This is a genomic window from Micromonospora sp. NPDC049274 (assembly GCF_040678875.1).
Taxonomy (GTDB): domain Bacteria; phylum Actinomycetota; class Actinomycetes; order Mycobacteriales; family Micromonosporaceae; genus Micromonospora.
In genome coordinates, this window is record NZ_JBFAQS010000008.1 from 14,253 (window position 1) to 58,401 (window position 44,149).

Here is a 44,149-nt window from a genome sequence, read left to right on the forward strand (position 1 = left end):
GCCGTAATCAGCCAGGCATGTTCAGTCGTACGACGGGGGCCGGCCTTAGGTGACACGGTGCCGCCCTGTCATCGCTCACGCTGTCCGGGGATCGCAATCACCGACTGACGGCTGACTGCGCTCCACTCGAAACCGGAACGCTGTGACCGGTTGGGGCTCCCCACTCGATCTCGGCGCACTGCACGGCCCCACCGGCTGGTGCGACCGACAGACCAACGGCGAGCGCGGCGAGGGCGAGGGCAGCCAAGCGCAGCCGGCCGAACTTTCGACCAGACATCGGAGCTCCTGTCGGCAGGGGAAGGCAAGAGGGGGATGGAGATTCCACGATGGTGCCACAGCTAAGTCGGCGTGAAAAGTTTCTGAGCCACCATCGAGCCAACCGCACGACGAGCCAACCCGGTCGGCCGGCCAGGCACAACGTCCGGCCAGATCATCTGTTCATGCACGGAGGGACAACGCCTCCGATGTCGCGTGAAAGGCTATCCAGCAGCCGCCGGACCTGTCCCCCCGAGCTTCGCGATCGATAGCAGCACGCTCATGTCAGGCTGCGCGATCGCCGCCTCCACCGCCGACACCTGCGGGAAGCCTTCCCTTGACGTGCTCACCGCCACCCCTGCCCGCAGGAACGCGTTGTCGCGAGGGTTGGCGAGCGGCCACCAGCCTGGGCCATGCTGCGGCGCAGTCCGAGTAAGCGCCAACTGCCGCCACCGTCACCAGGAGCGACCCGCCGCGAGCAGCCAGCGCCGGTCGCCCAACCCGGACAGCGCCAGTGCCCCATGGCCACGAGGGCGCCGAGCGGCGCCGGCCACCCCGTCCCCGAACACCAGCGGATGGCGGCCGGATCGGGCCGGGACAGGGGCAGCAATGGTCCACCACGGCGGGAGACGACAACGACCCCCGATCAGCATCTCTGCTGGTCAGGGGCCGTGTCTGCACCTGGTGGCGGGTAGAGGATTCGAACCTCTGAAGCTTTCGCGACGGATTTACAGTCCGCTCCCATTGGCCGCTCGGGCAACCCGCCAGGGCACCCCACCGCGTCGTAACGCGGCGGCGGAAGCAAGGATAGCGGCTCACCCCGGGACCGGCGCAACCGGGTACGGTCAGGGGGTCGTGCCGCTGGTCGGCGGCCGACGGCACGCCCGGACCGCCCGACAGCAGGAGCAGAAGCATGCCAGCGAACCCGTCATTCGACATCGTGAGCAAGGTCGACCGCCAGGAGGTCGACAACGCCCTCCGGCAGGCCGAGAAGGAGCTCGCGACGCGGTTCGACTTCCGCGGCACGGGTGCGGAGATCTCCTGGTCGGGCGAGGAGGCGATCGGCCTCCAGGCGGAGACCGAGGAGCGGGTCCGCGCCGCGCTGGACGTGTTCAAGGAGAAGCTGGTCAAGAGGAACATCTCGCTGAAGTCGCTCGACGCCGGTGAGGCGCGCCCGGCCGGCAAGGTGTTCAAGATCGACTGCAAGGTGATCCAGGGCATCGAGACGGACAAGGCCAAGGCGATCAGCAAGAAGATCCGCGACGAGGGCCCCAAGGGCGTCCAGGCGCAGATCCAGGGTGACCAGCTGCGCGTCACCGGCAAGAAGCGGGACGACCTCCAGGCGGTCATCTCGCTGCTCAAGGGCGAGGACTTCGGCGTCGCCCTCCAGTTCACCAACTACCGCTAGCAGCACGAGCAGCCGGGCCGGCACCCGCACGCGTCGAGTGCCGGCGCCACGGTTACCCGGGCAGGGCCGGCGGGCACGACGCAGCAGACGTCACCCCGCCAGGCCGAACGTCCTTCCTTGACCGCCACGGCCGCGATGACCAGGGCGGCCAGCGGGTCAGCCCAGGACCAGCCGAACAGGCTGTTGAGCCCGAGCCCGACGAGCAGTACGGCCGAGAGGTACGTGCACAGCAGGGTCTGCTTGGAGTCGGCCACCGCCGAGCGGGAACCCAGTTCACGGCCGGCCCGGCGCTGGGCGTACGACAGCACCGGCATGACGAGCAGCGACAGGGCCGCCAGGGCCACGCCGACGTTCGAGTGGTCGGCCTCCCTGCCGCTGACGAGCGCACGGGTCGACTCGACGGTCACGTAGGCGGCCAGGGCGAAGAACGACACCGCGATGACACGCAGCGCCGTCCGCTCCCGCGCCTGCGGGTCACGTCCGGTGAACTGCCAGGCCACAGCGGCCGCCGAGGACACCTCGATCACCGAGTCCAGGCCGAATCCGATGAGGGCAGTGGACGAGGCCACCGTGCCGGCGGTGAGGGCGACGACCGCCTCGATCACGTTGTAGGTGATCGTTGCGGCCACCAGCAGTCGAACCCGTCGGGCGAGCACCTGTCGCCGCTGCGCGGTTCTGGAGGTTTCCATTCAACAGCAGCCCTTGTCGTCGGCCTCTGGGCAGGCGGCTGGATCGACCGCCAGGACGAGGCCGAGCAGGTCACCTAGGGCGTGGGCCAGCCGCCGGTCGGCCAGCTCGTAGCGGGTGCGTCGCCCTTCCGGCACCGCCACGACCAGGCCGCGACCACGCAGGCAGCCCAGATGGTTGGAGAGGTTCTGCCGACTGGTGCCGACCAGCTCGGCCAACTCGGCCGGGTAACCCGGGCCGTCCCGCAGCGCCATCAGAAGCCGGGCGCGGATCGGGTCGGACAGGGCATGCCCGAACCGGGCCAGCACCTGCCCGTGTGTCAGCGTCGCCACGACGACGACAATACATCAGCCACTGTATTCAGCGCTGGATGTATCTCTAGGACCTGTTCAACCGACGCGGTGCCAGTGCGTGGTCTCGCCGGGGATGGGCGTGAACCGCACCCGCGCCCCGCCCGGTCGTCGAACATCCGTACCCCGTCTCCGAGCAGCACCGGAGCGACGAAGATCAGGATCTCGTCGAGCAGCCCGGCCCGGACGCACTGCCGGGCGATGTCGGCGCCGAGAACGTTGACGTACCTGTCGCCGGCTGCCTTTTTGGCTTGCTCGACGGCACTGTGCGGGTCGCCGACGAAGGTGATGCCGGCCGAGGGCTCGGCCGGCGGTTGGTGGGTCAGCACGAACACCGGGCCACGGAGATCGACTCGGGTTTCTGGATATCGGGGCATCCTCGTCGTCGGGACACCGCGACTTGCAGGAACCCGAGTCGATCAAGGCGCGGGGCCTGACCGGCCCGAGTCGATCAAGGCGCGGGGCCTGACCGGACCGAGTCGATCAAGGCGCGGACCTGACCCGCCCGAGTCGATCAAGGCGCGGGACCTGACCGGACCGAGCCGGCCGGTGAGGGGTCAGACGGGGATGGGCTCTTCGGCGCGTACCGCCGACGCTTCTGCCCGGGCGATGGGCCCGGCGGGCAGCGCGGCGACCGCGGCCCCGACGGCCACCGCGGCACCCGCGAAGACGAAGGCCCACGGCACGCCGCCAGCGCGGTCCACGATCAGGCCGGCCACCGCGCCGCCGGCGGCGCTCGCCGCCACGGCGACCGTGACGACCCAGGTGTACGCCTCGTTCAGCATGCCCGCCGGAGCGATCCGGCCGACCAGGGTGTTCTCCAGGGTCAGTGCCGGCGCGATGGTGGCCCCGCCGACGATCAGCGCGGCGCCCAGCGCCAGTGGCGTGGGCATCACGGCGAAGACGACGAAGGTGCCGGCCAGCGCGCCGAGCAGCAGGGCAAACTGCCTTGTCATGTTCGGCGCCGGCCGGCGGACACCGAACCAGAACCCGCCGATCGCGCTGCCGATCCCCCAGACTGCCAGGAGCACCCCGGCCAGGCTCTCCGGATCGCCGGTGGTGGCGTTGCCGGCGTACGCCGGGACGGTCACACCTGCGGCCCCGAACGCGATGCCGAGTCCGGCCACGCAGACCAGCAGGGCCGGAAAGCCGCCGACCCGCAGCGGCCCGAGCCCACGGGCGTGGTGTTCGCGCGGGTGCGGACGCCATCCGCGCATCACCCGGCCGAGGGCCACGGCGGTGGTGCCTACCAGGGTGACCACTGCTGCCCCGATCAGCGCGGCGGCCGCGTCGGCGACGAGCACGAAACCGGCCACGAGCAGCGGGCCGAGCACGAACACGATCTCGAAGAGCGAGGTCTCCGCGGCCAGGGCGGTGTTGCGCAGGGCGTACCGGCCGGAGGCGGGGCTGGTCAGCTCGTTCCAGGCGCCGCGGATGGCGGCGGTGAGCGGCGGGTACGTCGCACCGGCGACACCGGCCGTCAGGTAGATGGCGGCGAGGGCGTCGTCGCCCGAGCGGCTGGCCAGCAGCAGTCCGGTGAGCGCCAGCGGGTGGGCCACGGCGGTGACCAGCAGCACCGGGCTCGGGCCGACGCGGTCGGCGATCCGCCCGGCCACCGGGCTGAGCGCGGCGCCGGCGACGGCGTAGATGCCGCCGGCGACGGCGGCCAGGGCGTACCGGCCGGTCACCTGCTCGACCACCAGCAGCAGCGCCAGCGGCGTCATGCCGATTCCGAGTCGCCCGATGATGCCGGTGACCAGCAGGATCGGCGCACCGGGGATCCGCCAGACACCCAGGTACTGACGCAGCGCGGCCACCGTGAACCTCCCCAGATGTAATGAGTGTGAGCGGTTATGACCCTAACGCCGCCGGCTCTTCGGGCTGTACCGGATATCGGCCCCGACACAGCACTCCGCCCGCACTCGCTGCATCGCGGGTACGGGCGGAGGGCAGAAAGGTCAGCGCTGGAACTGCACCGGTCCGGAGTTGGCGGCCATCCGCTCCAGGCGGGCGACCCGGTCCTCCATCTTCGGGTGGGTGGAGAAGAGCGCGGCCACCGCGCCACCGGAGAACGGGTTGGCGATCATCAGGTGGGCGGTGCTGGTGAGCGTGCCCTGGGCGGGCAGCGGGCGTCGCCGCGCCACGGCGTCGATCTTGCGCAGGGCGCTCGCCAGGGCCAGCGGGTCGCGGCTCAGCTCGGCGCCCGACTGGTCCGCCTGGAACTCACGGCTGCGGCTGATCGCCAACTGGATCACGGTGGCCGCGATCGGGCCGAGGATCAGGGTCAGCAGCAGGACGGCCGGGTTCGGCGAATCCTCGTCGTCCCCACCGCCCAGCGGGATGAACCAGGCGATGTTCGCCAGGAAGGTGATGATGCCGGCCAGACCGGCCGCCACGCTGGAGATCAGGATGTCCCGGTTGTAGACGTGGGACAGCTCGTGCCCGATCACACCCCGCAGCTCCCGGTAATCCAGGATCTCGGTGATGCCCTGGGTCACGCAGACCGCCGCGTGCTGCGGGTTACGCCCGGTGGCGAACGCGTTGGGCTGGGTGGTCGGGCTGACGTACAGGCGCGGCATGGGCTGCCGGGCCTCCGTCGCCAGCTCGCGCACCATCCGGTACAGCTCGGGGAACTGCGCCTCGCTGACCGGTTGCGCCCGCATCGAGCGCAGCGCGAGCTTGTCGGAGTAGAAGTAGGAAATGCCGTTCATGACAAGTGAGATGAGGACGGCGATGACCAGGCCGCCACTGCCGCCGAACCCGTAGCCCACCGCGAGGATCAGGGCGGTGAGCAGACCGAGCAGCGCGGCGGTCTTCAGACGGTTGTGGTGCACGATCTCTCCTTCGGTGCACGGATCGCCGGGATCCGCTGACCGGTTCAACAACCCGGTACCCGTCAACCATCCGTCTCAACGCTGAGAGTTGACTGAGACTCAGCGCCCGGCGAGGTCGAGCACCAGCTGCGGGGCGACGCCGAGCACCACGGCGGCCACCGTGGCCACCGCCAGCACCACCGCCACCACGCCCCCCGCCGGCACGACCGGAACCACGGCACCCGGTGTCGCCGTCGGCGCCCACAGGCCGGCGGTCACCCGCAGGTAGTAGGCCAACCCGATCACCGCGTTCAGCGCCACCACAAGCGCCAGCCAGGCCGCTCCGCCGTCGAGCAGGGACCTGACCACTGTCACCTTCGCGAACAGGCCGGCCAGGCCCGGCGGCAGCCCGGCCAGACCCACGAGGGCGAGGCCGAGCGCCGCGCCTCGCCACGGGTGCCGGCGGGCCGCTCCGCGCAGGTCGTCAAGCGTGCCGCCGTCCGCGCCCGCCGGGCGCAGCGCGGTCACCCCGGCGAACGCGGCCAGCTCCAACACCACGAAGAAGACGGCGTACGCCACCGCGGCGGCGTACGCGGCGGACCGCGCCTCGCCCGTGCGGCCGGCGGCCAGCGCCAACGCGCCCAGCGGGGCCAGGATGTAGCCGGCCTGCGCCACCGAGGACCAGGCGAGCAGCCGGACGGTACGCCGCTGGCGCAGCGCCACCAGGTTGCCGACCGTCATCGTGAGCACGGCCAGCAGGGCGAGCACCGGGCCGGTCTGGTCCGCCGGCAGCGCCCGCTGCACCACTGCCAGCAACGCGACGAGACCGCCCAGCTTCGACGCCGTCGACAGGTACGCGGCCACCGGCAGCGGGGCGCCGTCGTAGGTGGCCGGCGCCCAGGCGTGGAACGGCACCGCCGCCACCTTGAACGCCAGCCCGAGCAGCAGCAGCGCCACCGCGGCGGTGGTCAACGGCAGGTCGCGCAGGTCCGGCCGCTCGGCCAGCAGCGCGCCGAGCCGGTCCAGGTGCAGCGAACCGGTCACCGCGTACAGCAACGCCGCGCCGAGCAGCGTGATCGTGGTGGCCACCACGCTCACCACGAAGAACGTCACCGCCGCCTCGGCGCTGGCCAGGCTGCCCCGGCGCAGGCCGACGAGCACGTACAGCGGCAGGGTAAGCGTCTCCAACGCCACGATCAGGGTGATCAGGTCGCCGGCCGCGCCGAGGACCACACCGCCGGTCATCGAGCAGGCGAGCAGGAAGGCGTACTCCCCCACCGGCGACCGCCCGGCCCGCAGCGCCGGTACCGACAGCCCGAGGACGGCCAGGGTGAGCAGCGCCACCACCGCGGCGACCAGTGCCGCCCGGCCGCCGAAGACCCAGGAGCAGTCGGGGCCGACGCAGAAGGTGCGCCGCTCGTCGCCCGCACCGACAACGGCGGCGCCGACGGCGGTTCCGAGCGCGCCGAGGGCGGCCATCGCGACAGTGGCCCGGGGCCGCGCCAACACAAGATCAACAACCAGCACGAGTACGGCGGTGCCGGCCGCCAGGTACGCCGGCAGCAACGCCACGCTGTCCACGCTCTGCACGGCGCTCATGCGGACCTGCCCTCGTTCGCGTCCACCCACTGCGTCGCCCTCATCGGGAGACCACCTCGATGAGGGCGTCGACGGGCGCCTCGGCGACGCCGAGGACCAGCGCCGGGACCAGTCCGATCGCCAGCGCGAGCAGCACCAGCGGCACCCACGCGGTCAGCTCCGCGCCGGCCAGGCCGGGACCGACCCGGCCCACCGTGGGGCTCGGCCGCCCGTGGGTGACCTGACGCAACAACCGCAGGAAGTACGCGGCCGTGAGCGCGCCACCGATCGCCGCCAGCACCGCGAGAGTGGTCCACAGCGGGCCGCCCACCTGGATCGCCGCGACCACCGCGAACGCCTCCCCCCAGAAGCCGGCCAGCCCGGGCAGGCCGAGCGACGCGATCGCCGCGAACGCCAGCAGACCCGCCAGTCGGGGCGCGGTCTCCCGCAGCCCGGACAGCTCGGCGAGCGCGCCCGTGCCGGTACGGTCCTTCACAGCCCCGGCGAGGAAGAACAGCAGACCGGTGATCACGCCGTGCGCGACGTTGCCGATCAGGGCCGCCTGGACGCCGGTGGCGGTGAGCGTGGCGACGCCCAGCAGCACGAAGCCCATGTGGCCCACGCTGGAGTACGCGATGAGGCGCTTCACCTCGGCCTGGGCCAGGCAGACCAGCGAGCCGACCAGGATCGCGGCGACCGCCAGCACGCCGAGCACCGGCGCGGCCCAGCGGGCGCCCTCCGGGGCCACCCCCACCGCCACCCGGATCAGGCCGTACGTGCCCATCTTGAGCAGCACCCCCGCCAGCACGACGCTGCCCACAGTCGGGGCCTGCGTGTGCGCGTCGGGCAGCCAGGAGTGCAGCGGCCAGAGTGGGCTCTTCACCGCGAACGCGAGCGCCAGCAGCGTGAACGCCGCCAACTGGGTGCCCCGGGACAGTCCGCCCCCACCGGTCAGCGCGACCACGTCGGCGGTGCCCGCGGCGGCGACCACGACGTACACGCCGACCAGCAGCAGCACCGACCCGAACAGGGTGTAGAGCGCGAACTTGCGGGCCGCCCGCCGCCGCTCCGCGCCACCCCAGCCGGCGATGATCGCGTACATCGGGAGCAGGACGACCTCGAAGAAGAGGAAGAACAGCACCAGATCCAGGGCGAGAAACGTACCGAGGATGCCCACCTCGACCACCAACAGCAGGGCCACCAGCGCCCGACCGCTGCCGCCGCCCGGCACGCGCCACACGGTGTACGCGCAGCAGAGCAGGGTGAGCAGCGCGGTCAGCACCACAAGCGGCCAGGAGATGCCGTCGACGCCGAGGTGGAAGCGCAGGGTCAGACCGGGCACCCAGGGCAGGTCCACCTGGTGCCAGGGGCGCACCGCGGGCGTACCGGCCGACCAGGCGAACCAACCCCGCCCACCGAACACCAGCGGTACGGCGGCCAGCAGGGTCAGCGCCGCCGCGACAGTCCCGACGACCCGTGCCGCCCGGTCCCGGGGAGTCGCCGCCACCGCGACCGCACCCAGCGCCGGCACCACCAGCACGGCGACAAGCAGAACCTGCCCAAGCGTCATCGGGTTACTCCCAGCAGGGCGGCGGCCAGGCCGATCAGCAGGGCGCCGGCCAGCACACCGGCGGCGGCCCGGGGCAGCGCCGCCCGGTGCAGCGCGGCCAACCCGGCGCCCAGGCCGGAGGCGGCGCGGCCGCTGCCCTCGACCGCTCCGTCGACCACCACCTCGTCGCCGCTGCGGGCGAGACGGGCCAGCGCCCGGACGGGGCGTACGACAAGGGTCTGCTGCACGTCGTCGAGCCGGAACGCGCGGGCGAAGACCGACCGCAGCGGACCCAGCGCGGTCGCCGGGTCGGCGGCCCTGTCCCGCTGCCAGCCCGCCCAGACCAGGCCCGCGCCGATCACCAGCAACACCAGCGGCAGCAGCAGCGCCGGCCCGACGTGGACCAGGCCGTCCTCGGCACCGGCGACCGGCACGGTGGCGAACCGCAGCCGGTCGGCGAACACGTCCACGAACCCGGCCAGGCCGAGCAGCGCCGCCGGCACGGCCAGCAGCACCACCGGCCACCGCAGCACCGCCGGAGGGTCGTGCGGCGCGATCAGTGGCAGCCGGGGCTCGCCGAAGAACGCCCGCAGCAGGAGCCGGCCCGCGTACCAGGCGGTGATCGCCACACCGAGCAACCCGGCCAGCCAGACCAGCCAACCCACCCACGACGGCGCCGGCCCGGCACCCTCCAGCGCGGCCGACTCGGCGACAGTCAACACGCCGTCCTTGCTCCAGAAGCCGGCCAGCGGCGGCACACCGGCGAGAGCACCGAGGCCGATCACGGTGCACCAGAACGTCACAGGCATGCTGCGCCGCAGACCACCCATCTCCGACATCAGCGTGGTGCCCACGGCATGGATCACCGCGCCGGCGGCGAGGAACAGCAGCGCCTTGAACGCGGCGTGGGTGAGCAGGTGGAACAGCGCCGCCGACGGTGAGCCGACGGCCAACGCGCCGGTCATGTAGCCGAGCTGGGACACCGTCGACCAGGCGAGCACCCGCTTGATGTCGTCCTGGGCGGTGGCGGCGAGCGCCCCGAGCAGCAGGGTGATCGCCGCGAGCACCCCGAGCACTGTCAACGTCACCGGAGCGGCAGTGAACAGCGGGTAGAGGCGGGTCACCGCGTACACCCCGGCGGCCACCATCGTCGCGGCGTGGATCAGCGCGGAGATCGGCGTCGGGCCGGCCATCGCGTCCGGCAGCCAGGTGTGCAGCGGGAACTGCGCGCTCTTGCCGGCCACCCCGGCCAGCAGCAGCAGGCCGGCGGCGGTCAGGGTCGCGCCGCTGTGCTCGTGGGCGAGCACGTCGGCGATCCGGAAGCTGCCCGTCGACACGCCGAGCAGCGCGATGCCGAGCAGGAAACCGACGTCACCCACCCGCGTCACCAGGAACGCCTTCATCGCGGCGGCCGGTGCCCCCGCGAGCCGGCGGTCGTGGGCGATGAGCAGGTACGAGCAGAGGCCCATCACCTCCCAGCCCACCAACAGCATGATCAGGTCGCCGGAGACCACCACCAGCAGCATCGCACCGGTGAAGAGGCTGATCTGGGCGGCGTACGGCGGGTAGCGGTGGTCGACGTCGACGTCGTCGTGCGGGCCGCGCCGCAGGTAGCCGATCGAGTAGACCTGCACGGCCAGGGCTACCGCGGTGACCGCGACGGCGACCAGCGCGGCGGCGCCGTCCAGGCGGACGCCGAGGGTCACCCTCAGCCCACCGAAGTCGACCCAGGTCGTCGACGTCTCGGTCGGACCGTCGACGGCCACCAGCAGGGCGACGGCCAACGCCAGCGCGCCGGCAGCGCCGGCCACGCCGATCGTCACGGCGGCTGTCCGCGCCCGGTCACCGCCGGCAGCGCCGCCCGGGCGACGCGGGGCCGGTGGCAGCAGCAGACCGAGCAGACCAGCGAGCAGCGGTACGGCCGGCAGCGCCGCTCCGAGAAGCCCGGTCACCGGCCCGCCTCCGCGTCCTGGCCGACGGGCTGCGCCGACACCACTGGCTCGGTCAACGCCACCTCGTCCACCGCCACGGTGGACCGCAGACGGTAGAGCTGCAGGACGATCGCCAGCCCCACCCCGATCTCCGCGGCGGCCAGCACGATGACGAACAGCGCGAACACCTGACCCGAGTGCGGCAGCACCGCGTGGGCCGTGGTGTCCGCGGTGACCAGGATGAGATTGACCGCGTTGAGCATCAGCTCGACCGCCATCAGCACCAGCACGGCGTTGCGTCGACGCAGCACGCCGTACACGCCGAGGCCGAACAGCAGCGCCCCGGTGACGTACGGGATGACGGGCCTCACCGGCGTACCCCGGAATCCGCGCCGGCCGCCTGCGGCGCTGCCGGCGTGCCGCCGCTCTGCGGGGCGGGCCGGCCGATGTCCGGCCGGGACAGCACCACAGCGCCCACCAGCGCGGACAGCAGCAGGACGGACAGCACCTCGAACGGCAGCACCCAGGATCGGAAGATCTGCTCGCCCAGCCGCTCGGCCGTGCCCGCGCCGGGCAGCGTGACGGTGCTCCAGCGGTACGCGTCGACGAGCAGGACGCCCAGCCCCAGGCCCGCGCCGCCACCGATCAGCGCGGCGGGCCAGCCCGGCCGGTCCAGGTCGTCGGACGCCCCGATCGGAGCCCGCGTCAACATCACCGCGAACAACAGCAGCACCACCACCGCGCCCACGTAGATCAGCACCTGCACCCAGGCGACCAGCTCGGCGCCGAGCACCAGATAGTCGCCGGCCAGCGCGCCCAGGCAGACCACCAGGTAGAGCCCGGCCCGCACCAGGTGCTTCGTGGTCACCACCAGCACGCCGGCGCCCACCGCGACCGCGCCCAGGGCGAGCAGCAGCAGATCCGCGCCGGTCACCGCGCCGCCCTTCCGCCGGGGCGGGCCGCGCCTCGGCCCGCCACGACGTGTCCCGCCACGACGACGGCGGTCGCGCCTTCGGCGGTCACGACGCGGTGCCCGGGTCGGCGTCGGGGCGCAGCGCCGGTGGGACGGAACGTGCGGCCTTCTTGGCCGCCGCGGTCTCCTCCTTGGCCGGCTCGCCGTTCGGGTCGTGCGCCGGCGGCGGCGGAACCGTGGCCATCCACTGGCCGAGGTGCTCCTTGTCGTGCAGCAGGTCCTTGATGTCGTACTCGGCGTACTCGAATTCCGGAGACCAGTAGAGCGCGTCGAACGGGCAGACCTCGATGCAGATGCCGCAGTACATGCACAGGGAGAAATCGATGTCGAACTTGTCCAGCACGTTGCGCTGGCGGGGGCGGGCGGCGCCGGGCACCGCCACCTCCTCCTTGTGCGAGTCGATGTAGATGCACCAGTCCGGGCACTCACGGGCGCAGAGCATGCAGACCGTGCAGTTCTCCTCGGACAGCGCGATCACGCCGCGCGAGCGGGGTGGCAGCTCGGGGGCGACGTCCGGGTACTGCTGGGTGGTCGAGCGGCTGGTCATCGTCTTGAGGGTGACCGCCAGCCCCTTCACCAGGCCCGCACCGGGCAGGCCGCGCTCGCTGGCGCCGCCGGCCGGGCCGCCGTGCTCGCTGGGGTCGGTCATGTGGACCATCCTGCCCTGTGGCCCCGGCGCGCGCGACCACCACCCACAGGTCCAGAGCGGTACCGTGGTCGCGGGGAGAACGAACGCACCTGGAAGGACCTGCCATGACCGCCGCGCTGCAGAGCGACTACCCGCCCGAGAGCGAGTGGACGACTGACGACCTGGATGCGCTGCCCGAGGATGGTCGCCGCCGGGAACTGCTCGATGGAGTGCTGCTGATGTCCCCCTCCCCCACCCGTATCCACCAGACCATCGCCGGCCGGCTGATGGTCGCGCTGGACGAAGACTGCCCCGACGGCTACGACGTGACCCAGGCGGTCGAGGTGCGGATCAACCGCACCCGGTCCTTCATCCCCGACGTGCTGATCACCACGGCCACCGCAGCGGCTCGGGAGCCGTCGAAGTACGAGCCACACGAGGTGGTGCTCGCCGTCGAGATCGTCTCGCCGAGCACCCGCTCGATCGACCGGGTGTTGAAGCCGGCGCTGTACGCCCAGGCCGGCATCCCGTTCTACTGGCGGATCGAGACGGAGGGTGGCGCGTTGGAAGTCGTCACCTACCGGATCGACGCGGTGAACGAGGTCTACACCGAGACGGGGCGGTGGACGAAGTTCGTCGACACCGGCGAGCCGTTCCCGATCAACCTGCCGATCAGGCGAATCACGCCCCGGGTCCGCTGACGACTGTCGGTGGAAGCATCTCGACGCCGAGCTGCTGCAGGAGCTGGAACAGCTCGTTGCAGCTCCACACCTCGACGATCCGGCCCGCAGCGTCGAAGCGCAGGAACGTCGCCCCGGAGTAGCTGACCACCTGCCCGGTCGGGGGCACCGGCCCGAACTGCCCGGCGTGGGTGCCGGCCGCCCGCCAGTGCACGGCCACCCGCTCACCGGCGGCCACCACGTCGACGATCTTGTAGCGCAGGTCCGGGAAGGCCGCCCGCCGCTCACGGTGCCAGGCCAGCGTCGCCTCCGGGCCGGTCCCACCCAGTCCGGGGCACTCCTCGGCGATCAACTCGTGAGCCGACTCCTCCCGGCGGGCGTTCCACACGTCGGCGATGAAGCGCCGGGCCGCCGCCTCGACATCGGTCATGCCGGCAGGGTATCCGGCGTCGCTGAGCGGTAGATCCGTAAGGATGGGGTAGAGACACTGAACCGGACCGGGAGGGTGACGTGGGCGAGGAAACAGGCGGCAAGTACGTCGAGCCGGGTGGCGAGTTCACCCGCGACCAGCGGTACATCGCCACCCGGATCACGGCGGACGGGCGGGACGGCTACCCGGTGGAGCCGGGTCGGTACCGGCTGGCGGTCAGCCGGGCCTGCCCGTGGGCCAACCGCCTGATCATCGTGCGGCGGCTGCTCGGCCTGGAGGACGCCATCTCGATGGCTGTCGCCGGCCCGACCCACGACGCGCGGAGCTGGACCTTCGACCTCGACCCGGGTGGCCGGGACCCGGTGCTCGGCATCGAGCGCATCCAGGAGGCGTACTTCAAGCGCTTCCCCGGCTACGAGCGCGGCATCACCGTGCCGGCGATCGTCGACGTGCCCACCGGGCAGGTGGTGACGAACGACTACGCGCAGATGAGCCTGGACCTGTCCACCCAGTGGACCGCGTACCACCGCGAGGGCGCCCCCCAGCTCTACCCCGAGCACCTGCGGCAGCAGATCGACGAGGTCAACGACGTGGTGTTCCGCGACGTCAACAACGGCGTCTACCGGTGCGGGTTCGCGGGCAGCCAGGAGGCGTACGACAAGGCGTACCACCGCCTGTTCGACAGGCTGGACTGGTTGACCGAGCGGCTGACCGACCAGCGGTACCTGGTCGGCGACACCATCACCGAGGCCGACGTGCGGCTGTTCACCACGCTGGTCCGCTTCGACCCGGTCTACCACGGCCACTTCAAGTGCAACAGGCAGAAGCTGAGCGAGATGCCGGTGCTGTGGGCGTACGCCCGGGACCTGTTCCAGACCCCCGGGTTCGGCGACACCATCGACTTCGACCACATCAAGCGGCACTACTACGAGGTGCACCGCGACATCAACCCGACCGGGATCGTGCCGCTCGGCCCCGACCTGTCCAACTGGGTCACCCCGCACGGTCGGGAGGCCCTGGGTGGTCGCCCGTTCGGCGACGGCACCCCACCCCCACCGCCGGTCGAGCCGGTCGACCCGGCCCACACCCCACTGCGCTGACCGGGGCTTCTACAGGGCTACGCGGACGGCTGCCGTGAGGACCAGTTGTGCCAGGGACGCGGGCACCAGGACCAGCCAGCAGAGGCGTTGGAGCTGGTCCTCGCGCAGCCGGGGGTAGGAAACCCGCAGCCAGATGATCACGAAGGCCACCGCGAAGATCTTGAGCAGCGTCCAGAGCCAGCCGAGCTGGTCGTCGGCGAACGGGCCCTGCCAGCCGCCGAGGAACAGCACAGTGGTCAGCGCGGCGATCACCACGATGCCGACGTACTCGGCGAGCAGGAAGAACGCGAACCGCAGCCCCGTGTACTCGGTCATGTAACCGAAGACCAACTCCGAGTCGGCCACCGGCATGTCGAAGGGCGGCCGGCGGATCTCGGCCAGCCCGGCGATGAAGAAGATGATCATCGCGGGGGCCTGCCAGAGCAGCCACCACGGCTGCCACGCCTGCACGATGCCGGACAGGCTGAGCGTGCCCGCCGCCATCGCCACCGAGGCGGCGGCCAGCACCAGCGGCAGCTCGTAGCCGAGTAGCTGGGCGGCCCCGCGCAGCCCGCCGAGCAGGCTGTACTTGTTGGCCGACGCCCACGCCGACATGAGCACCGCCACCACCCCGATGCCGACCACGGCCAGCACGAAGAACAGGCCGATGTCCAACGGTTGCCCGACCAGGTCGTTCGGGCCGAGCGGGATGACCAGCAGCACCAGCAGATAGGGCACCAGCGCCACCGCGGGCGCCAGCCGGAACACCGCCCGGTCCGCCTCGCGCGGGGTGATGTCCTCCTTCTGCACGAACTTGACGCCGTCCGCCACGAGCTGCGCCCAACCGTGGAAGCCACCCGCGTACATCGGGCCGAGGCGTCCCTGCATGTGCGCCATCACCTTGTGCTCGGCCTGGCCGACGAGCAGCGGCAGGGTGAGGAACGCGACGACCACGCCGCCCACCCGGAGCACCAGCTCCACCCAGAGCGGCATCAGGCCGTACCCCCGTCGTGGTCGGGCCGGTCATCGCCTGCCGGCGGGTCCGCGACGGGCTCGCCACGGGATGCGGCCGGGCCTGCGCCGGGCGCGGACTCGTCGGCCGGCGGCGGGCCGTCGGCCGCGCCGGCGGCCCGGGGAGTACGCGTCGGACGGGCCCCTGGGGCCGGCCGCGCCTGTCGCTCGACGGCTGGTCGGGCCGGGGTGCCGCCGCGTGGCCCCTCCCCCACGCCGCCCGCGCCGGCCGGGGTCGGCGTCGTTCCCCACTCGCCCGGAGCGGGCACGCCCGGCGGGCGGATCGGTCGACGGCCACCGCCGGCCTCCGACTCGCCCGGCTCCTTCGCGCCCGGCCAGGGCTTCGCCACCCTCGATGCGAGCACGAACTCCTTGCGCAGCGGGTGGCCCTCGAACTCCGGGGGCAGCAGCAGCGGTCGCAGCTCCCCGTGGCCGTCGAAGTCGATGCCGAACATCTCGTGGGTCTCCCGCTCGTGCCAGGCGGCACCCGGGTAGATGTCGACCACCGAGGCCACCGAGGGCGCGTCGCGGGGGACCCGGGTGCGCAGCAGCACGCCGTGGCGCAGTCGCGTCGACCAGAGGTGCGCCACCACGTCGAAGCCCTCGGCCAACTCGTCGACAGCCGAGAGCCAGTCGAAGAAGTCGCAGGCCAGCTCGCTGTCGTCGCGGGCGGCGCGGACGGCGGCCGACCAGCTCGTCGGGGGTACGTCGACGGTGGCCCGAGCGAACCGCTGCCCGCCGGAGACCGACGGGGTCGCCTCGACCGGCGCGAGCAGCGCGACCAGCCGAGCGCCGACCTCTTCTCCAGTCATGCCGCTGATCCTAGGGCGTCCGCCCCGCGCCGACCCGGCCCGCGGTCCACGACCGACCCCCGGTGATCTGCCCGCTTTACCGCGCGGTCGGCCCGCCGAGGGGGAAGGATGAGGGCGTGCGCGCTGTCACTGTGAAACCTGGGGTCGCCAACTCGCTGAGCCTCGCCGAGGATCAGCCGGAGCCGGCGCCCCAGGAGGGCGCGGTTCTGGTCGAGGCACTGGCCGTGGGGATCTGCGGCACCGATCACGAGATCATCTCCGGTGCGTACGGCGAGGCGCCACCCGGTGCGGACCGCCTGGTCATCGGCCACGAGTCGCTGGGCCGGGTGCTGGAGGACCCCACCGGCACCGTGCAACCCGGCGACCTGGTGGCCGGCATCGTCAGGCATCCCGACCCGGTGCCCTGCCCCAACTGCGCGGTCGGCGAGTGGGACATGTGCCGCAACGGTCTGTACACCGAGCACGGGATCAAGGCGCTGCCCGGGTTCGCGCGGGACCGCTGGCGGATCGAGCCCCAGTTCGCGGTCAAACTCGACCCGGCGCTGGCCCAGGTCGGCGTGCTGTTGGAGCCGACGAGCGTGGTGGCCAAGGCGTGGGACCACATCGAGCGGATCGGCCACCGGGCCGAGTGGCAGCCGCACACCGTCCTGGTGACAGGCGCCGGGCCGATCGGGCTGCTGGCCGCGCTGCTCGGCACCCAGCGCGGGCTCGCCGTCCACGTGCTGGACCGGGCCACCGACGGGCCCAAGCCGGAACTGGTCGCGGGGCTCGGTGCCACCTATCACGCGGTGCCGGTCAACGACCTGCCCTTCGAGCCGGACGTGGTGATCGAGTGCACCGGCGCGCCCTCTGTCGTCCTCGACGTCATGTGCAAGGCGGCGCCGAACGGCATCGTCTGCCTGGCCGGGGTGTCCAGCGGCGGCCGGAGCATCGACTTCGACGCCGGGGCGCTCAACCGGGCGCTGGTGCTGGAGAACAACGTGGTCTTCGGCTCGGTGAACGCCAACCGGCGGCACTGGACCATGGCCGCGCAGGCGCTCACCCGCGCCGACCAGGTCTGGTTGGAGTCGCTGATCACCCGTCGTGTGCCGGTGAACAGGTACGCCGACGCGTACACCGCCGGCCCGGACGACATCAAGGTGGTGCTGGAGTTCGCCTCCTGACCGGCGGTCCGCCGACGTCAGATGCCGGGTAGCCGGCCGTTGCGGAACAGGTCCACGAAGAGCTGGTGGTCCTGGCGGGCGCGCACCCCGTACGCGTGCGCGAAGTCCACCAGGTGGGTGACGAAGCCCGACGCGTCGGTGTCCACGGCGGCGACGATCGCCTCCTCGGTGGAGTAGTCCACCAGGTCGTGGCTGGACTCGTCGTCGGCGACCGAGTGCATCCGGGCCACCGCCCGGCCCAGGTCGGCCAGCACCCCGGTCAGCTCGTCCGGCTCGTTGACGTCGGACCAGTCCAGGTCGGCCGCGTACGGGGAGACCTCGGCGACGAGTTGTCCGGCGCCGTCCAGCTCGGTGAAGCCCAGCCACGGGTCGGCGTGCGCCTGCAACGCCCGCTGCGACTCGGCGGTCCGGTGACCCTGGTGCTGGAAGTAGCCGCGTACCGAGTCGTCGGTCGAGTAGCGGGCCACCGCCGGGACCTGCGCCTGCTTCATGTAGATCACGACGTCGTTCTCCAGCGCCTGCGTGTGCCCCTCCAGCAGCAGGTTGTACGACGGCAGGCCGGCCGAGCCGATGCCCACGCCCTTGCGCAGCACCACGTCCTTGATCCGCGTCGCCACCGGGCGCAGCCGGGCCGAGGCGGCGGGCAGCGTGCCCAGGTACTCCTCGAAGGCGGCGACAACCCTGTCGCGGGTCTCCCCGTCGACCTCGAAGACCCCGTCGCCGATGGAGAACCGCCGCTCGTAGTTGTCGACTGTGGTCTGCTCGGCGAGCAGGTCGACCCGCGTGTTGAGGCGGGCCTGCTGGAGCACCCGGCGCAGTACGCCGTCGGCGTTCTCCAGGGTGATCGAGCCGATCGCGTCGTCCCCGCCGGCGGCGATCGCCCGCAGCTCGGTCAGGTAGGAGCGGGCGAAGCCGGCCACCAGCTCACCGATCGACGTGTCGGAGAGCGCCTTGCTGTAGCCCAGCAACGCGACGCTTGCCGCGAACCGGCGCAGGTCCCAGGTGAACGGTCCGACGTACGCCTCGTCGAAGTCGTTGACGTTGAACACCAACTGCCCGGAGGCGTTCATGTAGGTGCCGAAGTTCTCCGCGTGCAGGTCGCCGTGGATCCACACCCGGCCGGTCCGCTCGTCGAGGAAGCTGTCGTCGGCGAAGTCGCCGCGCTGGTCGGCATAGAACAACGCGGCGCTGCCCCGGTAGAAGGCGAACGGCGACGCGGCCATCTTGCGGAACTTACGGCGGAAGGCGGCCGGGTCGATCGCCATCGACGCGCCGAACTCCTCGGTGAGCACGTCGATGATGTGGGCGGACCGCTGGTCCACGGAATTGCTCATAGTGCGCAGGCTAGCCGGGCCCGGCCAGCACGATGTCAAGCGCCGGCGGGTGGGCGCACCGGCGGGGCCGTGAGCGAGTCGACCGAACGTGGCGCGGCGGCCTCGCGGGGCGGGGCGTCCAGCGGCGCGGCCAGCACGTCCCGCTGGGGCACACCCCCGATGCCGGACTGCTCGGCGGCGATCTTCTCCTGGAGGCGCAGGATGCCGTGCAGCAGCGCCTCCGGGCGCGGCGGGCAGCCGGGCACGTACACGTCGACGGGGATGAGCTGGTCGACGCCCTTGGTCACCGAGTACGAGTCCCAGTAGGGGCCGCCGCAGTTGGAGCACGCGCCGAACGAGATGACGTACTTCGGCTCGGGCATCTGGTCGTAGAGCCGCTTGATGGCCGGGGCCATCTTGTCGGTCACGGTGCCGGAGACGACCATGAGGTCGGCCTGTCGGGGACCGTGCGCGAACGGGATCACGCCCAGCCGGATGAAGTCGTGTCGACCCATGCTGGTGGCGATGAACTCGATCGCGCAGCAGGCCAGCCCGAAGTTGAAGACCCAGAGCGAGTAGCGGCGCCCCCAGTTCAGCACGAACCGGATCGGCTCACCGAGCACTGCCGGTAGCTGCACGGACGTCCCCTCTCCTCACCGCACAGTGAATCACAGTCGGTTGTCACGGACCGGACAGGCGACCCGACCGGTTTCGACCGCAACCGGCGGGCGTAGCCGAGTGTGTGACCGGTGCTGGCGAACACGCCGCCTGCGGCCACCACGGGGAGGACGAGTGCTTGTGACGAGAGAAGTACGGGTGGGCGGACCACCCCCTGACCCGCCGGGAAGCCCCGCCTCCGCGACTGCCGAACTGGTCTTCGACGACTTCTACCACGCCCACTTCCGGTCGCTGGTGGTGCAGCTCACGGCATACACCGGTGATCGGGGGCAGGCGCAGGACCTGGTTCAGGAGGCGTTCTGCCGGGCGTACGCCCACTGGGGCCGGCTCGCCCGGTACGACGATCCCCTGGCCTGGGTGCGCCGGGTCGCCTGGAACCTCGGCCACAACCGCTGGCGGCGGCTGCGGACCGCGCAGGCATGGCTGCTGCGGCAGCGGGAGACGCACGTCGCCGAGCCGAGCCCCGACCGGGTCGCGCTCGACACCGCGCTGGCCAAGCTGCCGCCGAAGCAGCGACGGGCCGTCGTGCTGCACTACCTCGCCGACCTGACGGTCGCGGAGATCGCCGCCCAGGAACGGGTCGCCGAGGGGACCGTCAAGTCCTGGCTGCACCGGGGCCGGGCGGCCCTCGCGACGCACCTACGCGACACCACCGAGGGGGTGCGAGATGTCTGAGCAGGAGATCCCCGGCCTCGCCGAAGAGTTCGCCCACTACCGCCGTACCGTGCTGGAGGAGGTCGAGGTGCCCGGGCCCGCCGCCGTCAGGCGGACGGCACGGGGACGCGGCCGTCGCCGGTTGGCCACCACCACCGCGACGGTGCTCGCGCTGTTCGGCGGGGCCGCCGTCGGGTACGCGGCGATGAGTGGCCCGGATCGCGAGCCGGGCCCGGTCGACCCCACGCCGACCATCTCCGCGTCGCCCACCCCGAGCGGCACGGCGAGCCCGACCCCCAGCCCGTCTGCCACCAGCGGCAGCCCGACCGCCACCCCGCCGGCGGGGACGATCAGCCGGGCGCAACTGCTCGGCGCGGCGGTGACCCTGCCCGCGTGGCGAGCCGGACGGGGATGCCCCACGTCGGGCATCCGGCTCAGCGGCGACGACCGCGAGGGTGCCAACTGGCTGCTGGCGTTCGACCAGGGGGACGTCGACGGCGACGGCGCCCAGGAGGCGGTGGCGCTTGTGCAGTGCGTGCTCGGCAGCGGCGGTCCCATGCAGGTGGTCGCCTTCGACCGCGACCAGCAGGGCAAGATCGTCACGCTGGGCCGGGTGGTCGCGACCACCATCGACAAGCCGCAGTGGTTGTTCGCCCTCGACGTGGTGGACGACGGCACCGTGCGGGTAGAGGTCGGCGACATCGCGCCCGGTGGTGGCTGGCCCGGTGAATGGTCACAGCGACAGTGGCGGGGCTACCGCTTCAAGGGCGAGTCCTTCGCGCAGGTCTCCGGGCCGACGAGCTTCGGGCCGAACCCGCACGACGTCAACCTCGTCGTCACCGCGACGAACCTCGTGCTTGCCGACGCGCCGGACGGCTCCCGGACCGGCACGATCACCGTGCGTATCCGCAACGGGGGCAAGGGACCCGCCGCCTACGTGGCGCTGCGGCTCGGCCTGCCGGCAGCGGTCCGCCCGGACGGTGACGGCTGGGCGGCCTGCCGCAACGACCCGGAGCAGACCCGGGAGCCGCTGACCTGCGACCTGAACCAGCTCGCGGCGGGCAAGGAGGTCCGGCTCACGCTGGGCTTCCGGGTCGCCGCGGGTGCCACGGCCGGCACGGGCAAGGCCGACGTGGACGCCCGTCCGATGAACGCGAACTTCGACTTCGTGCAGGAGGTCTACGACCCGGACAACACCGTGGTGATCACCTACCGTTGATCCGGCTCTGCCGGGACGGGACACGGCCGCGCTCACCTGAGCGCGGCCGTGTCGGCATGCGGCGGTCAGTCGTCCGAACCCCAGGCGGGCCGTTGCAGCAGGCCGACGAACTCGACAAGCAGCCGTTCGCGCAGCGCCGGCGGGGCGGCGTCGAGCAGCGTGTTGACAAGCGCCATCCGCTCCGGCAGCGGCCCTCCGGCGGGTCCGTCGCCGTCGCCGTCATCTGGGCCGCCGTCGCCGAGGCCCAGCCCGGCGGCCAGGCCGACGACCAGGTCCGGCGTCAGCGCCTCGGGGCTGAGGGCGCCGACCAGGGCCGCCAATTCGGCAGGCAGCCGCACCGGGCCGGCCGCGTGGGCCGCCGCCACCGCGTCGGTCAGGTCCGGACCGAACTCGGCCACCCGGGGCGCGACCGAGGCGGTCACCGTGAGGTGCACGCTGGCCGGCAGACCGGCGTACGACAGTTGGGGTTGGGTGTGCCAGCCGCGCGCGGTCAGCTCGTCGACCAGGACGAACAGGTCGGGGCCGCCCTCGGTGGCGGTGAAGCACACCACTGTGGACTCCGGTTCGGCCAGCAGCCGCAGCCCGTCGACGGCGCGGACCGCGTCGGCCAGGCCGGCCACCGCGTCTCGGGTGACGGCGGCCAGCCGCAGGTAGCCGGCGTCGCCGAGGTGCCGCAGGGTGGCGTACGCGGCGGCGATCGGCCCGCCCGATCGGGTGGACGCGATCACCGGATTGATCATCGTGTAGCCGGGCCAGTCCGCGTACGCGAAGTACTGCGGCGCGCGGAGCGCGGCGTCGCGGTGCAGCAGCACCGACACGCCCTTCGGCGCGTACGCGTACTTGTGCAGGTCGACCGAGATGGAGGTGACCCCGGGGACCGAGAAGTCGAACGCCGGCACCGGCTCGCCGAGGCGACGCAGGTACGGCAGGGTCCAGCCGCCGAAGCAGGCGTCGACGTGACAGCGCACCCCGGCGTCGGCGGCCGCTGCGGCGATTTCGGCGACCGGGTCCACCACCCCGTGCGCGTACGAGGGCGCGGAGCAGGCGACAAGCACCGTCTCCGGGCGGATGGCGGCGGCCAGCGCGGCCGGATCGGGGCGCAGCGTCTCCACCGAGACCGGCACCACGTCCAGCGCCACCCGCAGGTAGTGCGCCGCCTTGGCGAACGCGGCGTGCGCGCTCGACGGCACCACGATCCGGGGTGCGGCGATCTCCGGGTGGGCGTCCCGGGCCGCCTTGACGGCGAGGATCAGCGACTCGGTGCCGCCGCTGGTGACGCTGCCGACCACGTCGGGCGCGGTGGTGCCCGGCCCACCGCCGAGCACCCGGCCGGCCGCGCCGACGAGCGCGTTCTCCATGGCCAGCAGGGACGGGAACGCGGTCGGGTCGAGCCCGTTGACGTGGGCGCTCTCCCGGTGCGCGGCGGCGGCGAGGTCGTCGAGCCCCGGCACCGCCGGGTCGTACACGTACGCGAAGAGGCGTCCCCCGTGGGTGGGCCGGTCGCCCGCGCGCAGCCGCCGGACCTCCGCCAGCGCGACATCGGCGGCCACCCCGTCGCGGGACAGCGCCCCCGCCCCGACCGTGTTCTCGTCGATCATGGAGTTCTGGTGCCCTTCTCGATGCGGCCCACCGCCGTGAGGTGCTGGCCCTGCGCGGAGGCCAGGACGGCGGGGGTCAGGGTGTAGCGGCGCAGGAGCAGGATCGGGGGGCCCAGCAGCAGGGCCGGGATGATCGTGAAGCCGAGGAGTACGCCCAGTCGCGCCGTGTCGGACTGCGTGGCGGCGGTTCCGGTGTCGGAGGAGACGTAGCCGGCGAGCTGGAGCACCAGCCCGTACACGCCCGGGCCGAGGGCCAGGCCGAGGGTCTCGCCGGCGGTCCACAGGCCGGTGAAGACGCCCGCCTGCCGCCGGCCGGTACGCGCCGTGTCGTACGCGATGCAGTCCGGAAGCATGGCCAGCGCGAACACCTGCTGCCCGGCGTACCCGACGCCGAGGACCGCGACCACCAGGTAGACGACGATCGGGGGCAGCACCGGGGCGGCGGCCAGGGCGAGCGCCCCGACGGCGAGGATCAACCCGGCGGCGACCAGGGCGGACCGCTTGCCCACCCGCGCGCCGACGCGGGACCAGAGCGGCATCACCAGCAGCGCCGGCCCGACGAAGCAGGCGAACAGCAGGGTCGGCCCGCCCTGCTCGTCGCGCAGGATCTGCCCGGCGAAGTAGTTGACCCCGGCGAGGATGGTCGCCACCCCCGCGGACTGCACCACGAAGCAGACCAGCAGCGCCCGGAACGGCCGGTTGGCGGCGGCCACGGCGAGCTGGGCGCGCAGTGTCGGCTCGCTGGCGCCGACCACGCCACCGGGGGCGAACCGGGTGCCGAGGAACGCGCCGACGGCACCGATGGCGATGAGCGCCGCCACGAACAGACCCATCCAGCGGTGACCCGGCACGCCGTCGCCGCCGGCCGTCACGACCAGCGGGGCGATCGCGCCGGAGACCAGGATGGTCAGCGCCAGCACGGCGATCCGCCAGGTCATCAGCCGGGTGCGCTCGGCGTAGTCGTCGGTCATCTCGGCGGGCATCGCCACGTACGGCACCTGGAAGAAGGCGAACGCGGTGGCCGTGGCGAGGAAGGCGAGCGCCACGTACGCCGCGGCGGCCGGCCCGTTGCCGAACGGCGCGGCGAAGATGGCCGCGAAGAGCACGGCGAGCGCGAGACCGGCGACGAGCAGGTACGGACGGCGGGCGCCCCAGCGCGACCGGGTGCGGTCGGAGATCCGCCCGGCGACCGGGTTGACCAGCACGTCCCATGCCTTGGGCAGTAGCACCAGCAGGGCGGCCAGCCCGGCGGCCACGCCCAACGTGTCGGTGAGGTACGGCAGCAGCAGCAGGCCGGGCACGGTGCCGAACGCCCCGGTGGCCAGGGAACCGAGCGCGTACCCGGCGTGCACCCGGCGAGGGAGCGGCCCGGTCGCAGAGTGATCGACGGTCCCGGTCGACGAGCCGGGAACGACCGGAGGCGCGTCCATGTTTCCGAATGCTACTCATGTTGTGCCGTGGGCCACAGCCCCGGTCGTGGCGCCGGCCCCCGCAACCAACGCCGGTCAGAACCCCAGCGCCACGGCGTCCTCGGGCAGGCCGCTCGAGGACGCGATACAGACCCCGATCAGGCCCGGTACGCCGGCCAGCGGCACCTCCCGACGCGTCGCACCACTGGCGACATCGGTCAGGCGCAGCACCGGCCGCCCGCCGGGGGGGTCGACGAGCAGCGCCACGGTCCGGTCGTCGTACCAGCCGAGGGGTTTCGCGCCGACCGGCAGGAGGCGGACCACCCGGCCGTTGGCGACGTCCACCACCCGGGAGGGCAGCGGCCGGTCCGACTGCAGCTCGGACACGTCGGCGAGCAGATACCGGCGGGACGGCGAGTAGGACTCGGCACCGCCGACCCAGCCCCCGCCGTCAACGGCGAGCCGGCGCCCCAGTGCGCCGTCCGGGCGGATCTCCTGCAGCGCACCCGGCCGCACCGTGTCGCCGGTCTCCGACCCACGCAGCAGCGCGAGGTAGCCGACCGAATCGGGCGCCCAGCCCACGGCACTACCAAGGAGGTCGACGGGCACCGGGGTGGCGGTGACCTTCCCGGTGCGCACGTCGTACCGGTGAGCGGTGAACGACACCGTCGCGTCCCCCTTCTCGATCGACGTGACAAGCAGCGCCGTGCCGTCCGGGGACCACGCGAGACCGTTGCCGACGGGCAGATCGAGCCACTGGATGGCAGACGTGCCGTCCCGCAGCAGCGCGGCCCGGTCGACGAGCCCGGTACGCCCGTTGTCATCCACCGCCACCCTGCTCCGGTCCGGCGCGAGCAGGGCCCGGTACGGCACCTCGCGGTACTCGCCGGTGGTCGGATCGAGCAGGAGCGTGGTGAACGTCGCCCGGTTCAAGTCGGTGGTCACGTACGCGTGGACCGCCCGCGGGCCGCCACCGGGCTGTGGGAACGCGCCCGCCGCGACCTGCAGCGCCGGCGTGCCCGGGCCGGTGTCGGGCGGCAGGACGGCCGGGGCGACCAGCGCCAGGGCGACGAGGGCGACGACACCCGCCAACAGACCAGCGGTGCGGCGTTGCCGGCGACGCGCGCCCCGCAGCACCGTGTCGGCGAGCCCGACCGGCGGCACCAGCTCGGTAGGCATCGGCGCATGGCGCAGCTCCGTACGCAGTTCGTCTTCGAAGGTCATCGTCCCGCCCTCACGTAGCCCGGAGACTCGTACGATTCGGCCTGGTAGGCCCGGAGTTTGCGCAGGGCCCTGGACGCCTGACTGCGAACCGTGCCCAGCGAGATGCCCAACAGTTCCGCGACCTCCGCCTCGGACCGGTCCTCGTAGTACCGCAGCACCACCACCGCCCGCTGCCGCGACGGCAGTCGCCGGAGCAGGTCCATCAGCGCGTGCCGCTGGACCGTCGCAGCGGAATGGTCGGCGCGGGCATCGCGGTCGGGCGGCTCGGCGGCCAGCACCTCCGGCCGCCGAGCCCGGGCTCGCCACCAGTTGACCTGGTGCCGGTACATCGCCCGGCGCACGTACCTCTCCGGCTCGTCCCGGCGGCGGATCCGCGACCAGCGGCGGGCGCTGGCCAGCAACGCCGTCTGCAGGAGGTCCTGCGCGTGGTGCACGTCGCCGGTAAGCAGGTACGCCGTTCTCAGCAACGCCGGAGACCTCGCGGCGACGAAGTCGCGGAACTCCCGCTCGTGCTCGTCGTTCATGCACCTTCCCCAACCCGCAGCTGATACCACTGACGCTGTCCCCGCCCGGGGCAGCGCCGGAACGGTCGCCCCCTGCGAATCGATCACCACTTGCTGCCGCATCCGGTCAGAAGCCGAGCTTCGCCGCGTCACCCTTCAGGCCGGCCGAGGAGCCGATCTGAAGGAGCGCCGGTGGCAGTCCCGGCGCGGGCACCGACCTGCTGACTCGGCCGGTGCGCACATCGGTCACCTCCAGCACTGTCGAACCGCCGCTGGTGTGCGCCACCTTCACCACCTGTCGCTCGTCGTACCAGCCGAGCACCGGCCAGGAGGTCGCCACCGACCCGATGGTCCGTCTGGTGGCGAGGTCCAGGATCCGGGGGCGCTGCCACTCGGCGAGGAGGGTCGGATCGACGCCCTCGAAACCGACGCCGCGCGCCGGCTCGACCACCGCGTACCGGCGCGACGGTGAGTAGGCGGTGGCGTCCCAGATGTGTCCCTCCGCGCCGACCAACCGGCCAGCACTGCCATCCGGGTTCAGGTAGCGCATCGGCCCGGTCGGCAGATCCGGATCGATGCCACGCAGCTGGACCACGTATCGGGTGGAGTCGGCCGCCCAGCCGGCCGTGCAGACGTCACAGTCGAGGTTGACGGGCGTGTGCCGGAGTCGCCCGGTGGCGACGTCGTAGCGGTGCACGGCGAAGCTGCGGGTTTCCTTGTCGAGGGTGGTGGTGAGGAGGGCCTTCCCGTCCGGTGACCAGCCCGTGAATGTTCCCGGGGGCAGATCCGTCCAGCGCACCGCACCGCCGCCCGCGAGCGCGGCCCGGGCCACCACGCCGATCCGGCCATCGGTCTGCTCCACCGCGACGGTGTGGCCGTCCGGCGAGACCTGCACGCTGACGTACGGCACCCGCCGGTACTTCCCGGTGCGGGTGTCCAGCACGTACGCGGCGTCAGCACCGAGGCTGGAGTACGCGTGGATCGCCTGCGGGCCGCCACCGGGCACCGGGAAGGTGACCTGCGCACCGTCGGTCCGCCCGCTGTCGCCGACCGCCACGGTGGCGGCGTCCGCGCCCGGGTCGGCCAGGACCGGCGTGGCCAGCATGCAGAACGCCGTCAGGACGCCGGCCAGCGCGGTACGGCGAGATCGATGTGACACATGTGCCTCCCAGGTGAGTGACCGTCACCCGGGAAGACAGCGGCGAGCCCGCCCGCGATGCCTGTCCGACGAGAAACTTCCGACGGACCTGCCCGGCCGGTCAACCGGTCGAGTCGGGGTGCCAGTTCGCGTCGCTCATCCGCACCCCGTCTCCCCGCAGTGGGCAGCCCTCGGCGCGCAGCCTGGCCCGGGCCTCCCGCTCATGCCCCGGGGGCAGCCGCCCCGCCGAGGTCACCACCCGGTGCCACGGCACCCCGCCACCGTGCCGCGCCATGATGTTGCCGACCAGGCGCGCGGAGGAGCGCCCCGAGCGCTCGGCGAGCGCGTCGGCGACCCCGCCGTACGACATCACCCGACCCTCCGGGATCCGCTCCACCAGGTCGAGCACCGCCTCGACGTACTCATCAGGAGTCACAATCGGCCACCATATGGGAACGCTGCCGGGCGACGCGGGCGTGACCACGCAGAATGGGCGGGTGCGCGACGCAGTCACGGCCGCCCGACGGGTCGTCGTCAAGATCGGATCCTCCTCGTTGACCACCGCCACCGGCGGACTGGCCGACGAGCGCGTCGATGCGCTTGTCGACACCCTCGGGCGGCTCACCGCCGAAGGACGCGAGGTGGTGCTTGTCTCGTCCGGTGCCATCGCCGCCGGCCTGGCCCCGCTCGGGTTGACCCGGCGTCCGCGTGACCTCGCCACCCAGCAGGCCGCCGCAAGCGTCGGGCAGGGCCTGCTGATCGGCCGGTACGCGACCAGCTTCGCCCGGCACGGCCGCACCGTCGGGCAGGTGCTGCTCACCGTCGACGACGTGACCCGACGCGCGCACTACCGCAACGCGTACCGCACGCTGCGCAAACTGCTCGACCTGCACGCGGTGCCCATCGTCAACGAGAACGACACGGTGGCCACCGAGGAGATCCGGTTCGGCGACAACGACCGACTGGCGGCGCTGGTGGCCGCGCTCGTGCACGCCGACCTGCTGGTGCTCCTCTCCGACGTGGACGCCCTCTGGACCGGCGACCCGGCCCGCCCGCACTCGACCCGGATCGCTGAGGTCCGCAGCGACGAGGACCTCGCCGGGATCACCGTCGGCGGCGCCGGCCGGTCCGGGGTCGGCACCGGAGGCATGGTGACCAAGGTCGAGGCGGCCCGCATCGCCACCGGCTTCGGCATCCCCGTGGTGCTCACCGCCGCCGACCTGGCCGCGTCGGCGCTGGCCGGCGAGCCCGTGGGCACGCTGTTCCACCCGCAGCGGCAGCGCCCGACGGCCCGACTGTTCTGGCTGGCCCACGCCACCTCGCCCCGGGGGCGTCTGCACCTCGACCCGGGCGCGGTGGCCGCCGTCGTCGGACGACGCAAGTCGCTGCTGCCCGCCGGCATCACCGCCGTGGACGGCACGTTCACCGCCGGGGATCCAGTGGACCTGGTCGACACCGCGGGCGCCCCGGTCGCCCGGGGCCTGGTCAACTACGACGCGGTGGAGCTGCCCGGGCTGCTCGGCCGCTCCACCTCCGAACTCGCCGCGGCGCTCGGCCCGGCGTACGAACGGGAGGTCGTCCACCGCGACGACCTCGTGCTGCTGTGAAACAAGTTCCTTCCCACCACCGAGGAGTGCGGGCATGAGCGTCGTGGAGCAGGCGAAGCGGGCGCGGGACGCCGCCGCCGACCTGGCCGTGGCCACGCGTACGGTCAAGGACGCCGCGCTGGTGGCGATGGCCGACGCGCTTGTGGCGCGTACCCCGGAGATCCTGGCAGCGAACGAGACGGACCTGGCGGCCGGCCGGGAGGCCGGGCTGACCGCGGCCGTCCTGGACCGGCTCGCGCTCGACGCGGGCCGGGTGGCGGGCATCGCCGACGCGCTGCGCGAGATGGCCGCGCTGCCCGACCCGGTCGGCGAGGTGGTCCGCGGCTCGACCCTGCCCAACGGGCTGGAGCTGCGCCAGATCCGGGTGCCGTTCGGTGTCGTCGGCATCATCTACGAGGCACGCCCCAACGTGACTGTGGACGCCGCCGGGATCTGCCTGAAGTCCGGCAACGCGGCGCTGCTGCGCGGGTCGTCCTCGGCCGCGCACTCCAACGCGGCGCTGGTCGCGGTGCTGCGCGACGCGATAGCAGAGGCCGGCCTGCCGGCCGACGCGGTGCAGCTGCTCGACGCCAGTTCCCGCGACTCGGTCAAGGAGCTGATGCGCGCCCGAGGGCTCGTCGACGTGCTCATCCCGCGCGGCGGCGCGTCGCTGATCCGCACGGTCGTCGAGGAGTCGACCGTGCCGGTGATCGAGACCGGGGTGGGCAACTGCCACGTGTACGTAGACGCCGCCGCCGACCTGGCGAAGGCCGTGGCGGTGACGTTGAACGCCAAGACGCAGCGCCTGTCCACCTGCAACACGGCCGAGTCGCTGCTGGTGCACGCCGACGTCGCCGATGCGTTCCTGCCGCCGGTGCTTGCCGCGTTCGCCGAGGCCGGCGTGACAGTGCACGGCTCCCCCGAGGTGGCCGCGTACTCGGCGGCGGTGGTCCCCGCCACCGAGGAGGACTTCGCCACCGAGTACCTGTCCGCCGACATCTCGGTGGCGGTGGTCGAGTCGCTGGACGCGGCGGTCGCGCACATCCGCCGCTTCGGCACCGGGCACACCGAGGCGATCCTCACCGACTCGGCGAGCGCGGCCCGCGACTTCGTGGCCCGGGTGGACGCGGCGGCGGTGATGGTGAACGCCTCGACACGGTTCACCGACGGGGGCGAGTTCGGCTTCGGCGCGGAGATCGGCATCTCGACGCAGAAGCTGCACGCCCGCGGCCCGATGGGTCTGCCCGAGCTGACCAGCACCAAGTACGTCGTCACGGGTGACGGGCACCTGCGCTAGGGCGGCGGCCTCAGCCCGGCTGCGGGGCGGCTGCGCCCGCCGGCGGCCGGCAGGCCCGGATCGCGGACAGCGTGGAGTGCACGTCGAACTGGTGACCGTCGTCGCTCTCCCAACCACCGTCGCTGCGCTGGGTCTCGGCAAGCCGCCGCAGGGCCCGCACCATAATCCAGTCGTGGTGGTCGATGCCGACCCGACGCAGCGTGGCCGCCAGCCAGGCCACGTCGCCCGGTGACATCGTCGGCATCCGTTCGGCGAGCACCACCTGGATCCGCGCCGACTCCTGGAACATGTCCTGACGGTGCAGAACGGCCGCGCCCAGCCAGCCGGCGGCGAGGAACGACGGCCAACTGCCGTCCGGGCGCAGCCGCGCGACGATGGACTGCGCCGTCGCCTGCACCACACCGGCGTACGCCCCGCCGACCCGGTGATCCAGCGGGCCCGAGGCGCGGGCGTCCAGGCCGGCGACGGTCAGCCAGAAGCCGGCGTTGGCGGTGAGGAAAAGCTTGGCCTCCGGATCGCCCGGGCGGGCCCACTCCGGGGCCGAGCCAGTCAGTGAGAGGTCCTCGTCCCAGCCGCCGTCGGGCTGCTGACGGGACGCCAGCCAGTCCAGGGCCCGGCGGGCGGCGGGACGGCCCAGCGCGCCCAGGTCGTCCAACTCGGAGAGCCGGAAGCAGGTGGCGTCGACCGAGGCGACCTCGCCACCCCAGGTCGCCGGCCAGGCGCCGTCCGGCGACTGGCCGACCTCGGCCGTCTCCAACAGCTCCGGCGGCACCGGCGTGCCGTTGCGCAGCCAGGAGAGGCGGGCGCGTTCCACCGCGTCCCCGTGCGCCACGACGAACCCGATCGCGGCTTCCAAGTCGACCACGGCGGAGACGCTACCTGCGCAGACGCGATCGCGCCTCGGTGAATCGGCCAGCCGGAACTGGCTGCGTCGCTCCGGCCCGAGCGCCGCACGCAGCCAGCTGCGTCGATTTACCGTCGGCGGTGCGGCGCGGAGCCACGGAGGCCGGAGCCACGGAGGGCTGGCGCCGGGGCGGCGCGGTGCGGCGTCGCCCCGGCGGGCCGGTCAGTACGCGGGCAGCGACGGGTCGATCTGCTTGATCCAGGAGAGCACGCCGCCCTGCACGTGTACGGCGTCGCGGAACCCGGCCGCCTTCAGCGCGGCGAGCGCCTCCGCCGAGCGGACGCCGGACTTGCAGTGCAGCACGATCTGCTTGTCCTGCGGGAGCTTCGCCAGGGCCTCGCCGGAGATGATGTCGCCCTTGGGGATGAGGGTGGCACCGGGGATCCGCACGATCTCGTACTCGGCCGGCTCCCGCACGTCGACGAGGAAGATGTCCTTGCCGGCGTCCTGCCACTCCTTGAGCTCCAGGGCGGTGATGGTCGAGTCGAGCGTCGCCTCCTGGGCCTCCTCGGAGACCGCGCCGCAGAAGTCCTCGTAGTCTTCCAGCAGGTCGGTGACGGTCGGGTTCTCGCCGCAGAGCACGCAGTTCGGGTCCTTCCGAACCTTGATCTTGCGATATTCCATCTCCAGGGCGTCGTAGACCATCAGGCGGCCGACAAGCGGTTCACCGATGCCGGTGAGCAGCTTGATGGCCTCGTTCACCTGGATCGAGCCGATCGACGCGCAGAGCACACCGAGCACGCCACCCTCGGCGCAGGACGGGACCATGCCGGGCGGCGGCGGCTCCGGGTAGAGGCACCGGTAGCAGGGGCCGTGCTCGGCCCAGAACACCGACGCCTGGCCGTCGAAGCGGTAGATCGAGCCCCAGACGTACGGCTTGCCGAGCAGCACCGCCGCGTCGTTGACCATGTACCGGGTGGCGAAGTTGTCGGTGCCGTCGACGATCAGGTCGTACTGGGCGAAGATCTCGCGGACGTTCTCGCGGTCCAGCGCGGTGTTGTGGATCTCCACGTTGACCAGCGGGTTGATCTCGCGGATCGACGCGGCGGCCGACTCGGCCTTGGAACGGCCGATGTCGGACACGCCGTGGATGATCTGACGCTGGAGGTTCGACTCGTCGACGGTGTCGAAGTCGATGATGCCGAGGGTGCCGACCCCCGCCGCGGCGAGGTAGAGCAGGGCGGGCGAGCCGAGGCCACCGGCGCCGACGCAGAGCACCCGGGCGTTCTTCAGCCGCTTCTGGCCGGTCACCCCGACGTCCGGGATGATCAGGTGGCGCGAGTAGCGGCGGATCTCGTCAACGGTCAGCTCGGCGGCGGGTTCGACGAGCGGGGGCAACGACACGGTGGACTCCCCGGGATCGGCGGTGTGAACCGCGCCATTGTCGCTCGCCCGGGCCGCACTCGGCCATGAGGGAGGACACGTGGCCCGCGATGCGGGAGGGGAATATCTGACGGCGGGTCGGTCAGGGGACGATGTCGCCGGCGTAGCGACGGCCGTCGAGGTAGGGCCAGGCGTTGGCCACGCAGCCCTGCAGCCCGTACGTCTGCTGCTGCATCACGGGGGCGGGCTCCCCCGGGCCGGGGCACGCCTCGTGCTCCTCGCCGAACTCGTGGCCGACCTCGTGGTTGATGACGTAGGTGCGGTACGTCTCCAGCGGGGCGCCGTAGTCGGGCACGGCCTCCTGCCAGCGGGCCAGGTTGATGATGACCTGCCCGGGCAGCCGGCAGGAGGTGTAGCGCTCGGTGGTCAACCCACCCTCGGCACACATCCGCTCCGACGTGACAGGGGTGGCGAGGTAGACGGTGAAGTCGGCGATCTGGGCGTCGGCCACCCGCTGCACGCGCAGCTCGCCGGAGGCGATCCAGCTGCGCCTGTCGGCAAGCACCTCGTCCACCCGTGTGGCGAACGCGTCGGCGCTCTGACCGCTGCCGCGCTCGACCACGACCCGGTAGCGACGCAGCGGTCCGTCCGTACCGTGCACTGTCGTCCCGCCGTGGGCGACGGTGAAATGTCCCGAGCCGACCGACGGATAACCGCTGGGCACCGGGTGGGCCTCCCCGCCACCCAGGCCCATCCCGCCCTGGGTCGGGGCGGCCGGTACGTCGACCGGCGGCTCGTCACCGCGCGTCACTGTCACGCCGACGACGGCGGCGGCGGTGGCCACGAGCAGGCCGAGCAGCAGGCTACGACGTCGTCGACGGCGCATCCGTACGAGCGTGGGACGCGCGCCCTCGTACACCGATCCCTCGGGCGGGTCGGGCGGCGCGGGCGGGCCGTAAGGGGACGACGGCGTCATGACGCCCAGCCTGCCAGATATTTCGGGTGATTCTCCCGCTTTTACCACCATTGACGCAATGTGCCGGGGTCCCGGCGCTATGCACCCGAACGGTCAGAGAGCCGGCCCGGTGTAGCGCCGACCGTCGACGTACGGCCACGGGTTGACCCGGCACCCGTGCAGGAAGAGGGTCTGCTGCATCATCACCGGCGCCGGACGACCCGCGCCGGGGCAGCGCTCGTGCCGGTGCCCGAGCTGGTGACCCACCTCGTGGTTGACCACGTACGTCCGGTAGACCGCCAGCGGCACGCCCGCCGACACGAAGTGCGGCACCGACAACCGCCACCGGTCCAGGTTGATGATCACCTGGCCGGGTGCCCGGCAGGACGTGTACGGCCGCCCGCCGATTCGGATGTCCACGCCGCCGTCGGCGCACATCCGGCCCGCCGTACGGGCGGTCGCCAGATAGACGGTGAAATCCCGGGGAGCGTCCCCCGGGACCTGCTGCAACCGCAACCGGCCGCTGTCGACCCAGCTCCCCGGCCCGGCGAGCGCCACCTGGACAGCCTGCGCGAACGCGGCGACGTCCTCGTTGCTGCCCGACTCGACCGCCACCCGGTAGCGGCGCAGCTGACCCGCCCGACCCAGCACCGGGCCGGCGCGGTCGTCGTGGCGGAACCGACCCGTCCCCGTGGTCGGCACCGCACCGGGCATCCGCAGCACCGGCGGCGGGGTCGCCGACGGACTGGGCGGCGCGGAGATGGCGGTCGGCAACGGATCCGCCGACGGCGGCAACGGCCCGCCCACCAGCGGCGGCGAGGCGACCTCCTCGGCGGTCAGCCGATCGGATGGCTCACCCGACCTCTCGGCGATCACACTCACCGCGGCGCCGACCGCCAGCACCACCGCCACCAACTGGGCGATCAGCGCGAAGCGTCGGCGGCGGCGAGCGGACCTGAACATCCTGGTCAGCCTGCCAGATCGGACGGCCGAACGGCCTCCTCCGTTTCGGCGAGCAGGCCGACCACCGCCCGGGCGACAAGCCGGGGAACCTCCAGCTGCGCCACGTGACCGACACCGTCGAGCATCAGCAGTCGGCTGTCCGGGATGACCCGCGCGGTCTGCGGCGCCACGCGAACGTCGACGAGCCGGTCCTGCCGGCCTCCCACCACAAGCGTCGGCGCGCGGACCGCCCCGGCGAGCCGCCACAGCGAGCCCGCCCCCGGCAGGTACGCCCGCAGGAAGCTGGAGACCAGCCCGCGAAACGTCCGGACGTACGCGGCCGCGTAGTGCTCCGCCTCGTACCGGACCCGGATCTCCTCCAACGCCTCGGCACGGCGCTGGGCGCAGATGCGGCTGAGGTCGGCGACGCACGCCTCCAACACCTGCTCGGCCATCACCTCGGGCGCGAGTTGGGTGAGATGCCGGGCGACAAGCCGCTCACCCCGGGGGATGACCAGCACGGGCAGCATCCGTCCCTGCAACGACCGCCGGAAGTCCAGGAAAGGCAGCGCCGGAGAGATCAGGGTGAGCGTACGAACCAGGTCGGGCCGCAGCGCAGCCACCTGGACCGAGACCGCTCCGCCCAGCGAGTTGCCGAACAGGTGGACCGGCCCCCGACCGGAGTGCTCGATCCACCGGATGACCAGGTCGGCGAAGGCAGGGATCGTGTAGCGCGGGCCCGGCTCGCTGCGGCCGAACCCGGGCAGGTCGATTGCCTGGCCGTCCAGCCGGTCGGCGAGCAGCCCGGCCAGGTCGGTCCAGTTCTGCGACGAGCCGCCCAGCCCGTGCACGTACAGCGCCGGCTCCGCGCCGACGGCCGTCGCCGGAGTGTCCCGCACATACGTGGTGACGCCGTCGAGGCGAACCTCCCGGCCCGGCCACGGCGGCGGGACACCGACCTCGGGGAGGAGATGGTCCGGCCAGAGGGAGGCGCGTTTCATCCTCCCAGTCTGCCTCGGACCACTCAGGACAGCAGCGCCTCCAGCCGACGGTTGACCGCCGCCAGCGTCGCCCGAACCACCGCCTGCCGCGGGTCGCCTGCCACCAGGGCGGAGCCGGCGAGCTGCTCGACCCAACCCTCGCAGACCAGCAGCACCACCACCGTGGCCACCTCACAGTTGCCGAACGGCACCACCGCCGCGTGCTCGACGAAGCAGCGGCCCCGCTCGGCGTTCTCGGCGCCGCGCAGCAACTCGTCCACGGCGGCGGCCGCGGCCACCGCACAGAGCCGCAGCACGTACCCGTCCACCGCCGGCCCGGTCGCGTACCCGGCGGCGTTGTCCTCGCCGGCCAGCAGCCGCACCTCCACGTTGGCGTCCAGACCGAAGGTGCTGACCTGCACGTGGTCGATGACCACGCGCGGCCCCAGCACGCCGCCGGTGTCCAGCGGCCGGGAGGGCGCCGACTCCGTCGTGGTCACCTGCCCGCCGGAGTACGACGTACCGATCGTTGCCGGGCTGCCGGTGGCCCCGCCGGTGGGCGCGGCCGAGACCGAGCCGGGTTCCTCGACCGTGGCGCGGCCCCGGTGCGGGGCGCCCGCCCGCCGTCGACGTGCGGCGTCCGGCCCGCCCCACTGCTCCAGGCCCGCCGGCGCGGCCTCGGCGGTACGCGGTTCCGCGCCGGTGTCGCCCGGCTCGGCGACCCGTGGCTCCGCGGCACGCGGCTCGACGGCGCGCGGCGTGGCGGGCCGCGGCTCGGCGGCGCGACGGCGGACCGGCGGGGTCGGCGTGGTGGGCAGGCCGGGCACGTTCTGCGGAGCGGCGGCGAGCCCCATCCGTTCCTGGAGCAGCCGGGCCACCTGTCGACTCACCTCGGCCGGGTCAGCACCGTCGGCCAGGTCCAGCCGGAGACTGTGCGCCCCGGCCGGCGTACGCCGCAGGGCCGCGTCCCGGACGCCCGCGACCTCCCGCACGGCGTCCAGGATGGCATTGACGTCGAAGCCCTCGGGACGCTCCCGCAACGGAGCGGGCTCGTCGTCGCGGCGCAGGTGGGTGGCGATGCGAGCGAGTTCGGGGGTTTCGGCGGGTGGCTCCACGGCTGGCGGCTCCGGCACAACGGGCACGTCCGGTTCCGCGGGGACGCGCTGCGGCAGCACCGCCGACGTGTCGGGCCGTCGACCGCCGCCGGCGGGCTCGGTCGGCGACGCCGGGTCGGGGGCGGATCGGCGAGCCGCGTAGGGAGGGGTGGACGCCGGTGACGGCTGGTCCTGGCGCGCCGGCCCGCTCGCGGCGGAGGCCGGACCGGTGCCGACCGAGGGGGGCGGAGGACCGGCGAGGGCAGGACCGCTCGCCGCCGGGGCGGCAGGTGTCGGCTCGGCGGGTGAGGCTTCGGGCGGCTCGGGGGTCGCTGGTCGGAGCCGGAACGGTGCGGTCGGCCGGATTGGCCCCGTCGACTCGCCCGCGTCGCTCGCCCGGGGAGAGGTCGCCGGCCGGGTGGCCGGCCAGGAGGGACGTTCGGCCGGAGCTGCCGGGATGCGCCCCTCGGACCAGTCGGGCCGCTCGGCCGCCACGGGCGTCGGCGATCCGCCGGCCCAGGAGGGCCGCTCGGCCACCGGACGGACCGGTGGTGCCGACGGCGGCGCATCCGTCAACGTCGGCGGTGGGCCGGCGGGCGCCGGTGGCGGCGAATCGACACGCGCGGGCGGATCGACAGGTGCCGGACCCGCCCAGGACGGGCGCGGGCCCGCAGGTGTGCCGACGGGTGTCGGATCGCCCGTCCAGGACGGACGCGACGGCGGGACGCTTGTCGGCGCCGGGTCCGAGCCGCCGGCCCAGGACGGTCGCGGCGGAGGCGGGAGGGCTGTTGCCGGGCCGGCCCAGGACGGGCGCGACGGCGGGGCGCTGGCCGGCGTCGGATCCGACCCACCGGCCCAGGAGGGGCGGTCAACGGCCGGCGGACCGCTGGTCGGCTCGGCACGGGCGACGCTGCCCGACGCTGCCCCAGCCCACGACGGGCGCTCAACGGCCGGCGGGCCGCTGGTCGGGGCGGGGCCACCGGCCCACGACGGGCGCTCAACGGCCGGCGGGCCACTGGTCGGCGCGGGGCCACCGGCCCAGGACGGACGGTCATCGGCCGGCGGGCCACTGGTCGGCGCGGCGCGGGCGCTGTCCGACGGCGACGCACCAGCCCACGAGGGGCGGCCGGCGGCCGGCGGACCACTGGTGGGGGTGGCGCCGGCCCAGGAGGGGCGCTCGGCGGCGGGCGAAGGGGTGCGTGGGGGCACGGGCGGGGCGCTGGTCGGGGTGGGGTCCGTGCCAGCCGCGCGGGGCGGGTCGGCCGGCGGGCTCACCGGGACCGGCGCGGCCCAGGACGGGCGGCCCGCGGGGAGGGTGCTGGTCGGCTCGGGCGTCAGTCCACCGGCCCAGGAGGGGCGCTCGGCCGGCTCGGGCCGGGATGCCTCCGGAGGCCCGCTGGTCGGGGTCGTGGCCGGAGGTTCACCGGCCCACGGTGGGCGCGTGGGCGTGCCGCGGTCGGCGTTCGCCTCGGCCTGGGGGGCGTCCCGGGTGACGTCATACGGACGGGGTGGCTCGGCGGACACCGGCTCGTACGGACGGGTCGGCTCGGCGCGCACCGGCTCGTAGGGCAGGTGGGGCTCAGCGGCCCAGCCCGGCGCGGACTCGTCCCGCGCCGTTCGGCCGGCCGGCTCGCCGTCCTGGCGGGACCAGGGCGGCGCCCACCCACTGCCCCAGCTCGGGCGGTTCCAACTGGGCCCGGACCAGTCCGGTTCGATGGAGGGAGACTCACCGGCTCGGTGCGTGTCTCCGGTGGGGCGCTCCGGCTCGGAGTCGTCGCCGCGCCCGGACTCGGCCGATGCCTCCGCTGCGAGCGGGGCCCGCCAGCCGTGCGACACGGCCGGTTGATCGTCGACGGCCGACCGTTCGCCGGTGGGCGCGCGGAGACCGGGCGGCACCTCGAAACCCGAGGCGGCCGTGCCGACGGGCGGCACCTGGACGGCTGCCGGTGCCGTACCGGGCATTCCGGGGTCGGCCCAGCGGAGGCTGCGCGGCGCGGCGGGATCGGTGGTGGAGTGCCGGGCCGGACCGGTCTCGGCATCGCCCGGCCCCTGCTCGACGACCGGCGCGGGACGCTGGGCGGGCACCACCAGCCGGCCTGCGCCCACGTCGGGCCGGTCCTCGACGGTCCGCCCGGGTGGCGCACTCACCGGTGTCTGGCGTGCCATCGAGGCCCCGCCGCCGAGGTGCGGGACGCCGTTGATCTCCGCATCGCCGTGGCGGACGCCGTTGAGCTCGCCGTCACCGTTGCTGTCGCTGTCGCTGTCGCTGTCGATCTCGGCCTCGTCATGGTGGACGCCGTTGGTGTGGTGGCCGTTGACCCGGGCCTGCCGCTCGGAGTCACCGACCAGCCCGGGCAGGGGCGCGGGCAGATCGCCGTGCCTGGTGGAGGAGGTGTGCCAACCGGCCGCGGGGGCGGACTGCCACGGTGGTGCCTGCTCACCGGCCGCCGCACGCCCGGCGGACGGGGACCACCCGCCCGTCGAGGGCGCCCATCCGCTGCCGGAGCGGGCCGGGTCGTCGTGCTGACCCGTTCCGTCACCGTGCTCTCCCGGGGTGGCGGCTCCGGGTTGCTCTGTTTCACTCACCGCGCGCTCCTTGGTCGCCCTCGCTGAGGTTACCGTGTGGGGAGAGTGGCGATAAGTTACAGCGGCGGGCCATTTCCACGACACGGTCGAGGGCCGTCCCGATCTGGGGGGAAAATGCCGGCCCGTACCGAGAACTCGGAGGATCCCATGACCGCTGTGGGGAACGGCGCACAGACCGCTGGCAGGCCCACCCGTCTGCCCCGCTCCGCGCGCCGTAAGCAGCTGCTCGCGGCGGCGCAGGAGGTATTCGTCGCGCAGGGCTACCACGCCGCGGCGATGGACGACATCGCCGAGCGGGCCGGGGTTTCCAAGCCGGTGCTCTACCAACACTTCCCGGGAAAGATGGACCTCTACCTGGCCCTGTTGGACACGCACTGTGACGCCATCGTCGCTCAGGTGCACGAGGCGATGCGCGGCACCAGCGACAACAAGGAGCGGGTCAGCGCGTCGGTGCGCGCGTACTTCGACTTCGTCGATCACGAGAGCGAGGCGTTCCGCCTCGTCTTCGAATCGGACCTGCGCAACGACCCGGCGGTGCGGCAACGGGTGGAGCGGGTCGAGCAGGGCTGCATCGCGGCCATCACCGACACCATCATCTCCGACACCGGCGTGAGCCGGTCGCACGCCGAACTGCTCGCCTCCGGGCTGGTCGGCGCGGCGGAGACCGCGGCGCAGTTCTGGCTGGCCGGTGGCCGGCAGGTGCCGAAGGCGGAGGCCGAGGCTCTGGTGGCGGCGTTGTCCTGGCGGGGCATCGCGAGCTTCCCGCTGCAAGGTGAGTCAGCCTGACCGCCGACCCCGTGATCGGATAGCCTTCGCAGGGCGGTTATCGCCCCAGTTGAGGAGGCACAGTGGAGGTCAAGATCGGCGTGCAGTACGCGCCGCGCGAGCTGGTAGTGGACAGCGCGCAGTCGCCGGCCGAGATCGAGCAGATCGTCACCGACGCCTTCGCCGGCAACGGCGGCACGCTCTCCCTGACCGACGAGAAGGGCCGACGGGTCATCGTTCCGGTCGAGAAGGTCGCCTACGTCGAGATCGCCGAGGCGTCCCCGCGATCGGTCGGTTTCACCGTTCGCTGACCGGTCCGGCCGTCGCGGCAGGTAGGCGCTTCCAGGCCACCTGCCGCGGGCCGGTTCCGCACCCGAGGGTGGCGGTCAGTTGTTCAGTCCGGCGACCGCCATCCGCGCGGTGTGCGCGGCGCTGAGCCTCCCGAACAGGCCCGGCACGTCGACCCGGTCGCCCCGCGATATCAGCGCGGTGAGCGCGGCCCGTTCGGCGGCGACGCGACCCGCCTGGGACAACGCCTCGCCGGCCAGCCGTCGGACCCACATGGAGAGCCGACCGGCCACCCGGGGATCGTCGGCGACGGCCACAGGGATCTCGGCGACGGAGAACTGGGCGTACCGGGAGTCGTGCAGCACGTTCAGCACCAGCGCGGTCGGGCTCGTCCGGCGCGTCGGCGATTCCCTGCTGAAGTCGTCGGTGATCGCGTCGCCCACGTACGCCTTGCTGACCATCTCCGCCCCGTCCCGCGCGTGGAGTCGTGGTACGCCACAACGGCCGCACCCAGGCGTCAACGCCTCCTCCGGCGGCACGCCCAGCGCGGAGAAAAGGTGTGGCGCAGGTCACATCCAATGGCCCCGCGTGGCGGCTGGCCGACCGGGAATCGGGACGTGAGCTCGCCTGTTCAGGTAGCATAGAGCAGTTGCCGTGGGCGCCGATCTGATCGAAGCTCAGCCCGCGGCGCGCGTGCGGCCCGGTCCGGCTCGGCAATCTGCCGCCGACCGTGTGGCCCGCGTCATACCGAACGCGCCCTGAGGACATGACGGGCGCACCCACGAGAGGGCACCCCCACATCCACATGAGCGAGCTGACTCAAGATCTGCTGGACGGCCAGGAACTGGCCCCCACCGCCCCGGTCCGACCCGAGGCTCCCACCTTCGCCGCTCTCGGCGCCCGCGAGGAGACCGTCGAGGCGCTGGCCGCGGCCGGCATCACCCGCGCGTTCGCCATCCAGGAGTACGCGATCCCGATCGCCCTGCGCGGCGTCGACCTCATCGGTCAGGCGCCCACCGGCACCGGCAAGACCCTCGGCTTCGGCGTACCGCTGCTCGACCGGGTCTTCGCGCCCGGCGAGGGCAGCGACGGCGTGCCGCAGGCGCTTGTCGTCGTCCCCACCCGCGAGCTGGGCATCCAGGTCGCCAAGGACCTGGCCGCCGCCGGCCGGACGCGCGGCGTCCGAGTGCTGCCGATCTACGGCGGTGTGGCGTACGAGCCGCAGATCGACGCGCTGCGCAAGGGCGTCGAGATCCTTGTCGGCACCCCCGGCCGACTGATGGACCTGCAGAAGCAGAAGCACCTCCGACTGGACCGCGTGCACGCGCTCGTCCTCGACGAGGCCGACCGGATGCTCGACCTGGGCTTCCTCGACGACGTCGAGAAGATCCTGGCGATGCTTCCGGAGGACCGGCAGACGATGCTGTTCTCGGCGACCATGCCGGACCCGATCGTCACCCTGTCCCGGCGCTTCCTGCGCCAGCCGATGACGATCCACGCCGGGCACACCGCCGAGACCGGGCCGTCGCCGCAGACCGAGCAGTTGGTCTACCGCACCCACTCGATGAACAAGGTCGAGGTGGTGGCACGCATCCTCCAGGCGGAGGGGCGTGGCCTGACCATGATCTTCACCCGCACCAAGCGCGCCGCCGACCGGGTCGCCGAGGATCTCGACTTCCGCGGGTTCGCGGTCGCCGCGGTGCACGGTGACCTCGGCCAGGGTGCCCGCGAGCGGGCGCTGCGGGCGTTCCGAGCCGGCAAGATCGACATCCTGGTCGCCACCGACGTCGCGGCCCGCGGGCTGGACGTCACTGGCGTCACCCACGTGATCAACTACGACTGCCCGGAAGACCAGGACACCTACACCCACCGGATCGGTCGTACCGGCCGGGCCGGGGCCACGGGCGTCGCGGTGACCTTCGTCGACTGGGACGACATGCCGCGCTGGCGGATCATTGACAAGACCCTCGGTCTGGAGATGCCGGAGCCGCCGGAGACGTACCACACGTCGCCGCACCTCTACACCGACCTGCACATCTCCACCGAGGTCAGCGGCACCCTGCCCACTGCCGAGCGCACCCGGGCCGGGCTGTCCGCCGAGATCGAGGAGGACCTGGGTGGGACGAACCGCTCCCGCCGGGGCGACAGCGGTGGCCGGGGCTCCCGACGCGGTGAGAGCCGCGGCGACGGCCGTGGTGAGGGTCGGGGCGAGCGCCGCGGCCGGGGCGACGGTCGCCGCGACCGCGCCGACGCCGGCACGTCGACGCCCGCCGTCGCCGAGGCACCCGCGGCTGACACAGCCGAGGAAGGCACCCGTACCCCGCGCCGCCGGCGTCGCCGCCGGGCCGGCGAGGCGGTCGCGGGCGAGCCGACCGCGGTGATCTTCGCCGACGCCGGTCCCACCGAGCCGGCCGCCACCGCGTCCGACGGTGAGCCGTCGAAGCCGCGCCGCCGTCGGCGCCGCCGTGGTGGCGGTTCCGACGCGGGTACGCCGGCCGAGGCGACCGCAGACTGACCACCAGCCACAACTGACATCCCCCGCACCGCCGCACGCGGCGCGGGGGATGTTCCCTTCTCCCACCCCACCTGCCGAAGATGGAACGATGCCGGAACCACTGGACGCCGCCCTGATCGAGATCCGGGCGTTGCTGCTCGACCCCGCGCTGACCCGGGCGGTCGCCGCCGGACGTCGCCGTGGCCGCCGTCCCACCGTTGAGCGGGCCGAACTGCGGCCGGTGACACTCAAGGCCGGGCCCCGAATGCAGATCACCACGTCCGATGGCGCTCGCCCGTACACCCGCAACATCGCGTCCGGTCCCGAGGCCGCTGCGGTTGTCGACGAACTGCTCGCCGAGCCGTTCGGCAACTGGCATGTGGAGACGACCGACGCGACCCTCCAGCTGCGGGTGACCAAGTCCGGCGAGGCGCAGGTGCACCGGGCCGCGTCGACCCGGCCGGCTGCGACGCCGGGCGGAAACGACCGGGCGAAGGACTACCTGCTCGACCCGGGCGATGAGATCTTCGCGGCGATCGGCGGCTCGGCGGCCAAGCGCCGCCAGGTCGACGCCTTCCTGCGAGCCCTGGCCGCGACCCTGCCCGACGACCTGACCGGCTCGCTGCGGGTGGTCGACCTGGGCTGCGGCAACGCCTACCTGACCTTCGCAGCGTACCGCTACCTGACCAGCCGAGGGCTGGACGTCGAGTTGGTGGGCGTGGACGTCCGCGAGGACCAGCGACAGCGCAACACCGAGTTGGCGCGGCGGCTGGGCTGGGCCGACAGGGTCAGCTTCGTCGCCGGCACGATCGCCGAGGCCGTTGTCGACCCCGCCCCTGATCTGGTGCTGGCGCTGCACGCCTGCGACACCGCCACCGACGAGGCGCTGGCCCGCGCGGTGCGCTGGGAGGCCCGCTGGGTGCTCGCCGCCCCGTGCTGTCACCACGACCTGGCCAAGCAGCTACGCGCTCAGCCCACCCCGGCGCCGTACGAACTGTTGACCCGGCAGGGCATCCTGCGCGAGCGCTTCGCCGACGTGCTCACCGATGCGCTGCGCGCGGGTCTGCTGCGGATGCACGGTTATCGGGCCGAGGTGGTGGAGTTCGTCGACTCCCAGCACACGCCCCGCAACCTGCTGATCCGAGCCCGCCGTAGCGGCGCCGGCGACCCACGAGGCACCGAGTACCGCGAACTCGTCGACCAGTGGGGGGTCACACCCCGGCTGGAGACCCTGCTCGCCGCCGACGAGCCGCCCGCCGCCTAGCGCCTGCGTCAAGCCCCTGGCCGGCCTGCCTCGACGATCGACCCGGTTTCACCGTCGGCGGTCGCCGTTGTTGCCCCGTTCCCGGCCGCCGGAGCGGTCGAAGACCGACACCCGGTCCCCGCTGGGGCGCAGAGTCGAGCGGTCGTCCTCGCTCGCGCCGCTCGGGAAGGGCACCACCTTTCCCGAGCTCTCGGCGTTACCGGCAGCCGTGAACGCGTTCCAGGAGATGTCGACGAGCAGCTTCTTCGTCTCGGCGTGCCGGATGGCGGCGTTGCGTTGCAGCGCCATCCGGGCACCCAGCACCACGCCGACCAGCGTGGTGGTGATCGCGCCGGTGGCGGCCAGCACGTGGGCGCCGGTCGCCGCGTCGGTGCGGAGCACCAGGATCAGCAGCCAGATCCAGAACCCGGCGGCGAAGACGCCGGCCTTGGCGACGAAGAAGAGGCTCACCGCACCGGGCTGGTGCGGCTGCGTACGGCTCGATTCGGCCATGGTGCTCCTCGACGGTGGTCCGGCGGACGCGGCAGGCGCGCGTGCGCCGTGCCGGGACGGGCACCGAGCTTACGGGAAGAACGATGACGATCGCTC

General features: G+C 73.1%; 41 protein-coding genes, 1 tRNA gene and 1 pseudogene. 12 read left to right on the forward strand and 31 right to left on the reverse strand.

Annotated elements, in window-relative coordinates; translation table 11 throughout:
* Window positions 1-937: 937 nt before the first annotated feature.
* Window positions 938-1,021: transfer RNA gene (locus AB0K10_RS16755), tRNA-Tyr, on the reverse strand.
* A gap of 147 nt (window positions 1,022-1,168) precedes the next feature.
* Between AB0K10_RS16755 and AB0K10_RS16760 the strand changes: the two genes are divergently transcribed.
* Window positions 1,169-1,663, forward strand: coding sequence for a YajQ family cyclic di-GMP-binding protein (locus AB0K10_RS16760; RefSeq protein ID WP_363684288.1), 495 nt, complete (start codon window positions 1,169-1,171; stop codon window positions 1,661-1,663).
* Here AB0K10_RS16760 and AB0K10_RS16765 read toward each other — a convergent pair.
* The 11 genes from AB0K10_RS16765 to AB0K10_RS16815 form a co-directional block, all read right to left on the reverse strand.
* Entirely contained in the window at window positions 1,660-2,352 is a 693-nt protein-coding gene (locus AB0K10_RS16765; protein ID WP_363684290.1) for a cation transporter, read from the reverse strand. The genes AB0K10_RS16760 and AB0K10_RS16765 overlap by 4 nt on opposite strands.
* Window positions 2,353-2,682, reverse strand: a complete 330-nt coding sequence (locus AB0K10_RS16770; RefSeq protein WP_363684292.1) for a winged helix-turn-helix domain-containing protein — start codon at window positions 2,680-2,682, stop codon at window positions 2,353-2,355.
* Window positions 2,670-3,035: a dihydrofolate reductase family protein gene (locus tag AB0K10_RS16775; RefSeq protein WP_363684294.1), complete on the reverse strand. Its 366-nt coding sequence runs from the start codon at window positions 3,033-3,035 to the stop codon at window positions 2,670-2,672. Before AB0K10_RS16775 ends, AB0K10_RS16770 begins: the two co-directional genes overlap by 13 nt.
* A 222-nt stretch (window positions 3,036-3,257) precedes the next feature.
* Window positions 3,258-4,517 (reverse strand): MFS transporter, encoded by a 1,260-nt coding sequence (locus AB0K10_RS16780; protein WP_363684296.1) that lies wholly within the window; start codon window positions 4,515-4,517, stop codon window positions 3,258-3,260.
* Between the two features lie 141 nt (window positions 4,518-4,658).
* Entirely contained in the window at window positions 4,659-5,534 is an 876-nt protein-coding gene (gene htpX / locus AB0K10_RS16785; RefSeq protein ID WP_363684298.1) for a zinc metalloprotease HtpX, read from the reverse strand.
* Window positions 5,535-5,633: 99 nt separating this feature from the next.
* A complete protein-coding gene (locus tag AB0K10_RS16790) occupies window positions 5,634-7,112 on the reverse strand; it encodes a proton-conducting transporter membrane subunit (protein WP_363684300.1) in 1,479 nt (492 codons plus the stop codon).
* 40 nt (window positions 7,113-7,152) lie between these two features.
* A complete protein-coding gene (locus tag AB0K10_RS16795) occupies window positions 7,153-8,661 on the reverse strand; it encodes an NADH-quinone oxidoreductase subunit M (protein ID WP_363684302.1) in 1,509 nt (502 codons plus the stop codon).
* Window positions 8,658-10,592 (reverse strand): NADH-quinone oxidoreductase subunit L, encoded by a 1,935-nt coding sequence (locus AB0K10_RS16800; RefSeq protein ID WP_363684305.1) that lies wholly within the window; start codon window positions 10,590-10,592, stop codon window positions 8,658-8,660. The genes AB0K10_RS16795 and AB0K10_RS16800 overlap by 4 nt, the downstream gene beginning before the upstream one ends.
* Entirely contained in the window at window positions 10,589-10,942 is a 354-nt protein-coding gene (nuoK, locus tag AB0K10_RS16805; protein WP_363684307.1) for an NADH-quinone oxidoreductase subunit NuoK, read from the reverse strand. The genes AB0K10_RS16800 and nuoK overlap by 4 nt, the downstream gene beginning before the upstream one ends.
* A complete protein-coding gene (locus AB0K10_RS16810) occupies window positions 10,939-11,505 on the reverse strand; it encodes an NADH-quinone oxidoreductase subunit J (protein WP_363684309.1) in 567 nt (188 codons plus the stop codon). Before AB0K10_RS16810 ends, nuoK begins: the two co-directional genes overlap by 4 nt.
* Before the next feature lie 85 nt (window positions 11,506-11,590).
* Window positions 11,591-12,202 carry an NADH-quinone oxidoreductase subunit I gene (locus tag AB0K10_RS16815; RefSeq protein WP_363684311.1) on the reverse strand — a complete coding sequence of 204 codons (612 nt, stop codon included), beginning with the start codon at window positions 12,200-12,202 and terminating at the stop codon, window positions 11,591-11,593.
* 95 nt (window positions 12,203-12,297) lie between these two features.
* On the opposite strand from AB0K10_RS16815, the gene AB0K10_RS16820 reads away from it, so the two are divergent.
* On the forward strand, window positions 12,298-12,873 hold the full coding sequence (locus tag AB0K10_RS16820; protein WP_363684313.1) for a Uma2 family endonuclease: 576 nt from the start codon (window positions 12,298-12,300) through the stop codon (window positions 12,871-12,873).
* On the opposite strand, the gene AB0K10_RS16825 is transcribed toward AB0K10_RS16820, so the two are convergent.
* Window positions 12,854-13,282, reverse strand: coding sequence for an ester cyclase (locus AB0K10_RS16825; protein ID WP_363684315.1), 429 nt, complete (start codon window positions 13,280-13,282; stop codon window positions 12,854-12,856). The genes AB0K10_RS16820 and AB0K10_RS16825 overlap by 20 nt on opposite strands.
* An 80-nt stretch (window positions 13,283-13,362) precedes the next feature.
* Here AB0K10_RS16825 and AB0K10_RS16830 point away from each other — a divergent pair, with 80 nt between their 5' ends.
* Entirely contained in the window at window positions 13,363-14,382 is a 1,020-nt protein-coding gene (locus AB0K10_RS16830; RefSeq protein WP_363684317.1) for a glutathione S-transferase C-terminal domain-containing protein, read from the forward strand.
* 9 nt (window positions 14,383-14,391) lie between these two features.
* Here the strand turns inward: AB0K10_RS16830 and AB0K10_RS16835 are convergent, their stop codons facing one another.
* Window positions 14,392-15,354: a complex I subunit 1 family protein gene (locus AB0K10_RS16835; protein WP_363684319.1), complete on the reverse strand. Its 963-nt coding sequence runs from the start codon at window positions 15,352-15,354 to the stop codon at window positions 14,392-14,394.
* Window positions 15,354-16,184 (reverse strand): NADH-quinone oxidoreductase subunit C, encoded by an 831-nt coding sequence (locus AB0K10_RS16840; protein WP_363684321.1) that lies wholly within the window; start codon window positions 16,182-16,184, stop codon window positions 15,354-15,356. Before AB0K10_RS16840 ends, AB0K10_RS16835 begins: the two co-directional genes overlap by 1 nt.
* A gap of 116 nt (window positions 16,185-16,300) precedes the next feature.
* Here AB0K10_RS16840 and AB0K10_RS16845 point away from each other — a divergent pair, with 116 nt between their 5' ends.
* Window positions 16,301-17,347: a glucose 1-dehydrogenase gene (locus AB0K10_RS16845; protein WP_363684323.1), complete on the forward strand. Its 1,047-nt coding sequence runs from the start codon at window positions 16,301-16,303 to the stop codon at window positions 17,345-17,347.
* Between the two features lie 17 nt (window positions 17,348-17,364).
* On the opposite strand, the gene AB0K10_RS16850 is transcribed toward AB0K10_RS16845, so the two are convergent.
* Together AB0K10_RS16850 and AB0K10_RS16855 are read right to left on the reverse strand one after the other, a co-directional pair.
* Window positions 17,365-18,681, reverse strand: a complete 1,317-nt coding sequence (locus AB0K10_RS16850; RefSeq protein ID WP_363684325.1) for a DUF2252 domain-containing protein — start codon at window positions 18,679-18,681, stop codon at window positions 17,365-17,367.
* A 35-nt stretch (window positions 18,682-18,716) separates the two neighbouring features.
* Entirely contained in the window at window positions 18,717-19,298 is a 582-nt protein-coding gene (locus AB0K10_RS16855) for an NADH-quinone oxidoreductase subunit B family protein (RefSeq protein ID WP_363684327.1), read from the reverse strand.
* A gap of 178 nt (window positions 19,299-19,476) precedes the next feature.
* Here AB0K10_RS16855 and AB0K10_RS16860 point away from each other — a divergent pair, with 178 nt between their 5' ends.
* Both AB0K10_RS16860 and AB0K10_RS16865 read left to right on the forward strand, forming a co-directional pair.
* Window positions 19,477-20,013, forward strand: coding sequence for a SigE family RNA polymerase sigma factor (locus tag AB0K10_RS16860; RefSeq protein WP_363684329.1), 537 nt, complete (start codon window positions 19,477-19,479; stop codon window positions 20,011-20,013).
* A complete protein-coding gene (locus AB0K10_RS16865; protein WP_363684331.1) occupies window positions 20,006-21,211 on the forward strand; it encodes a hypothetical protein in 1,206 nt (401 codons plus the stop codon). Before AB0K10_RS16860 ends, AB0K10_RS16865 begins: the two co-directional genes overlap by 8 nt.
* 65 nt (window positions 21,212-21,276) lie before the next feature.
* Here AB0K10_RS16865 and AB0K10_RS16870 read toward each other — a convergent pair whose 3' ends face one another.
* The 6 genes from AB0K10_RS16870 to AB0K10_RS16895 form a co-directional block, all read right to left on the reverse strand.
* Window positions 21,277-22,809 carry an aminotransferase class V-fold PLP-dependent enzyme gene (locus AB0K10_RS16870; protein WP_363684333.1) on the reverse strand — a complete coding sequence of 511 codons (1,533 nt, stop codon included), beginning with the start codon at window positions 22,807-22,809 and terminating at the stop codon, window positions 21,277-21,279.
* On the reverse strand, window positions 22,806-24,239 hold the full coding sequence (locus AB0K10_RS16875; RefSeq protein ID WP_363684335.1) for an MFS transporter: 1,434 nt from the start codon (window positions 24,237-24,239) through the stop codon (window positions 22,806-22,808). The genes AB0K10_RS16870 and AB0K10_RS16875 overlap by 4 nt, the downstream gene beginning before the upstream one ends.
* 75 nt (window positions 24,240-24,314) lie before the next feature.
* The gene (locus tag AB0K10_RS16880) at window positions 24,315-25,442 is read right to left on the reverse strand and encodes a hypothetical protein (RefSeq protein WP_363684337.1); all 1,128 of its coding nucleotides are present in this window, start codon (window positions 25,440-25,442) and stop codon (window positions 24,315-24,317) included.
* Complete coding sequence (locus AB0K10_RS16885; protein WP_363684339.1) at window positions 25,439-25,966, reverse strand: SigE family RNA polymerase sigma factor; 528 nt, start codon at window positions 25,964-25,966, stop codon at window positions 25,439-25,441. The genes AB0K10_RS16880 and AB0K10_RS16885 overlap by 4 nt, the downstream gene beginning before the upstream one ends.
* A gap of 106 nt (window positions 25,967-26,072) precedes the next feature.
* Entirely contained in the window at window positions 26,073-27,104 is a 1,032-nt protein-coding gene (locus AB0K10_RS16890; RefSeq protein ID WP_363684341.1) for a hypothetical protein, read from the reverse strand.
* Window positions 27,105-27,204: 100 nt separating this feature from the next.
* Window positions 27,205-27,519 (reverse strand): MGMT family protein, encoded by a 315-nt coding sequence (locus tag AB0K10_RS16895; RefSeq protein ID WP_363684343.1) that lies wholly within the window; start codon window positions 27,517-27,519, stop codon window positions 27,205-27,207.
* Window positions 27,520-27,532: 13 nt separating this feature from the next.
* Here AB0K10_RS16895 and proB point away from each other — a divergent pair, with 13 nt between their 5' ends.
* Entirely contained in the window at window positions 27,533-28,690 is a 1,158-nt protein-coding gene (proB, locus tag AB0K10_RS16900) for a glutamate 5-kinase (protein ID WP_363684345.1), read from the forward strand.
* A 34-nt stretch (window positions 28,691-28,724) separates the two neighbouring features.
* The gene (locus tag AB0K10_RS16905) at window positions 28,725-29,966 is read left to right on the forward strand and encodes a glutamate-5-semialdehyde dehydrogenase (RefSeq protein WP_363684347.1); all 1,242 of its coding nucleotides are present in this window, start codon (window positions 28,725-28,727) and stop codon (window positions 29,964-29,966) included.
* A 10-nt stretch (window positions 29,967-29,976) separates the two neighbouring features.
* On the opposite strand, the gene AB0K10_RS16910 is transcribed toward AB0K10_RS16905, so the two are convergent.
* The 6 genes and pseudogenes from AB0K10_RS16910 to AB0K10_RS16935 all read right to left on the reverse strand — a co-directional run bounded on the left by AB0K10_RS16910 (window position 29,977) and on the right by AB0K10_RS16935 (window position 37,373).
* Window positions 29,977-30,882 (reverse strand): prenyltransferase/squalene oxidase repeat-containing protein, encoded by a 906-nt coding sequence (locus tag AB0K10_RS16910; protein ID WP_363684765.1) that lies wholly within the window; start codon window positions 30,880-30,882, stop codon window positions 29,977-29,979.
* Window positions 30,883-31,032: 150 nt separating this feature from the next.
* Window positions 31,033-32,281, reverse strand: a pseudogene (gene moeZ, locus AB0K10_RS16915) (adenylyltransferase/sulfurtransferase MoeZ).
* A 54-nt stretch (window positions 32,282-32,335) separates the two neighbouring features.
* A complete protein-coding gene (locus AB0K10_RS16920; protein ID WP_363684349.1) occupies window positions 32,336-33,169 on the reverse strand; it encodes a DUF3152 domain-containing protein in 834 nt (277 codons plus the stop codon).
* 93 nt (window positions 33,170-33,262) lie between these two features.
* Window positions 33,263-34,111: a DUF3152 domain-containing protein gene (locus AB0K10_RS16925; RefSeq protein WP_363684351.1), complete on the reverse strand. Its 849-nt coding sequence runs from the start codon at window positions 34,109-34,111 to the stop codon at window positions 33,263-33,265.
* Window positions 34,112-34,116: 5 nt separating this feature from the next.
* Window positions 34,117-35,091: an alpha/beta hydrolase gene (locus AB0K10_RS16930; RefSeq protein WP_363684353.1), complete on the reverse strand. Its 975-nt coding sequence runs from the start codon at window positions 35,089-35,091 to the stop codon at window positions 34,117-34,119.
* 23 nt (window positions 35,092-35,114) lie between these two features.
* Window positions 35,115-37,373 carry a hypothetical protein gene (locus tag AB0K10_RS16935; RefSeq protein ID WP_363684767.1) on the reverse strand — a complete coding sequence of 753 codons (2,259 nt, stop codon included), beginning with the start codon at window positions 37,371-37,373 and terminating at the stop codon, window positions 35,115-35,117.
* Between the two features lie 1,524 nt (window positions 37,374-38,897).
* On the opposite strand from AB0K10_RS16935, the gene AB0K10_RS16940 reads away from it, so the two are divergent.
* The gene (locus AB0K10_RS16940; protein ID WP_039909051.1) at window positions 38,898-39,536 is read left to right on the forward strand and encodes a TetR/AcrR family transcriptional regulator; all 639 of its coding nucleotides are present in this window, start codon (window positions 38,898-38,900) and stop codon (window positions 39,534-39,536) included.
* A 62-nt stretch (window positions 39,537-39,598) separates the two neighbouring features.
* Window positions 39,599-39,826 carry a DUF3107 domain-containing protein gene (locus AB0K10_RS16945; protein WP_266246431.1) on the forward strand — a complete coding sequence of 76 codons (228 nt, stop codon included), beginning with the start codon at window positions 39,599-39,601 and terminating at the stop codon, window positions 39,824-39,826.
* Window positions 39,827-39,901: 75 nt separating this feature from the next.
* Here AB0K10_RS16945 and AB0K10_RS16950 read toward each other — a convergent pair whose 3' ends face one another.
* Entirely contained in the window at window positions 39,902-40,342 is a 441-nt protein-coding gene (locus AB0K10_RS16950; RefSeq protein WP_363684355.1) for a ferritin-like fold-containing protein, read from the reverse strand.
* A gap of 266 nt (window positions 40,343-40,608) precedes the next feature.
* Between AB0K10_RS16950 and AB0K10_RS16955 the strand changes: the two genes are divergently transcribed.
* Together AB0K10_RS16955 and AB0K10_RS16960 are read left to right on the forward strand one after the other, a co-directional pair.
* A complete protein-coding gene (locus tag AB0K10_RS16955; protein WP_363684357.1) occupies window positions 40,609-42,318 on the forward strand; it encodes a DEAD/DEAH box helicase in 1,710 nt (569 codons plus the stop codon).
* 88 nt (window positions 42,319-42,406) lie between these two features.
* Window positions 42,407-43,561, forward strand: a complete 1,155-nt coding sequence (locus tag AB0K10_RS16960) for an SAM-dependent methyltransferase (protein WP_363684359.1) — start codon at window positions 42,407-42,409, stop codon at window positions 43,559-43,561.
* Window positions 43,562-43,609: 48 nt separating this feature from the next.
* Here AB0K10_RS16960 and AB0K10_RS16965 read toward each other — a convergent pair whose 3' ends face one another.
* On the reverse strand, window positions 43,610-44,053 hold the full coding sequence (locus AB0K10_RS16965; RefSeq protein ID WP_363684361.1) for a hypothetical protein: 444 nt from the start codon (window positions 44,051-44,053) through the stop codon (window positions 43,610-43,612).
* Window positions 44,054-44,149: the final 96 nt, after the last annotated feature.

Coding starts and splice junctions, on each gene's coding strand:
- AB0K10_RS16835 (WP_363684319.1), bottom strand. CDS start 15,354: ATGCCGCTCTGGGTGGAGCTGGTGCTCCGGGTGGGCGGCGTGGTCGTC.
- AB0K10_RS16870 (WP_363684333.1), bottom strand. CDS start 22,809: ATGATCGACGAGAACACGGTCGGGGCGGGGGCGCTGTCCCGCGACGGG.
- AB0K10_RS16905 (WP_363684347.1), top strand. CDS start 28,725: ATGAGCGTCGTGGAGCAGGCGAAGCGGGCGCGGGACGCCGCCGCCGAC.
- AB0K10_RS16940 (WP_039909051.1), top strand. CDS start 38,898: ATGACCGCTGTGGGGAACGGCGCACAGACCGCTGGCAGGCCCACCCGT.
- AB0K10_RS16820 (WP_363684313.1), top strand. CDS start 12,298: ATGACCGCCGCGCTGCAGAGCGACTACCCGCCCGAGAGCGAGTGGACG.
- AB0K10_RS16795 (WP_363684302.1), bottom strand. CDS start 8,661: ATGACGCTTGGGCAGGTTCTGCTTGTCGCCGTGCTGGTGGTGCCGGCG.
- AB0K10_RS16965 (WP_363684361.1), bottom strand. CDS start 44,053: ATGGCCGAATCGAGCCGTACGCAGCCGCACCAGCCCGGTGCGGTGAGC.
- AB0K10_RS16815 (WP_363684311.1), bottom strand. CDS start 12,202: ATGGTCCACATGACCGACCCCAGCGAGCACGGCGGCCCGGCCGGCGGC.
- AB0K10_RS16850 (WP_363684325.1), bottom strand. CDS start 18,681: ATGAGCAATTCCGTGGACCAGCGGTCCGCCCACATCATCGACGTGCTC.
- AB0K10_RS16760 (WP_363684288.1), top strand. CDS start 1,169: ATGCCAGCGAACCCGTCATTCGACATCGTGAGCAAGGTCGACCGCCAG.
- AB0K10_RS16840 (WP_363684321.1), bottom strand. CDS start 16,184: ATGACTGGAGAAGAGGTCGGCGCTCGGCTGGTCGCGCTGCTCGCGCCG.
- AB0K10_RS16865 (WP_363684331.1), top strand. CDS start 20,006: ATGTCTGAGCAGGAGATCCCCGGCCTCGCCGAAGAGTTCGCCCACTAC.
- AB0K10_RS16955 (WP_363684357.1), top strand. CDS start 40,609: ATGAGCGAGCTGACTCAAGATCTGCTGGACGGCCAGGAACTGGCCCCC.
- AB0K10_RS16885 (WP_363684339.1), bottom strand. CDS start 25,966: ATGAACGACGAGCACGAGCGGGAGTTCCGCGACTTCGTCGCCGCGAGG.
- AB0K10_RS16825 (WP_363684315.1), bottom strand. CDS start 13,282: ATGACCGATGTCGAGGCGGCGGCCCGGCGCTTCATCGCCGACGTGTGG.
- AB0K10_RS16925 (WP_363684351.1), bottom strand. CDS start 34,111: ATGTTCAGGTCCGCTCGCCGCCGCCGACGCTTCGCGCTGATCGCCCAG.
- AB0K10_RS16920 (WP_363684349.1), bottom strand. CDS start 33,169: ATGACGCCGTCGTCCCCTTACGGCCCGCCCGCGCCGCCCGACCCGCCC.
- AB0K10_RS16880 (WP_363684337.1), bottom strand. CDS start 25,442: ATGACCTTCGAAGACGAACTGCGTACGGAGCTGCGCCATGCGCCGATG.
- AB0K10_RS16790 (WP_363684300.1), bottom strand. CDS start 7,112: ATGAGCGCCGTGCAGAGCGTGGACAGCGTGGCGTTGCTGCCGGCGTAC.
- proB (WP_363684345.1), top strand. CDS start 27,533: ATGGGAACGCTGCCGGGCGACGCGGGCGTGACCACGCAGAATGGGCGG.
- AB0K10_RS16875 (WP_363684335.1), bottom strand. CDS start 24,239: ATGGACGCGCCTCCGGTCGTTCCCGGCTCGTCGACCGGGACCGTCGAT.
- AB0K10_RS16930 (WP_363684353.1), bottom strand. CDS start 35,091: ATGAAACGCGCCTCCCTCTGGCCGGACCATCTCCTCCCCGAGGTCGGT.
- AB0K10_RS16765 (WP_363684290.1), bottom strand. CDS start 2,352: ATGGAAACCTCCAGAACCGCGCAGCGGCGACAGGTGCTCGCCCGACGG.
- AB0K10_RS16960 (WP_363684359.1), top strand. CDS start 42,407: ATGCCGGAACCACTGGACGCCGCCCTGATCGAGATCCGGGCGTTGCTG.